We start from the raw sequence: 57,671 nt of genomic DNA, 5'->3' as shown, positions 1-57,671 counted from the left end.
CATCAAATATCTAATAAACCATATCGCTTTTGTAAATCAAGTAACTTCATTCTTGCAACGCCTGCGTTATCAGCTAAATCAGCAAACTCTACAAAGCGCCGTAATTCCTTTTTCAGCAGATTACGCTCAACTTCTATAGTTTCTCTATCTAAGTCTGGTGGCAAAACAATCATGTCAAATATTGTCGCGCGTTCTTTCGCAGGATGAGGACGTAAAACTCGTCCCCGTCGCTGGATAAACTGACGGGGATTACCAGAACTTGATAAAATCACCGCAGTTTGAATTGCCGGAATATCGACACCTTCATCTAAACAACGAATTGCGACTAAACCTTGCAACTCTCCACTTTCAAATTGATGCCGTAAAATTTCCCTTTCTTGTAAAGTTGTTTGGGCTGTATAGGTACTTACCTTGTAACCTAAATCCACACCCAGAATTTTAGCAACAGCTTTGAGTTGGCGTAGAGATGAACGTTGTCCCGCCTCTTGGGAACCATCACTACAATAAAAAAGTGTATGAGTAGTTTCGCGGCGAGTGATCATTAAATCCCGCAAAGCATTTAATTTATTTTCCGCCGCACCAATTAACCTTGCTCTTTGCATCAACAACGGCTTTAAATCTTCATTGTCTTCAAATCCCGCTTCGCCATTTTCTCGATCTCGATAAAGAAGTGATCGCCCAATTTTTTTAGTTAACTTTAAATAGGCAATACTTTCTGCTTCAGTTAATTCCACCAACACCGGATAATACAAATAATGTACCAAAGCACCTTGAGCGATCGCATCCCTCAAAGTAAACTCTGGTTGGAGAACTGGGCCAAAATAATCAAATAGAGATTGCGTACCAAAATCATCAAAATATCTCTCTGGTGTGGCAGATAAAGCCAGTCTCAACCCAACACTGCGCGGTAAACTTTCTTCTAATTTGGGTGCGCCTAAATTATGTGCCTCATCACCAATAATTAAAGTTTTCGCGGGAAAATATTTGAGTTGAGACTGAAAACCATCTCCAATTAAAGTGGAGTTCGTAGTAATCACAGTCACAAACCGTTGAGAACCAGAACGCAGATTATAAATTTCGGTAGAAAGTTGACTTTGCCAAGTACGTAAATTCTCAAAAGCTAAAATGGGTTGCAAATTAAATTTTTCACATTCTCGCGCCCATTGGGTGACGAGATGACGATAGGGACACACTACCAACAGAACTTGTAAATTAATCTGTTGGTAGAGTTCACAGGCGATCGCTAGTGCAGTAATAGTTTTACCACTACCAGTAGCCATTTTCAGCGTCCCTCTGCCATTGTTGGTAAACCAGCTAGCAATCGCTTGTTGCTGATATTGCCGCAATTGCAAAGACACAGGCATTCTTGGGCATCCTGGTAATGGTTGCAAAGTGTAATAACTGCCCAAATTTTCCCTTGCAATTGGTAATTTCAACCAGAAAGTGGGCAGTTGCTGCACTGAATTTTGCGTCAGGTACATAAAATGTTAAGCACAAAGATGGTAACGAACCCTAATTAATGGGCATTGGGCATTAAGAGTGCTGAGTGCTGAATGCTGAGTGCTGAGTTAGGAGTTAAGAATTATCTCCCCTTGTCCTCTACTCTCCCTCATCTCCCCCACTCCCTACTCCCTACTCCCCACTCCCCATTACTCAGTTGTAACCACGCCAAACACCAATGAGAGAACCTTGCACCTGCACTTGTTGAGCCATGACTTCAATGGGATTGTACTTAGGATTTGCTGGTTTGAGGGTAACCCGATCGCCTTGGCGATAAAAACGTTTTAATGTTGTACCGAATCCATCGACTCTGGCGGCGACGATAGTACCATTTTTTAAATGATTTGGTTCTGCTACTGGACGCAGAAATACCACATCGCCATCAGCAATTAAATCTTCAATCATGCTATCGCCAGCTACCCGCAAAGCGTAAGTTTGGGGAGGTAAATCGAAATTAGAAAAGTCTAAATGATCTACAGCATCAGTAAACGGTTCTATTAAACCACCAGCAGCGATCGTGCCCAAAATTGGTACACCTTGCTTAACAGGACGCAAAATCCGAATCGTTCGTGCTTGGCCTTCAGTCCATTCTATATATCCCTTAGTGCGTAAATGTTCTAAACGACTTTGAATTGGCGCTGGTGACTTCAAGTTCATCGCTTGCATCATTTGCCGAATTGAAGGCGAATGCTGGTGCGATCGGATGTATTCTGCCAACCATTCGTAAAGTTCTTGTTGAGCTTCAGTTAGACGTTCCATAAAAAAAGCGGGAAGTAATTATAAATGTCTCTAGAACATTAGTACTACAAAAAACTCCCCATAACAAGAGAAAAATGAAAATATGAAAGTCAAAAGCAAAAATATTCTCTTTTCTTTTACCAATTTATTCTTGATTTTTACAAATTTTAAGTAGTTAAGAGCCAGCTGCCCACTCGCCATTCTGACTCTTAACTTTTGTACAGACGCGATTAATCGCGTCTTTTAACTCTTTTCATTTTGCCCCTAAGATACTTGCAAGTAAAGCTTTTTGGGCGTGCAAGCGATTTTCTGCCTGTTCCCAAACTCGTGATTGAGAACCTTCAATAACAGCTTCGGTAATTTCTTCACCACGATGGGCTGGTAAGCAGTGTAAAACAATTGCCTCTGGTTTTGCAAGGCTCAATAGCTGCTCCGAAATTTGATAAGGCTGGAAAATTGGCATTCGATTGTCTGCTTCTGCTTCTTGCCCCATACTCGCCCAAACATCAGTGTAAAGTACAGCAGAACCCTTAGCTGCTAATTCTGGATCATGAGTGACGAGGACTTCCGTTTTGTTATTAGCGATCGCTCTTGCTTGTTCTACAATCTTAGAATCTGGCTCATATCCGCTAGGGGTGGCAATTCTAACATTCATTCCCACCAAAGCACAGCCCAACATCAGAGAATTAGCCATATTATTCCCATCGCCCACGTAGGTCAAAGTTAACCCAGCAAGGGTGTTAAAGCTTTCTTGAATCGTCAATAAATCAGCTAATACCTGACAAGGATGTTCTGCATCGGTAAGCGCATTAATTACCGGAATCTTGGCATAGTGAGCAAAAGTTTCTAAATCTTGCTGTGCAAAAGTGCGAATTGCCAAAATATCCAGATATCGGTCTAACACACGGGCTGTATCCTGTAAAGGTTCTCCACGACTAACTTGAGTGACATTAGGGTTGAGATCGATTACCTGTCCACCCAGTTGGTACATCGCCACAGTAAAACTTACCCGTGTACGAGTTGAAGCTTTGGAGAACAATAACCCCAAAACTTTATTACACTGCAACTTCAACTGTTGTGATTTAAGTTGAGTTGCCAATTGCAGGAGTTCTTGAAGTTCTGTTGGACTGATGTCCGCCAGACTTAATAAATCTCGTCCGAGCAATGCTGCCATGCTTGTGATCTGTAAAAAATAATTATCATGGTAAAATAAGACTAGTGGAAGGGTAATCAACCACTTAAAAAACCCGATTGCTACCTAACACGTAGACGAGGCAGTGCGGTCTTGGGGTCTCCCCAAGTGGAGCAACTGCCGTGCTGAACCTTCTCCCAAAGGGAGAGGCTACGCCAAGACAATTGAAGATATAGGGTTCTATTCCATAGTTTTAGAACATCCCAGGAATAGGTAAAATCTTCTCTACGAGACGCTAACGCGAACATGGGAGCTAGACAAACAGCATTTAAATCAAACAAATTTTGGAGCAATCCAACTACGGTAGGGCATACCGGAAGTTAAAACTTCTCTTCGAGACGCTGCGCGAAGGGGAGAGAACCACAAGGAGGCTAAGATACCGCAAGGGGTCTAGGTTAAGTGGACTCGTTGAACCAAGAATCCCTTCGGCTTTAGCCGAAGGGAGTGTCAAATATTTTTGTCCCTTTATTCAGCTGTGTCAAGAAAATACAGTTTTAAAACTTTACCAAATATTTTTGCATCTAGCCCAGGATTTGAGTTAGCTTTTGCCATGCATACTAATTTATCAACTTTATCAGTGAGCAGAATCACTGATTTTTTTATGCTAATCACAGTTGCAACGCCAATTAAACGATCTAGGGGCACAAAAGCAGCGATATTGGCAAAATCTCTGGTCTTCTAGCCTAATTTCTGAACAGGGAGATATTTTTTAGCAATTACAGCTAGACAAAGAAACTTATTATGGTACAATAATAAATCGTGGTTGCTAATTAAAAGCAATCGCCAAAGTTGCCAGCATAGCACAGTGGTAGTGCATCCGACTTGTAATCGGAAGGTCGCGAGTTCAAATCCCGCTGCTGGCTTTAACGAAAAATCCCCCAAAGGCGGAGGTTTTTGGCTCTACATTACACGAGTTGATGTTTTAGTCTTTAACTAAACCGTATATTTACATATTCATGAATTCGCAAGTTGTCGGTAGCGTTCCTGAACTTGCTGAATCGAAAACAAAGTTTCAAACTTCAACCCTGCTGACTGGTACAACTCACCCCCTCCTTGCTGTCGGTCTACCAGTGAAATTACTTGACTTACGGTATAACCTGCATCTTTAAGACGCTCAACTGCTTTTAAAGCAGATTGCCCAGTTGTCACCACATCTTCCAAAACTACTACTTTTGCACCTTCTGGTAAACTGGGGCCTTCTATATAAGCTTTCGTTCCATAACCCTTGGCTTCCTTGCGAATAATCAGCGCTGGTATGGGTCGGTTTTCATAAACAGAAACTATACTCACTGCTGTCACCATTGGGTCAGCCCCCATCGTTAAACCACCTACAGCTTGTGTATCTACGGGTAATAAAGGAAACAGCAATCGTCCAACAGCTAAAGCTCCTTGAGGGTGGAGTGTTACCTGCATCTTATTGACATAATAAGAACTACGTAGCCCAGAAGCGAGAACAAAATCACCCTCTTGATAAGCCAGTTGAGAAAATAAATCTAGTAGCTTGTGGCGCAAAATAGTCAAATCAGCAGTAGTTGCCCAAATATCTGAGTGGGTAAGAGTTTCAGTAGGATACGTCATTACAAAACATTAAAAGTTGTGCTACACCAAAGGTTGAACTCATCAGAGTTCTGAAATTAAGCATAAATTAAGATTGCCCAAAAATTGAGGAGTTAGGAACGTGGGTATAAAATTTAAAACCTTTGGTGGTTTATTGGTAATGCTTGCTGCTGGTATTGCTTTTCCCTCTGTTGCATCTGCCCAAACGGAAACCCCCAAAACTGAAACTACGAGTGATGTATTTGAGCGAGCTTATTTTCGTCACGATCGCAATTTCTACGAAAATGGTAGCCTCAAGCGCCAACTAGACTCACTTCTAGGAGCTGGTTACGGTTTCGGTGGTTCCTTCCCAGAAAATGAAATTGCCCGCGATGCTCAGTTGCTTAACACTTTATATCATGATGTCCTGACTCAGCAAGTTGGCAATGATCCATATATTCGCACTCCTGATTTACCAAATCCTTACGACACATCGCTAATGATGTCTCCTCGTTTGAATAGCAACAAACTCAAAGTAGGAACTGAATTCAGGTTTGAAACTTTACCACCTCGGTAACAGTCTTACTCTATGAAGTCATTAGTCCTTAGTTCCTTGTCATTTGTCAGCAACTATTGACTAATGTCTGAATTACCAGATTATGGCTGGAGGAGTTGAAGAAAAATGTCAATGCTCAAGATAATTTAGTATTACTTATGTCCCAATCATCTTTGAGGGACTTGTAACATAACACATATTGTTTTTTAATGATTCAGTGCGCCCTGCTGGAATCGAACCAGCCTGAAGGCGAATTATGAGTTCGCTGCCTCCCCAATCGGCCAAAGGCGCTTGTTTTGTTGGCTTTTTGCTTGCTAGGAGTTAATCATTTAAACTTTTAGTTTAACTTTCTTGGCTAATTCCTAGTGTGAGCAAGGTATGTTAGGTAATTACCTATTTATAGCATGAATCTATGGTCTATAAATACTCAATCTGGAAATAAGCTAAAACTTAAATAAAATGGAAAACTCGATAAATTAGAAACGTTTGTCGGCTCGAAAAAAACAAAATTTGGGTTTGGACGGCAGTGAACCACTTAGAAAAGAGCATTTTGGCTGAGTTTAAGGCGATCGCATTTGCATTGAGCATGAGTTAGGACGATAAACTCATTTTAGACTAAGGATAAGCTATAAAATAATAGTTAATACTATCGTAATATTGCTCTTTAAACTCCTCTTCATTTAAAGGCTTTGCACCGTTGAGCCAGGAATCTAGCAAAGAAATTTTCAGTCCACATTCCAAACAAAGTAAGTTATAAATATCTTCAGGTTTAGTTGCGTAGTAGCCTGCCGTTGGTAAAGCAAACTCAAAGATTATAATAGGCTTGTCTCTTTTAATAACATTTTTTGCGCCAACTAAAACTTGCAGTTCTGCTCCTTCAACATCTATTTTTATGAATGATATCTTTTGATTGCTATGTAATTTACTCTCTAATATATTATCTAAAAGATCAGTTTCTACAGTTATTTCAACTATTTTCTTGTTTGATGTAAATTCCTGACCCTTCTGTAAACTGCTGTAAGCAGAATTGTCTACCACATAATTAAACTTTGCAGTCCCTTTTGTGTCACTTAATGCCATGTTAAATATCTCAACGTTTGGCATATCAAATTGTTTAACTAAATACTTATATGAAATAGGTAATGGCTCAAATGCAAAAAACCTACCTTGACTACAATATCTCATCATTATACCTAGTATAATTCCGTGATGACAGCCTACATCCACACAAATCGAGGAAGAATCCAAGGCTTTTTTGATGACTTTTCCAGTTAAATAGTCATAGTTAATTGCTTTACGGGCTGTTTTGGATAAAAATAATTTTGCTACAAAGAGTTTAAGATAAGGAATATTTTCTACACCTATTAATAAGCTAAGAATACGTATAGCTAAAAGTTTCATAATTAAATCTTTTATATTTTCACAACTATGTTATTGTTGATATCTAAAAAATCTATGACTAGACTTTAATTCAAGAGTAACAAATGAAATATATATGGAGCTACATTAAAAGTCAACCCTCTCTGGTAAGAAAACTTAATATCATCATTAGACCACTTGCAAAAATAAATTATGGTATGGTAGAGGGTTTTAAATGATATTTGTGTAACAGTGGAATGGTTCAAACAGATGGAGATAGCTAAAACGTAATATAAATCCCCCTAAAGCGAAGACAGATGTGGGGCAAACCGTCTTGAACGGGTTGTGCTGTAGAGCGCAGATGGCGATTAAAACCTATAAAGGGTGATTTTCAAAAGGCTGAAACGACGTATTTACGTTATATAGACAAGATTGTACTTTTGCACAGTACGTAAGTAGTATAGCCTACCAAATTTTTATATTACATAATTTAATTATGAAATAGTGCAAACTAATATTGATTAAGTTCCTTTAAGGATTGAGGTCAAAAGCTTCACTATTCTTAAATAGACCAGCATTCTTATGTGATAGCTTGTCAGCGATGAAAATAAATTCTACTGTACTTCTTACTTTGATTTTGTTAATCCTGATGATGGGAGCAGGTTCTGTGAGCGCCTTTTTGGGGTTTGAATTGGGGAGTTCAGCACTTAAAGGCGTTACTACACCAGATGGGCGTCCCACAACCAAATTTGCCAGTAATAAGACAAATAACTCCCAACAGGGAGGGCTAGTGTTATTAAAAGAGGACGAAATTCTGAAAATTGTCAAAGCGCGAATTGAGGGTAAGACCAAGGCTGATAAATCGGAAAAGCTAGAGGACGATGATGAAGAAACCAATAGCAGCAAGCAGAAGCCAGAGGAGAAACCCCCAGCAGTAGTTGAAGAAAAACTCCAACCAGGTTTTCCAGTTACAGCCTTGAGTGAGGGCGTAACCATGTCTGTACAATCTGTCCGCTACTCTGGTGGTGATTTGCTACTGAAGGTGAAAATGCAGAACAAAGGTAAAGATTCTGTGCGCTTCCTATATAGTTTTTTAGATGTTACCGATGATAAAGGACGAACCCTGAGTCCTAGTACAGAGGGTTTACCAACAGAATTGCCTGCAAATGGGCCAGCATTTACAGGTACAGTGAGCATTCCCACAGCTTCACTTGATGATGTCAAGAAAATATCACTTGCTCTCACTGATTATCCCGCTCAAGAATTAAAGCTAGAGGCATTGAATATTCCCGTAGAAAGGTAGATTGGGCATTGGTGATTATCTGTTATTTTTTACTATTCCCTATTCCCTATCCCCTATTCCCCTAAATGGAGGGCGTGAGTTTTACACGAGCTTTGGTGGTGATTGGTTTTCCTAATTTAATTTGGACAGACGTGGCGCTACGGTTATTGTCAGTGCTACTGCTGATTGCCATAAATGCCTTTTTTGTGACGGCGGAATTTTCGATGGTGAGCGTGCGGCGATCGCGTATTCACCAGCTAGTTAAGGCTGGCGATATTCCAGCGATCGCAGTCGAGATGCTACAACGTAGTATTGACAGGCTACTATCTACCACCCAGTTAGGTATTACCCTCTCCAGTTTGGCATTGGGATGGATTGGCGAAAGTACGATTGTCGTGCTGGTGAATGCATGGTTAAAATCCTGGCCTTTACCAAGTAGCATGACTACCTTCTTGGCGCATTCTCTATCAATTCCCATTGCTTTTTTCTTGATTGCCTATCTGCAAATTGTGATCGGAGAATTATGTCCCAAATCCTTAGCTATGCTGTACTCAGAACAGCTAGCTAGATTTTTAGGGCCTTCGGTAAAAGCGATCGTGCGTTTTTTTGGGCCCTTCATCTGGATTCTCAACCAATCAACTCGTTTTTTATTGCGGATTTTTGGCATCCAATACACAGGTCAAGGCTGGAGGCCACCTGTGACTCCCGAAGAATTGCAACTGATTATCTCTACAGAATGGGGGTCTACTGGTTTACAGCGTGCGGAGCGAGAATTGCTCAATAATGTCTTTGAGTTTGGGGATGTCATGGCCCAAGATGTGATGATCCCCCGCACCAGTATTATCACGCTGCCAAAAGATGCTACCTTCCAGACATTACTCAAGGAAATGGCTGCTACTGGTTACTCTCGTTATCCCGTGATTGGTGAATCTTTAGACGATGTTCGTGGCATTGTTTATTTTAAAGATTTGGCACAACCTTTAGCTGTAGGAAAGCTCAGTTTAGAGACACAAATCCAACCTTGGATGCGTCCCGCCCGGTTTGTTCCCGAACACACGTCCCTGAGTGAGCTTTTGCCCATGATGCAGCAAGAGAAACCAGCTATGGTCATGGTAGTAAATGAATTTGGCTCTACTGTGGGACTAGTGACAATCAAAGATGTCATTGCCGAAATCATTGGTGACGCCAGCGAACCTGAAAGCAACGACGACTTGCTGATTCAGATGTTAGATGAGCATAAATTTTTAGTGCAGGCGCAGATCAACCTCGAAGACCTCAACGAAGTTTTGCATCTCGATTTGCCCCTGACAAGAGAATATCAGACGCTAGGGGGCTTTTTGCTGTATCAGTTACAGAAAATTCCCGCCAAAGGCGAAACCTTCCGTTATCAAAATCTCGAATTCACCGTAGTATCAATTGTTGGCCCACGCCTGCATCAAATTCAACTGCAACGGTTACAAGAGTTAGGAGTTGAGAGTTAGGAGACGCGATTAATCGCGTCTGTACAGGAGTTAGGAGTAGCCCTTTCAAGGTGACTAGTAAAATCTCTTTTTTTCTCTCTGCGCTGCGCCAGTTGCTTCTCCCTACAGCCCTTCTCAAGACAGGAGACGCTGTTCGCGTTCGGGCATCCTACGGCAGGCGCTAGCCTCTCACGAATGGGATTCGGGGAGACGCTCTTGCTAGCAAGATCCCCGCAGGGGTACAAGTCTCTTAACCGCAAGGGCGCACTGGCTTCTCTGTGCCTCTGCGGTTTAAAAGTAATTTTTCTAACCTTATTAGGCGCAAAGAACGCAGAGTAAAGAGCAATACGCTTGGGTTAAGGCTAAAACTCTTTATCAAGGTCAAATTTTTTAACGAACCGCAGAGGCGCAGAGGGAACAGAGAGAAGAAAAAAATGCTTAACCCAAGCGTATTGGCTTAAAGAGGAATTTCTGGTCTAAAATTGTTATCCACCTTGAAAGGGCTAGAGTTAGGAGTTAAAATTCCTAACTCAAGAAGCATACACCAGTGGATCAACCAGTCCCAATTCGGCAAAAGCTGCTAGGCGCAAGCGACAAGAATCACATACACCGCAGGCGACATCTCCACCGGCATAGCAAGACCAAGTTAGCTCCCAAGGAACTCCCAATTGGTTGCCCAGTTGGATGATTTCGGTTTTTTTCAGGTTGATCAGGGGTGCAACAATATTTATTGGTTGTCCCTCACGCCCTTGTTTGGTTCCCAGGCGAAAAACTTCCTGCATCGCCTGGATATAGTCGGGGCGACAGTCAGGATATCCTGAGTAATCTAAGGCATTGACACCGATATAGACACGTTCAGCTGCGATCGCTTCGGCAAAACCAAGAGCAAAGCTTAAAAAGATGGTATTACGAGCCGGAACGTATGTGACAGGAATATTTTGAGACATTTCATCTAGCGATCGCTTCTGGGGTAAATCAATGGCATCATCGGTAAGCGCCGAACCGCCCCATTGTCGTAAGTCAAAGTTAACCACCTGATGTTTTGCGATCGCAGCTTTTTGAGCAACAGTGAGGGCTGACTGTAACTCTCGTCGGTGTCGCTGCTGGTAATCAAAGGAAATAGCATGGCATTCACAGCCATCAGCCTTAGCTTTATATAGAATTGTGGAAGAGTCTAATCCCCCAGATAACAGAATTACAGCTTTCATCTCGGTTGCAAATTTTGGATTTTAAATCACCAAATTACACCTCAACATTTCTGGTCAGTCAGCAATGCCAAAGCGACTCCTGAACCCTGTGAGTAATGGCAAACAACGCCGCACCTTAAATATTCCAAAGAAACAATCTACACTAGTTTCTCTCAAAAAGCGGTGCAATGTCTTCTCTACTAGTACAGCGGGCGCAAAAATCAAGCTCCCATTTTAAAACTTGCAAAAGCCTTGATATACAAAACTTTTGAATGCGTGAATGCGTGACTTCCCCGAACGCTTTCTTTATGTTGAGCAAAGTCGAAACACAGCGTCTCTAAGAGTTGGGGCTGATTTTTGCCTTGCGGTACTAGACGCTACGCATAACTTGCTTCTTTGCAGGAGTAAGTTTCTACGATCAATAGTGCAAATAATCATACAAAAATCTTTTCAAGTAATCAGTGGCGATCATTTCCAATAGCATTTTTCTTTCAAAAAGCACACATGTTACTTTTTCAGGACTTTGTAATTTTAGTAGTATCAATTAAATATTGATCCCGGTAATTAATTGTCTAAATGCAACAATTAAGTTAAGTCGGAGCAGAAGAAGCCGACGCTAGAAATTTAAAGAATTTACACTTAAGTCTTACTCAATGTTTTAAAGTTAATAAAAAGATACATGTTTATTGTAGAAAGTGCAAAATCTAAAGCATATCCGAACTATCTATACAAAAGATATCTGGATTACGGGAACCGATCACAAACTTTGAAATTCTTCATAAACATAGGCTCTATGTTACCATCTGGATGGTTTTAGACGGATCGTAACTGGCTTTCGAGTATAAACGCCAACGGCCGTAACGTCTCTAAATTTGGTGGTTGAGGAGAGAATAATAGTGCAAAATAGCATGTCAGTGGCAGAACCGAATCCATATACACAGCGTAACCAGCCACGACCGATCCGCATAGGCGTGATTGGAGTGGGTAACATGGGACAACACCACGCTCGCGTGCTGAGTTCAATGAAAGATGTTGAACTAGTCGGAGTGGCAGATATTAACGTTGAGCGAGGTTTAGAAACTGCCAGCAAGTACAAGGTGCGTTTTTTTGAAGATTACTGTGACCTGCTACCCCTTGTGGAAGCCGTTTGTGTCGCTGTTCCCACCCGGCTGCACTACGCTGTGGGCATCAACTGTCTGTTAGCGGGAATTCATGTTTTGATTGAAAAACCGATCGCAGCCAGTATTTCTGAGGCAGAGTCCCTAGTAAATGCCGCAGCTGAGTCTGGATGTATCCTGCAAGTAGGTCATATTGAGCGTTTCAACCCAGCTTTTAAAGAACTGAGCCAAGTTCTGAAAACAGAGGAATTGCTGGCGCTAGAAGCCCACAGGATGAGTCCTTACTCAGATCGGGCAAACGATGTTTCGGTTGTGCTGGATTTAATGATCCATGACATCGACCTACTTCTGGAATTAGCTGCTTCCCCAGTCACAAAATTGACTGCTAGCGGTACTCGCGCCCTGGACTCTGGTTATTTAGATTACGTAACTGCCACCTTGGGGTTTGCCAATGGTATTGTTGCTACTCTGACCGCCAGTAAAGTTACCCACCGAAAAATTCGCCGGATTGTCGCCCATTGCAAAAATTCATTCACTGAGGCAGATTTTCTCAAGAATGAAATTTTGATTCACCGACAAACAAATGCTAATTCTCTCTCCGACCACCGACAAGTACTTTACAGGCAAGATGGTGTGATTGAAAAAGTCTACACCAGCAATATTCAACCCTTAAGTGCAGAATTAGAGCATTTTGTCAACTGTGTACACGGTGGCAATCAACCCTCAGTAGGTGGTGAACAAGCTCTCAAAGCCCTAAGACTGGCAAGTTTGATTGAGCAGATGGCACTGGAAGATCGAGTTTTGAATCCATTAGACTGGCAATCGGAATCAAGAGTACAATCATTGACCCCGACAGCCTAAAAGAAGAAGAGGGGGACAAGGTAAAATTTTCTCCCTTTTCTCCCCCTGCTCCCAATACGGTTCGGATAAGCAGGGGAAGCATGGGTGTAATGCATTCCCCACGACTAAAGTCGGGGGCTTTTAGTAGAGAAAGAGAAATAGCGGCTTGGTTCCTATACAGGTTCCGAAACATTATCTTCCGAACCTCTAGGCACGGTTACGATTAACAGAGGATGGACTCATCCCCACGCCCCAAAAACACATTGGTTTGCCAATAGCAATCAATATGTTTCTACCCTGTTGAGACTACGCGACAGTCTCTTGTTTACTGGAAAGCCGTTTCTACCGGGTTACGCAGTGCCTTATCCAATTTCAACATACTAATTATTATTTCATGATTTGCCTAATTTTTTTGACGGCGATAGCGCAGCGTTAGCGAGCCTGCGAGCGTCTTAAAATCGCCTACGCCTTACCCCCATGCATGAATGCACTTGCTCTCCACGGCGCGAGGACTCTGGTGAGTATTCACAAGTAAAAATGACTAATTTTGTTGTTCTGCAACTCGTTTGAGGCGGCGCAGTTGGGCTTGCATATCTTCTTTTGTCCAAGACGCAGCAAAGGTGTTGAAACCCCAACTAACTAAGGGGTTAGGGATATCGTACTCAAAGCGGTTGAGTAGGAGCGTTCCCTTTTTTGTTGGCTGACATTCCCAGCGATCGCGCCCTTGAAAAAATCCCTGAAATTCCCAAACTACCAAACCCGGTTGTCGTTCTACAACTACACTATTCAACGTGGGTTTCAGCAGAGGAATTTGAATGATAAAACGACTTTCACTGCCAACATCAGTACTCCAAGCTTCACCCACAGGTTCGCAACGGAGAACGGGGTTGAGCCAGCGATGCATGAGAGCTAAATCGCTAATACAGCGCTCCACCACCGTAGCTGTAGCATTAATTTGAATCGATTGTGACAAAACTTGAGACATTTTATATCTCTGATGCTGTTGCTGCAATTAGAGTAACGCAAAATTCAGCACTGTCAGTAGATTAAATCAAATATTTAGTAACCAGTCAGAAATTACTCTTGATATCAATGCCATAGATGTATATCTTTACTGGTAAATTGATAGGCAAAACACAAGTAGGGGCGCACAGCTAGCTGTGCGCCCCCACTGACTCAAGTTTTTGCAGCGAATACTTAAGCTTAATTCCCGAAAACCATGAACACAACTTGGCAAGGAATAACCCAGGTGATAGGAGTTGCTTTGTCCACGAGGGTGCAGCAATTTTTGGCACAATCGCCCAGCCTGCAACCAATTCAACCAGCAGTGAATCAAGGAATCTCTGATGTGCAAGGTATTGTTCAACAGTTGATTCTGTTTATACCCCGTCTGCTGGGGGCAGTGGCAATTTTGTTAGTAGGTTGGCTAATTGCAGCGATCGCAGCGGCAGTGACGCGAGGAATCCTCAATCGCACAAACATAGATAACCGCATTGCCGCAGGGATAACGGGTCGTCAAGATGTTCTCCAAGTGGAGAAATTAATCTCCAGCTTAGTCTTTTGGAGCATTATCCTGTTGACGGCGGTAGCTGTTTTACAGACATTGGATTTGGAGATAGCGTCTCGACCCCTGAATAATTTTCTCAATCAACTTATTGGCTTTTTGCCAAAGTTGGTTGGTGCGGGAATCCTTTTGGTAGCCGCCTGGTTTTTGGCGACCATTGTGAAGATTATCACTGTGCGCTCATTACAGGCATTTAACCTGGATGAGCGTTTGAATCCAGAACCAGAGGACAGGGCACCCAGCCTCAATCGGCTGTCTTTGAGTGAGACGATTGGCAATGCTCTGTATTGGTTTATATTTTTACTGTTTCTGGCCCCCGTTTTAGATACTCTGGAACTAAGGCAGGCTCTACAACCAGTCCAAGCTCTAATTACAGAAGTTTTGCTAATTCTACCGAACATTTTAGCGGCGGCGCTAATTGCTGTAGTTGGCTGGTTCATAGCTAATGTGGTGCGGCGGATTGTAACGAACTTGCTGGCGACAACTGGCATCGACCATTTAGGTAGTCGCTTAGGATTATCTTCGACTGCGGGCGTGCAACCTCTATCGAGTATTATCGGCACAATTGTCTATGTTTTGATTTTGATTCCTGTGGCGATCGCAGCCCTCAATGCCCTAGAAATTAGTGCGATCTCTGTGCCTGCGATCGCAATGCTGCAACAGATTCTCAACGCTTTACCTGCCATTTTTACAGCCGTAGCAATTTTGATTGTTGCCTATTTCGTAGGGCGGTTTATCGCGGATTTGGTTACAAGTATCCTCACCAATTTAGGTTTTAATAACATTTTCACTATTTTGGGTCTGACAACACCCAGCAGACGAATTGTAGTTTCAACAGAATCAACAACCCCCCCGATTCCAAGCCGCACTCCATCGGAAATTGCAGGCATTGTTGCTTTAGTGGGGATCATGCTATTTGCAACGGTAGCGGCGGTGAATATCTTGAATATTCCAGCCCTGACAGCATTAGTGTCTGGGATTGTGATCATATTCGGGCGGATTTTGGCGGGATTAGTGATATTTGCCATTGGCTTATTCCTGGCAAATCTGGCTTTTAACATCATTACCAGTTCTGGCGAACGTCAAGCACAGATTTTAGGACAAGTGGCGCGGATTGCAATTATTACCTTAGTGTCTGCAATGGCACTGCAACAGATTGGAGTTGCCAGTGATATTGTGAATTTAGCCTTTGGACTTTTACTAGGTGCGATCGCAGTTGCTATTGCCCTAGCTTTTGGTCTTGGGGGGCGCGATATTGCCCGCGAACAAGTTCAAGAATGGCTAAACTCTTTCAAAGGTAGAAACTAAAAGTTGATGAGGACGCAATTTCATCTGTAAATCTCTGAAAGTGCAGCCATAAGCATCAGTAGTGGAGAAAATCTATCGGCAATTGTGCCTAAAAGGTTGAAAGTTAGAGCTTAGAAGCTCGGCGTTTGAGTGTAGAACTTGACATTTCGAGTTCAAAGGTCGAAGTTCCGAGTTCCAAGCTCTAGCCTTCGAGTTAAAAGGTCGAAGTTTCGAGTTAAAAGGTCGAAGTTCCAAGTTATAAATACATGTCGCCATAAAAAATGTGCCCAAATTAAGCTACGACGCCGATAGCGAACGCGAGTGCGTCTCCAAGAGTTGTGTTAGCGAGTATTCGTACCCCTACGGGGATCTTGCTACGCGCAGCGTCTCGTAGAGAGCGTCATAGCCCGCCCTAGACATCGCCTCTAAAATAATCAATAAAATCAGGTGCAATCTTTATAGATGGCAGAATATGACAACCTTTGTAAAATACTCGCAGAAAAATACCCCCGTGATTTTACCCGTTGGCTATTAAATCAAGAACCACGAACAATTGAAATCTTAAAAACCGAATTATATCAGGTTCGCTTGATTGTTTATTAAACTCAAATCACCCCACCCCGACAATCGTCGCTTCGTCTCCCCTCCCCGCTTGCGGGGAGGGGATTAAGGGGTGGGGTGCAATGACTGTGGAAATCATAACTAATTATGCGAACATGATATTAAGGGACTTCCAAATAAAAAAATATCCCAAAACTGACGCAAAAATCTTCTCTATTTCTCCCCTCTCTGTGTTCTCTGCGTCTCTGTGGTTCGTTCATTTGGATAATTTATTTCTTGGAAGTCCCTAAGCATCGAACCGATACGTGCTGATTCAGTGACATTTCTACAAACAGAAAATCGGATTTTACACCTAGAATTTCAAACCACAATCAAATCCCAAAAACCAATTTCTCTGCGGATGCTAGATTACTATGTCCGATTGACACGGAAATATCAAGTTCCTGTTACGCCCGAAGAAATTGCTAAAATTCCAGATATCGAGACAAGACAAAATACTGCTGCTTACACGGAGATTTTAGCAGGGTTGAAGTTTGAGAAAGATTTTATTCATCAATTATTGCGGGAGGATTTTATGCAAGAATCAGTGATTTATCAGGATATTTTGCAGAAGGGAGAACAAAGAGGAGAACAAAAAGAAGCTTTTCGCTTCCTAACTCGTCAGTTAAATTGTCGTTTTGGAGAAATTGATTCATCAATAGTTGAGAGAATTCGAGTCAGGGTAAGAGCATCTCAATTAGGCTTGACACAAAGGATGAGAAGAATCTAACTTAGAGTAAATAAAACAACAACTGAGAACCCGAATCATATAATTGTTATCCATAGCGGTGCGTTTCATTTTTTGACGAAGACTACGTTTGTAGGTCTGTTCATAGTTGAGAGCGTTGAGAGCAATGCGTCTTAAAAGAGCGAAATTTCGTGGACTGTGGAAAGAACGAATGCGACAAGCATCTTCTGCAAAGGTACAATCAAGCGTCCAATGAGCCTCGTTTTCAATACCCCAATGTTTTCGGATAGCCCGACCGATAAACTCTGGGGTCTTTGAGTTCCGCAAAATGCCCAACTAGACTCTGTTGAATACTACCGATGTCCACTATTTCTTTTGGCTTTCTCTGACCGCTAGGATTTTTCAGAGCATCAGCAGATTTAGTTTCAAAGCCCTGTGACATCAACTTGACTCCTGACATTTTTTTAACAACAGCATTGAAGTCTTCTCATTTATCTTGCTCAGTTGTCAAGTGCATTTTTTATCCGGTTGTTCATACTTATCTTCTCTAATTTGTCAAGTTCACTTTATACCAAATTAGATGAGCTTACCCTGGAATTCAAGTCTTATCTACTGAACAATTGGAACAATTAGGAGAAGAGTTTTTAGATTTTTCAAATGTATCTGATTGAGTTGCTTGGCTTGAGGCAAATATAAGCATTTAAAATAATTTGTAATTACGAATTACAAATTAGTTAAAGCAAGCTTACGCGCAGCATTTCTGAAAAGGAGAAGCAGGTGGCATGGACTGGAAGGTTTTCTAGGGATAAACATAACTAACCGAACCTTATTAACTCCACCTCTATGCATCACTTTCTAAGTTTTACCTTGTGGAGTAATTCATCTTTAATGCGGTTGAGAATTGAAGTCTCATCCAAGTTTGCCAAAATCCGATTAATCACTGCTTTTGGCCCATCAGGCCCCCAAGTAGCACCATTAGCTAAATAAACTTTGGTAACTTGTCCAATCCCGTAAGAAGAAACACCAGCTACTCCCGCTTGCGTGACTGCCACCGATATATAAGGGCCAAGGGCAGCACCTGCGGTAGCTGTTGCAGAGATACCAAGTAAAGTTTTTAATCCACTCAAGCCCAAATTTGCTAACAATTCACTTGCACCAATTCCGCCCATACTCAGGGCGATTTTTTGTAGCAATTGTACAGCCCCGGCTTCAGTCATAGAGAAGCCATAGAGTTTAGATAAACCCAAAATCAGAGCAATATCAATAACTACACTACTCAGAATATCTACCACAGTTACGGGATTAAGTGCGATCGCTAGTGCCTTGGTCATCACAGCCTTCCAAATCAACTGATTAGCATTCACCTCCCGAATCATCAGTTTTCGTTCTATCAACTGCTCATTTACGATATCGGCATAAAGCATGGTATTGAGAGCAACCAAAGCTTTACCCTCACGATGCAGAATCTCCAATATTTTCAGCTTGAGTTCCTCAACTTGGGCATTACCTGTACGCAACTGTATGCCCCTAGTACCATCAGGGCGACGAATCGCCGTCTTCACTAATGGCGATGCCGCAGCCATGACAATTTCTAGAGGTGTGAGTAATTCCCGCACCCTTTCATCCCGGATTTTGTGATAAATTGCCATCCGGTCTGCTTCTGGATACTGGTCTACTTTATTAAACACCAGAATGATCGGTTTACCTGCTTCCCGCAACTGAGAAAGGGCAGCGTATTCTAGCTTTGTCATGTCGCCAGATATCACAAACAGAATCAAATCCGCAAGTTTTGCAATCTGTTCAGCTAATGCGGCACGGGTTGCACCATCTACTTCATCTAACCCAGGAGTGTCAATTAATTCCACCTGGGATTGACCTACACCAGGGAGAGTAACTCGCAAAGCACGTTCAGTTTCTCCAATCGCTTCTTCACTAATACTCCAATTAACTCTTTGTGCAGCACGAGTGACACCATGCAGCGGCCCAGTTTCAAATACTGTTTGCCCAACCAAAGAATTGAGTAGAGAAGACTTACCACGTCCCACCATGCCAAAAGCCGCAATCTGCACCACCATGCGGTCTAACTTCCCCAGCATAGTTTCCAAATCAGCAATTTCCGTCTCCAATCCGGTTTTTTCTTGGAGGGTGAGGTCAAGATTGGCTACCAAGTTTCGCAGCGCCGTTTGTGCTTGTTTATAGTTCAGTTCCGTCTGAATATCTTCAAAACTGAAAATGGCACTATCCAGTTGTTCCTCCCAGCTGAGAGAATTTGCGTCAGTGTTAGCGGAATCGCTTTGATCAGGTTCAGGCACGGGCAATGTCGAAGTCATATTAATTTTAGATTTTAGGATTTTAGATACACCCCCTTTACTATCCTAGTTATTTTTAGAAGCGGTTTGGCGAGATGACGCAGACAAAGGAGACAAGGGGAATAAGTATACCCCATGCCCAATGACCAATGACTAATGACCAATGACTAATGACCAATGACTAACAAAAAGTCATAAACTGAAAAATGCATCTAAATAACGCGTTAGGATCTTGACTAAATTACCTGTGCGGAAAATCGTTATTGCCGGCAACTGGAAAATGTTCAAAACCCAGGCAGAGACCCAGGAGTTTTTACAAGGATTTCTGCCCCACTTAGAGGAAACCCCCCAAGGGCGAGAAGTGATATTGTGCCCTCCGTTCACTGATTTAAGTGTTTTGTCCAAGAGTTTGCACGGTAGCCTCATCCAACTGGGAGCGCAAAATGTCCACTGGGAAGAATTTGGAGCCTATACGGGTGAGATTTCTGCCCCAATGCTGACAGAACTTGGTGTGCGCTTTGTGATTGTCGGTCATAGCGAACGACGGCAATTCTTTTGTGAAACGGACGCAACCGTTAATCTGCGCCTCCGAACTGCTCAAAGGTTTGGTTTGACCCCAATTCTCTGTGTTGGCGAAACTAAACAACAACGAGATGCCAGAGAAACTGAATCACTGATTGCTCTCCAACTCGACAAAGGCTTGGTAGATATTGATCAGGAGAATTTGGTGATTGCCTACGAACCGATTTGGGCGATTGGTACTGGTGACACTTGTGAAGCCGCGGAAGCTAATCGAATAATTGGCTTAATTCGTAGTCAATTGAGTAATCCAAATGTATCAATTCAATATGGTGGCTCAGTTAAGCCGAATAATATTGATGAGATCATGGCTCAACCAGAAATTGATGGTGTTTTAGTAGGAGGAGCAAGTCTGGAAGCTGAGAGTTTCGCTCGAATTGTGAATTTTCAGTCAGTGTAATGTGCTTTCTTCTCGTTCCCATGCTCTGCATGGGAATGCCTAATGTAAATTTATGCCAAGCAACTTGATAATTCGGGAACGCTGTTTCGAGTGGGGACAGCGGACTTATTTAATGGGCATTTTGAATGTGACGCCTGATAGCTTTAGTGATGGGGGTGAGTTTAACACTACCTCTGCTGCTTTAGTACAGGCGCAAGCACTGGTAGCTGCTGGTGCTGACATTATCGATGTGGGCGGTCAATCAACTCGACCAGGGGCAAAGCAAATAACTCTGGCACAGGAACTTGACCGGGTTTTATCGGTGTTACAGGTGCTAAGACTAGAAATTTCAGTCCCGATTTCTGTAGATACTACCCGTGCTGGTGTAGCCAAGGCATCTGTAGAAGCTGGAGCGGATATTATTAATGATATTTCTGGCGGCACTTTTGACTTAGAAATGTTACCAACAGTTGCAGAGTTAGGTGTGCCGATTATTTTAATGCACATCCGGGGAACACCACAGACAATGCAACAACAAACTGATTATCAAGATTTGCTCACAGAGATTTATAGTTTTTTGGCTCGGCAAATTGAGGTAGCAACTACTGCGGGCATCGACCTGAATAAAATTATTATTGATCCTGGTATTGGCTTTGCTAAGAACTATGAGCAAAATTTAGAAATTTTTCGCCACTTGCGATCGCTTTCACCACTAAATTGCCCTATCTTGGTAGGAGCATCCCGTAAAAGTTTCATTGGTCGCATTTTAAATCAACCAGATCCCAAAGCACGAGTTTGGGGAACGGCAGCAGCTTGTTGTGCTGCTATTTTTAATGGCGCTGATATCCTCCGAGTTCACGATGTTCAAGAAATGCGCGATGTTTCACTAGTAGCCGATGCGCTACTGAGACAAGACGCACAGCCTGACTGTTAGGTATTACCATTTTCGGTTTTTTTGCCATTACTTTCTGTATTTACTGACTCGGCTATCAACTCCTGAAACATTTCACTTGAGTTAGCTGGGTCTACAAAGACAATTTTGGCATTACTGCTCTCACCAAGTTTTTGGCTAGCATCTACGTAATCTTGAGCCACGAGATACCGCAGAATGTCCCTACTATCTGGATTGGAACGGAGAGCTTGAGAAATGATTTGCACTGAAGCCATAGTTCCTTCTGCTTTTTTAATCGCAGCTTCCTTTTCCCCTTCTGCTTCGGTAATCAGCGCCCGTTTTTTGATTTCAGCGGCTTGCTGCTCTTCCCTTGACTTTCGTACACTATCAGGTAGGGTAATTCTCTGAAGGTCTAACCGGAGAATCTCAACTCCCCAATCTGCCGTTATCTCATTCAACTGGTCTATGATAGCTGAGTGCATTTCCGCTCTGGAGACATTTGTCTGCTCTAGGGTGTTTTGGGCAATGATTTCCCGGAGCGTGGTTGTAGTCACCTGTGTCAGTGCCCCTTGCAGATCCTCAATAGCATAAAAGCTTTTCTCAATATCTCTAATGCGCCAGTACACAATAGCATCCACTTCCACATAAATATTATCTTGGGTGATCACATTCTGAGGTTTGATGTCTAAAAACTGCTCTCGTGTAGTATCTTCCATCACAATCTGATCTACCAAGGGAACAATAAAGTTCAGCCCAGGTTTAAGTTTCCGATGATACTGTCCCAGGCGTTCGACTAGGGCTTCATTACCTTGATTAATCAGTTTTGCAGAACCTAAGGCATAACCTATAAGCACTAAAACTATAAAAATGATTGGCTCCATATATACTCCTATTCAGCTTTTGGGAGAATTTAGTGTCAAGGATATGCTAATAGCTTGTCATATCTTTGAGTTTAATGTTTTGAGTCTGTAATTTTATGAACACCAGCAGCGATGTCTGATGTCGAGTCGCTGCGCGTCTTGTACATATTCTGTAAGTAGGCTGTTTTGCGGAATGCGATCGCTATTAAAGCACCTTGATAAAATGCTGGCAAGGACTACTTTATGTAATTAACATTACTTGTACTGACATTTTCAGAGACTTGAGAATTTAATTCAGCATATATACTTAAACATGTTTAAGTACATGTAAAATTTTAAAATATCCATATATCGGATTAAAATTGGCTTCAGCCATTAAAAATGCAAAAATATTATGGGCGGGCTGTTAATTATAGGACTTACGCAAGAGTTACGGAATAACGAACCACAGAGGCGCAGAGTACACGGAGAAATCAGAGTTTGAGAGATATTTTGCGTAAGTCCTAAATTAGACTTATAGGTTTTATCCTATTTTTTACAGGCTTACACTTTTTAACCAAAACATTATATTTGTTAGCGGTTACTATCTACCTTTTTTTAGCAGACTACCTGCTACTGTTTCCGTATCAGCGATTATGGCAGGTGCATTTACATTGGTGTTTTTTATGAGACAAGCTACTAATCTTGCATGGATTTTTTTATGGATTGGCATATTACTAGTTTTCTTAAGCAGTGGAGTTATTTTAAAGCCAACTAGCTTATGGAATTTCATAATTGCTTTTGCAGCATTAGCATCGGCATATAAATTACTAAATCAGGGCAGAATCAACTTTTAAAATCTCTAAATCTAATCATATTTTTTCATCTACTTTAGTAGCTAAAACTACATTATTACCCAGTTGATAGTACAGCGATAAAAATTTAGTATTATAATTTTACCCTCTTGTCTATTGCTTCTGAGAGTGCATTAGGGCACTTAGATTAACTTTTAGTTAAGTACCGATTTCACGATGCAGAAGCACATGTAACCCGCTTCAACCGGACGAATAGCCTCTTAATTATGACTTTAGCTCAGGGGGGTTTTACTAAGGCTGAGGGTAATATTAGAATGGAAACTATTGATGATGAGGAACAGGCAAGAATGACCCAGGTGGTTCTAGGAGAGAACGAAGGAATAGACTCAGCTTTGCGTCGGTTTAAACGTCAGGTTTCCAAAGCTGGGATATTAGCTGATGTGAAATATCATCGGCACTTTGAAACACCGATTGAAAAACGCAAACGTAAGGCAGTGGCAGCTAGACGCACAAGACGTTTTAAATAAACCTATTTGGTTTGGTACTGGCGTTGCTTGAGGTTATAACGTAAAATAGGCAACAGCGCGACGCCGATAGCGTACCCTTACGGGGAAGCTACGGGTAGCGTCTCGTAGAGAGCGTCACGAGCGTCATAGCCCGTCGTAGACATCGCCATTATTCTTACAAAAATTAAGTAAACTATGCCGTACCCTAGATTAAGGTGTAGATGAGTTACTTTTGCTATGTACAGAAGGCGTTAAGGGCTTTATCTCAGTTAGATGGAGCAAGCTAAAATCGCTGCCCATCAACCAAAATAAGCGCCTTTGCCGAACTTACAAGGTAGTATTCATCCAACCCTAAGATTCAGAATTATTTATGGTGCGGCTATTACAAACATTCATCGCCTTTTCTACTCCCTGCTTGAGGCTTAGTTCAATACACTCAACCACGAACTGAAGTACAAGAGACATCTGCTGATTTTCTGCTGCCGAAAATCGCCCCAGCACATGAGAAACAGCATCAGAATCATCGTTATTAGCTGCACCTTTAGGTTTACCAATACCGATTCGCAAACGGGGAAAGTTTTGGGTACTAAGATGTGCGATCGCACTTTTCATACCGTTATGTCCCCCAGCCGAACCAGATAACCGCAGACGAGTTTTTCCCAAAGGCAAATCCATATCGTCATAAATCACTAGCACTGATTCAGGCGGCAATTTATACCAACTCGTCACCGCTTGTATTGCTTGTCCTGAGCGATTCATATAAGTTAACGGCTTGAGCAAGCGAATCTTACCTCCACCTGGGGCCATACCCTCACCATACTCACCCTGAAACTTGCGGTTTTCTGCTAAGGGAATGCGCCAAGAACGGGAAAGAGTTTCTACAGCAGCAAAGCCGATATTATGGCGTGTTTGGTCGTACTTGCTTTCTGGATTCCCCAACCCGACAATTAGCTGGGGAATCACCAAAGCTGATTGCGTAACAGCTTCTGTCATTTTGCCTACAGTCAATCAATTTTAGATTTTAGATTTGCAATTTTGGATTGAAACAGACCATAAGGGTATAGGGCTAAGTGATTTTAGATTGACGGTTTTGGATTTGTTCCGTCCACCAGAGGCGTTGCTGTAAAACAATCTAAAATCCAAAATCCAAAATCCAAAATTCCTATGTTCTCCTAGCTAGGTTGGGAAGAACTAGCGGTATCCTGCTCAGATTTAGCAGGGTAGATTTGCTTAGGTTCCAATTCAGCAGTAGTTTTGACAACTTCTTCTAACTGTTCTGCTTCTTTTTGAAACTCGTTTTGAAAATCTTTGGAAGCTTCTTGGAAACTACGAATTGTTTTGCCCACACTCCGCCCAATCTCTGGCAACTTTTTAGGGCCAAAGATTAACAGCGCTACTACCATAATTACAGCCATTTCTGGCAAACCGATACCAAATATATTCATTTTTGTCTCCTGTAAACTCTAAAACCACTACATAGACTCACATATTTATGTAGTCTACTCAATAATCGCCTATCATAGAAAGCGATCGCCCCACAAGCGAGTTATGCTTTATGTCTCTGACAATTAAAGACTTAGAACAATTACAGTTACAACATCTTGATTGGCAGATGGAGCTAGTAGAGGGAAACATGTCACGAATAGTTCGTCATCAACCGATAACTGTTAACTGATAATTGTTCACTGATTTTAAAGATCCTCCCTCCCAACCCCACAGGCTACACGAAAACCAATATAGAAGTTGAAGAGGGCGGGCTGCGTCCTATCGTTGCTGTTGCGGGACGCGGAACGGCAGACACTAAGATGTTTGTCCCAGGAACCGCCCCGCACCACGGCATCTCCTTGTTTTTGATGAAAATTAGCATTATTGCCAAACCAAGGTCTGCCATCTGCTGGCGCTCCTTCATAGTTTTTGTGCCAATCATCAAGACACCATTCATACACATTCCCGTGCATATCGTATAACCCAAAGGCGTTAGCTACTTCAAAGCTGCCCACAGGTGTAGTCTTTTGTCTAGCAGTGGCATTGTAGTTAGCTAATTTCGACGTAATTGTTTCGCCAAAATGAAATGCTGTTGTTGTTCCGGCTCTACACGCATATTCCCATTCAGCTTCACTAGGGAGGCTGTAGGGTCTGCCTGTATATTGAGATAGGCGCAAGCAAAATTCAACTGCATCGTACCAAGAGACGTTTTCAACAGGGCGATTTGCTCCTTTAAAACGAGATGGATCTCGATTTAGCCCCCGCTTCACCTGGGGTAACTGTGCCACAAATTGCCACTGCTCTTGAGTGACTGGATACTTAGCCAAGAAAAACGGCTGCACAGTGACTCTATGCTGGGGATTTTCATCGTTATCGCGTTGCGGCTCATCTGGTGGCGACCCCATTTCAAAAGTTCCTCCAGGGATAGCTACCATGTCTATCAAGAGTGCTAATGGTTTTCCTGCTGCTTCACCGAGAAACTCTACAAAATAAAATGCTTGGTTTGGTTGTTTATTAATTACTTTTCCACGAGCATCAACTGTTACTGTGTCAAACTCAAAAGTTTGCAGTTCCTCTTCATCCTGGATGGGTTGACCATCAAGTATCTGCTTTGACAATTTCAACAACGGCTCAAAACCCTTTTCCGATAACAGGTCAGCATAACTCTCTACTAATACTGCCCATCTGATACGCTCTTTAGCATCTGTGGAGGCTGTGAGCTTTTGCAACTCTTGTCTGATAGCGTTAATTAGTTCTTTTTCATCTGAACTAAAGTATGCTAGGGCTGTCCATTGTGAGCGTTGTCCAAATACCAAAGCACGGTCATTATTCTCAACCTGTAAGCGATTGACAATATACCGAGACATAAAATTCGCCAGTTCCTTGAGTCGCTTTTCCGTAAACTGCTCGCACAAAAGACGAAGTAAGGCATCTCTGGTTTTGCCTTCCATTTCATACAAGTCATAGCCTGCGGGTTGGCATAATCCTGATAGCAACACATCAGCGACTGCATACCAGGGGACATCAGGCACAAAATTCTCACGCAAACAGTAGAGTAAATCTGAAGTGAGGGTAAGGGGGAAAGCAGCATGGCAAGCCAAATACAGCGCATTCGTTCCGTAGCGCCCTTCAAAAGCACGAATACGGCGATTTGTCAAATCTTCTCTTTTGTTATCTTCTCTTTTGTTGGGCTGGCTTGCAGATGAGGATACATTTGCCATGTGTTAATCATATTCTCCTGTGGAATTGCCCGTGCCGCTTTTTGTAGAATTGCAGGCTCATAGGTTAACATTTTGCCATTGAGTACCGCGTTGATTGTCTGGGCTGAAGTTTGCTCCCAGCGTTGAGGTGGTAGAGGATTAAGCCAGATTAATTGTCGAATACAAGGTGATAATGCTGTCAAAGGTGCGGTCAAAAATGTTGGCATCGTAGTTGGCGCAAGGTTTAACCCACAATAACCGACAGACTCGCTTGAAATCTTGCCATCCACCTAATCCGTAACCTTGAGCAATTGCTTGCCGTAATAAATCATGCTGTTCCAGTGTTAAAGCCATTCCAGCTTTTCGCAACTCTTGGAACAAATCTAGTAATAACGAATCGATTAAGACTGACTGAGAACTACTCATAACGCTCAAGTCAAACGCTTTCTCTTCTCTGATAGAAATCCTGATCCTGTTTTGTCTTCAGCAGGGTTCCTAGTAAAGGTATTTGGTTCGATAAATTTTCTAAATCCTCTAATGCTTTTTTAACATCTTCTTTATTTAAGAGGGCAGTCAGAAATTCTATAAATTCACTCGTTCCCGGTGGTCTAGTTCCTGGGACATTTTTTAGCAGTTCACGAATTTCATAAAAACGTTTTATAGCTTGTTCAACTAGTTTTTTTCTGTCTTTTTGCTGTTTACCAAATCGTTCCTCGATAATTTTCCGTAATCGATTCTCATCAGGAAAATCTACAAAGAAGTAAAGACAGCGACGAAGGAAAGGTTCTGGTAAAGGCTTTTCACGATTACTGGTAATAAAAATAATCGGCTTATGCTCAGGTGTAGGATATGACTCTCCAGTTTCCGGCACTTCAAAACGCAATTCTTCTAACTCAAGCAATAAATCATTAGCAAAATCGCCATCAGCTTTGTCAATTTCATCAATTAATAAAATAGGACGATGAGGATGTTCTTGTAATGCGTTGCCTAAAGCTCCAAATTCTCGATAATTTTTCTTATCCTGCAATCGAGTCTTTAGTTTTTGAGTCTCTTTGTCTCCTAGAAATTCTTGCAATCTTTGCGGGTCAGTTCCCATTAATTGAGCGTCTCGTAATCTAGCAACAGCATCATAGGTATACAGTCCATCACGGGCGCGAGTTATAGATTTAATATTCCAGATATAATAATCCCACAACTGTAATTGTTCAGCATTTTCATTGTTATGGTCTTGCAGATATTTTTGCGTAAACTCGTAGACAACTGCTCCAGCTAAACGAGTTTTACCACAACCAGGTTCGCCTTCTAAAAGTAATGGTCGCTCAAGTGCGATCGCTAAGTTAACTGCTTCTTTTAAATCTTCACTGGGTATATATGGATAATACACTCGCTGGTTCAAGTGTTTAACCCCTTCTTGAGGAGGTTGAGACTCTCCTGTATATTGCAGTAGTAACTTCTGGGTTGGGGCTTGTTCTTTACTCATCCTGCTAACTTCCAATAGGGTTCTATTGCTGTAATATCATATTCTACTTGAAAGAATGTATGACAAATTTCGTTAAGTACATCATAAGGTTTTCCTTTACAAGAATTTTGAATATCATCAACAATTGATTGTATTTCATCTTCTTTTCGATCAATGAAGTTATACACATAGTCTGGAGCCAACCAATTTTCGACATCATCCCGTAAAATCATGTTTAAAGGTGCCAGTGAAATAGAATATTGATTTTCATTAATTTCAGGTGGTTGGATGAAATTGAATATATGCAATTTATCCAACACAGTGCTATCATTTTTTTCTGCTAGAAGTAGAACAAGGCGCGACCGAAAAGAACGCTGTTGAGTTGATGTTGATATAGAACGAACTTTATTTACTAAATCTGACCAAAATTGATGAAACTCATGTATTTCAGCTTCATCTAAAGAGCTAAGACCATAAATCGCAATAATTACAGATTTTGTTTCACACAACTTAGCCAACTCTTGAATTACCGTTTCTCGATTGAGATTATTTTCTAGCATGAATTTTTGCCAAAAATTATTAAAATCAATTCGTATCGAATAACTAATCCGAATTGAAGATTTTTTTGCCTTTTCAAAACCCGGTACACATCCTGCCAAACGCCGCACCAACCAACGCTGAATCATTTCGTTTTCTGTCTGAATTAGAAAGGCACTTTCTTTGCACCTTGTCATCACATCTGTAAAATCTTGTTGCTGGGTGCTGTAATCCAGTAAATATAAAAGGTCTGATATGTTCTCTTCAGGGGACTTTGTTTTCGTAGAGTCTTTCTCCAGTTTATGTTTATCAAATTTACATTTATTTGGATTTGAAAAAAATGGATTTCGTATGAAAGTAGGTGAACTCAATAATTTTGAACAAGACGCTTCTGCCTTTTGACTTAGCTGATTTTCTTGAAGATAGTTATTAATACAATTTAACAAGTCATCAATTTTGATAAATTCATCTTTATCCTTCTGCTTCCAATTGTCAGATTTCATCGCTTTTTCAAGTGCATCTACAAAATCACCATCTCCAGCCTCTGTATTCGAGTCTGCCGAGGCAATAATCCAAAAACTTATGTTTTTGGTAGCAGTTTGGCATTGAGTTAAGCTTGAAACCAAAACATTGCTTGCTCCTTTACCGGCATAACATACGTCAAGTATTAGTAAAATATTTTGAGGATAATTTACCTTTCCTGGGAATAAGTATTTGACCAAATCATCAGTTTTGATTGTTGTATTAGGTAAATCGGCCTTATTTGATTCAAAGGTGTATAAGTAGTGAGAATTTTGCTCTTCGCCTTCATCTGCATGTCCTGCATAGTAGATAATTATGCAGTCAGAATTGTTACGTTCCTCACTAGAAAACCAAGAAGATAATGCATGTCTAATCTTGCCAGATGTTGCATCAATATAAATCTGATCTGCCAAAACCCTTTGGTATCCTTGTTCTTTGTTAACTAATAGCTCATCAATTTTTCTAATATCACCTTCAACCCGTTGTAATTTATGTGGATTTATTTTTGTACAACTAGATGATCCAATAGCGATTAAATACTTACGCGGCTCGTTTACTGAGGAGACATTCATAAGAATTAGTTATTCAAAAAGACCTGTGGCAACGGCAAGACCAGTCTCTTTTGCTGTTAAATATCTCCGCACATCATGAGATTCCCAGCCGTTATACACCAACTGATCAATTACAGAACCGAAGTAAGGAGCAAGTTCCTTTTCAAGCGCCACAATATCGCCTTTGTCTGCGATATTAAACCACTGTTTTACATTAGATTCTTAGATGATTGCGCTTCACTAAGCAACCATTGTTTGATTACTTCCACTACAACTTGACTCGTTTTCAAACCACGCAAAGCGCCAGCTGCATGAAACTGCTTCTTGCGATCGCCCGCAATACTAATCTGCATAGCAGCTAGTCTCAGTACTATCTACACAAAGCTACAAATGTACAAAAGAGTGTTGAAATGGATATTAGCACTATAAGTAAATTTGCGATAGTAGTTAAGCTTAAGCAAATCTAAACTTTTTAACCAAATACTTGCTGTGTCCTGACCAGAAGAGGGCAAGGGGACAAGGAGAGATTGTAACGCGTTGTTTTGCGATCGCTTCTAACCCTCTTATGTCACCTTGGGCAGAGAAAAATAAATCTAAGTACACTTACATCTAAATTCTGACTCCTGAATTCGGAATTCTGAATTAAAACTCACAAAAAAACCCGGAAGAACCGGGTGTAACTTAACTTGTTATCCAAACTTGATAGCTGTGTATCCTTTAGCGCCCTAAACTGCGCCAATCGACTACTACATCCTCAACCAACAGTGTTCTATTGTAAAGTTGCAGAATAATTAGCAGAAACACGAAAAATAGCAAAATAAAAACAGCCATCACAGGGGTAGTACCCCAACCTGGAGCCACTTTCCCATACTCAGAGTTCAGTGGTTTCAGGATATCTCCCAACCTAGTCCTTTGTGCCATAGTTCACCTAATATTACTTGCCAAAGCTTTTTTTAATCTTCTGTAATATTCTATAAGAATAGCACTCATCATCTATTCCTCAATTATGGAACCCGCAATAGTTCTTAGCATTTCTGTAGCTGCCGTGGTGATTGCCATCACCGGAATTTCGATTTATACCTCCTTTGGCCCTCCTAGCAAGCAATTGAACGATCCGTTTGATGATCACGAAGATTAAAAGAGTCATTAGTCATTAGTCATTAGTCATTAGTCATTAGTCATTTGTCAATGGTCTGTGGAAAACCACAACTGACCACTGACATAGCACTAGTTGATTATTCTAGCCTGGGATTAATCGCTGGTATCACCTTGAAACTGGCGATTTTCCAAGGCTCTATCGTCAAGATTTGTTGCCCAGATGAGAATTCAGTAGAGGAACGCTCTAATAAATCTACTCTATCCCCTAGATTTAACCCTAAATCACTTTGCCAAGATAACTCGGCTGTTTCTCCGTGACATTCATAACACCGCAGAATTAACTGCTGTGGGTCATCCTCAGATGGCTTGAAGGCCATCAAGATTAAATTTTCAGATGATAAATCTAGCAACCTCACCCCCAATTCCTCTTTACTAGTTGAGAGGGAAGAACTTTTATCTAAGTTTTGATTAACGGGATTCAATATCACTTGTAAGGGTATATTCAATTCATAGCCACGTCGTACTGTATGGGCTGATTCCCAGCTACCAGCATGAGGATACAAGGTATATGTGAACTCGTGAAAACCTCTATCAGCCTCTGAGTCTGGCCAATTAGGACTGCGTAGGAGTGTTAAGCGGAGTTGATTTGGTTTGCTGTCGTAACCGTATTTACAATCATTCAGCAAACTAACACCATAACGATTTTGGATTTTAGATTTTGGATTTTGGATTGTGTCTTCTGCTGTTAAATCAGCCCAACGCAAAGCGGGAACTTCCCATTTTGCCTGTTCTGCGGGGGTTTGCGGTTTAGTTGGACGACGAATTGCGCCACAGGGAATTTCGTATGTAGCAAAGTCTGCTTCAACATTCAAAGGAAAAGCAGCTTTTACTAATACATGATTTTCTTGCCAGTTGACAGTAGTAGCTATTTTCAGCAGAGGTGAAGTAGCTTGCAGAATATAGTCTTGGCAAAATTCCGATTCACCTAACTGACGCACCACGCGTACACGACTTTGCACTGCGCCTTGTTCTACCCACTGAATAGATAGAAGATTTGTTGAGGGTAAGGGATGTTGAGCGTAATTGGGGTCTATATTCCAAGCATCCCAATATTGACCACTGTCTTTAAAAGCTTGTAGTTGATTCCCCGCCCCATTCAAAACTTCTCGTTGATAAGTTTTATCAAAAACACTTGACAAATCTCCAGTATCAGGATCTATGACAACTCGTAGGAATTCATTTTCTAAAATCCAGTCTGGGAGGAGTGGGGGAGATGAGGGCGATGGGGGGGATGAGGGAGATGAGGGGGAAAGCCAAAATATGCGGTAGCCTATGGGTGGAATTTCGGTGGCGAGAAATAGTAGTGTTGATGGTTCAGATAATTGGGAGACAACCTGCTTTCCGGAAGCATCGTAAATCTGCCATTCCTCTGGCGTGGGTAAAGCTACAGAGACTACCTCAGAGCGTTGCCAATTGAGAGAATTAAAAACGAAAATAGGCAAACTATCGGGTTTTGGTGGTTCTGATAGAGTAATGTGAGATGCGATCGCTAAAAGTGATTCCTGTAATATCTTCGTTCCCATTTGTTCCACTTGCTGCCATTCGGGCAACGCATCCGTGTAAACTTGGGTAATTGAAGAACCAGGTAAAATATCGTGAAACTGTTGAAATAACACCTGCTTCCAAGCTGCTTCGATTTCTACTTTAGGATATGTCACACTACAGCTTACGGTTGCCAAAGTAGCAAATAGTTCAGCTTCATACAATAAGTTTTCACAACGACGATTCCAGCGTTTTTGCTCTGCGTGTGTAGTGTAGCAACCGCGATGGAATTCGAGGTATAGTTCGTCATTCCATGTGGGGAAGGCAGGGGGGGAATTATAATTACTGGCAGACGCGATGAATCGCGTCTCTACGATTTGTTGTAAATATTTTTCAGCCGTTGTAAATTCTAAATCTGGGAAGAAAGGCGACTTTTGCCAGCGTTGGGCGGTCTCTAACATATCACGGGTGGGGCCGCCGCCGTGGTCGCCGACACCGGGAAGCCAGAGGGATTCTGCTAAACCAGTTTGAGTTTGCCATTCAAGAGCGTAAGATGCCATTTTAACTGGGTCAATGCTTTCACCGATGAGTGCAGACATCAAACTAAAGACTTGGCTACCATCAGGCGATCGCCACCAAAAAGCCCCATAATCAAATTTAGTAGTATCATTCCACCGTAACTTCTGGGTGACAAAATATTCAATTCCGGCATTAGCGAAAAACTGCGGTAAAGTTGCACAAAAACCAAAAGAATCTGGAACCCACACCACAGTTGAAAGCTTACCAAATTTTTCCTGGATGTATCGTTGACCATACAATAGCTGACGGACTATTGATTCACCAGCAATCAGGTTGAGTTCTGGTTCCACCCACATTCCGCCGACAACTTCCCAACGTCCAGCCGCTACTTGTGCTTGAATCACGCCAAACAAATCCGGGCGATGTTCTTCAATCCAAGCATAAAGTGCGGGAGTCGAATGACAGAAAATTAACTCAGGAAAATCTTCTTGCAACTTCAAAACCGACTCAAAAGTGTTTTGCGCCGCATTCCAAGTTTCACTCACAGGCCATAGCCATGCTAAATCTAAATGAGCATGACCCAACAAGAAAATTTTAGATTTTTGATCCCCCCAACCCCCCTTGAAAAGGGGGGCTAAGATATCGGATTGAATTAAATTTTGCCGTAGAGACAAAAACGACTTCACTAATCCCTTCTCTTCCTCCGTGTCCTCTGCGCCTCTGCGGTTCGTAACCTCCCCCACCATCGCCGCCAAAACATCCAACCTCTCCGGCGCAAACTTTTCTAAATAAAGTTGCACCACAGCTAACTCATCAGCCACAAAACCCGGATCGGGATTATTATCAACAGTAGACTCATAAACTAGGAGCGATCGCACTAAAGCACCATCACAATGTCCCGGACTCACTAACCGCAAAGCCACAAAAAACTCTTCCCCTGGCGTCACCCCTTGACCCAGAAGCACTCTCGGCGAACAATCAAATAAATCACCCTCCAGCACTAACTCCCCATTTACATAAATCTCAGCAGAATCCGCCCACCAAACCAGCGCCAGCCGCAAAGATAACCCAGCTAAGGAATAGCCCTGTAAATCTTGGGGAACCACCACTCTTTGCACTAGCCATAACACTTTTTTCCCGCCTGTCCAAGCGATATGTTTTTTAGCATTCAACTGGACAGGTTGCCAATGAGACAAATCAGCAGCTACAACATCAGTAATAATCAGGTCAGATTCCTGGTATAGCCAAGTAGACTGAAGATTAACTTGACAAAAAGAGCGCAGTTGCTCAATTGCTTGTGAGATGAATTTGGTCTGGGATTGAGAGACAATCGGGGTCATATATTCGCTAAGATGAGGTGTTGGTCGTTTTTATTGTTTGGCGCGAGTCTCACAACTGAACAAGACTTGAACTAAAAAATTACTACTATGTCTTCTGGTTCCTCTGGTCGTTATCAAAGCAGACTATTTAACTTTGTCCACCAGCAATCTCGGCGGGTGACACAACAGTGGGAACACACCTTCCGGCATTTGCAAGTTGCTACTAAGTGGGGTGTGGAGGTACTACTTTACCCAGTGTATCTACTGTTTCAGTCATCTGAATCATCTGGGAAAACGCTACAGACCAAAGAACCACAAACTAGACTAAAGTTACAACCAAATGATACCGATTTCCAGCCCGAAATTCCAAATGTTGATAGTCTCATTCAACATGTACTACAGGCAGTTAATTATCTGTCATTTAATGAAGCCGCTGCTACTCCTACAAAAACAGTTGAACCTTTCAAACCCTTGGCTTTGTTGAAAGTTTTACGGCTGAAATTCGCTGATAATAAATCTACAAATAATGCTCATCTTACTCAATTATCAAATATTGCTGAGAATCAGACCGGAAGTCTCAACCCTTTACAGTTAGATAATGCTCTCAATCAGCATCTTCCAGTAGTGCGGGGAATTGCCACAAATTTGATAGATCGTAGTTTAGTACTTGTTAGTGCCGACAATGAAATTTTAAACGTTTTGACACCCCAGCAACAGGCAAAATTAGAAGACCGAATTATTAACGAAGTTGCTAATTATTGGAAGTCTTCTCTACGAGACGCTGCGCGTACCCCTACGGGGAAGCAAGCTACGCGTAGCGTTCCATTGGCGCAGCCTCTCGTAGAGAAGGAAAGGCAGTTGATTATAGCTAAAAAAGAAACGGAGCTATTACCACAAATTGACCGTTTATTAGCAAAACTCACTCATGGAACTACGGCTAAAACTGAAATTTTGGCTGAGGGGATACTAAAAGATTTACTTAATACAGATAAATTATTAGCATTTCTAGATATAGCCGTTGCTAAATTGGAATCAAATGCTTTAGTACCTGTGCAAGAACGTAGCCAAGAAATTGTCCAAGTTGCCCAAACTCAGTTAAATATATTTCTTTATGGCAAAGAGCAATTAGCTGCTAGGGGAAAAATTACAGCCAATGCTGACGGTTTGGAAACTTATACACTGAATCTTCAGGCTTTGATTGAGGCGGCGCTTAATTACTTTTTTGGTGTTGGTAATAGAAAAACACTTGAGTCAACAATGAGTAATGAGCTATTGCCAGACAAACTATTATCATCACGCCTTAGAAAGTTCTTGTCTAAAAGCCGTCAGTTGGAGAACCAGGATTTAACAAATGATCCTTGGCTAACATGGAATGATTTATTTGGCGACACCGAAACCATTGCCCAAAAGCCAGTTACACTTTCTGGGAAGACAAATCCTGCTTTAGCCTCAAGTTTATCAGTAGGACATTTTCCACAAAATCATTTGACTCTAAAACAACCTAAAGTTGGATCTGGTTTGGTGCGAAGAAGTCAAAAAACATCTGGAATTGCCTCTGCAAAACAATCCCGAACCAGCATTTCCCAAACTAAAAGCGATAGTCGTAAAGAGGAAATTTTGCACCAGCAATTTCACCAAAGCAGTCAAGTTGAGGCGCAGCCAGACTGGATAGAAACTAAAGCAACTTCAATAGGTTACGAGAAGCACCCCTTAGAGCAACTTCTAGAATGGGTTGATTATGTTATGCTCTGGCTAGAAGAGAGATTTGTAAAAATTTTTCAGTCGTTACGGCAACTATGGCTGGGAAAATAATAGTAAGTAGTAATTTTTAATTCGTAAATCGTAATTGAGATTCGTAATTAACCCTCGTTTGTCAGAGTGGGAAAAGCCAATGGCTAAAAGCCTTTTGGAGCTTTCCTTTTCACTTTTTAGCTAGAATTTTTAATTAATATTAGAAAATAAAACCTTAAACTTTTGTTAAATCAAAGTTCCAGAGTCTGGCTTTGATTATAGGACTTACGCATTGACAAGAAATACCAAATATCGATTAAGATTAAAAACCATATCTTTCGTAAGGGCTAAGCATTGCTTAGCCCCTACAGCATCGTCTATTTACGATCGCAGGATAATTAAAAAAAGCCTGAAAACTTCCTCAAGATAGGTAATGCACATCACGATGCATTTGTACAGTGCCTAAGTCCTAGATTATTGTTTTCCGAAAGTGACAAATGAGGGTTAAGATTCGTCAGATTTTATCTGGGTTTACAGGTTGACATTTTATGGCATAAAATCTCCTTTAATTTATGAATAAATCATAACTATTGAGATCATATTATTAACCAACCCACGGTTATAAACCAATACGGTTCGGTTAAGGCAAGAGACGCGATAAATCGCCGTCTCTACAAAAGACTGATTATTGTCAGGATTTACGCACAAGGAATGGAAAATCGTAGACGCAAAGCGGCTTGCCGCAGGCTACCACAGAGGACACGGAGGAATAAGAGTTTGAGAGTTTTTTTGCGTAAGTCCTAATTGTAAAGACGGCGATTTATCGCGTCTTTGCGATTAGCGGCGTGTCATCAAAAAACCTTATCCGAACCGTATTGGGAGTTCCCTAACTAAATTCACTGTAATTATTCCCTAGCTAGAAGCTATTTTTATTACAATGAGTGTTGACATGTTAGTAACTTACTGAAAAAATACATAAAAAATTAACCCTATGATTGACCATAGCGATCGCGTCGTGTCTCGTAGAGAAGGCAGATTTCGGGGTGTTGGAGGGCTTGACCTGTATTACCAAAGCTGGCATCTTGAGGGTAAATTACGGGCAATATTAGCCATTGTGCATGGACTTGGAGGGCACAGCGATCGCTACAATAATATAGTTCAGCATTTGATCTCCAAACAATATGCTGTCTACGCCTTAGATTTGCGTGGTCATGGACGCTCATCAGGTCAGCGAGGCTATATCAACGCTTGGAGTGAGTTTTGCGAAGACTTGGGAGCCTTTTTACAGTTAATTCAAACTCAGAATCCTGGATGCCCAATTTTTCTTTTGGGTCATAGTTTAGGCGGGGTGATTGTCTTAGATTATATTCTGCGCTATCCCCAACAAGCATCAGTTTTGCAAGGTGCGATCGCTCTAGCGCCAAGCTTAGGGAAAGTTGGGGTTTCACCTATTCGAGTGCTTTTAGGAAAAATGCTCTCACGGGTGTGGCCGCGTTTTACCCTGAATACAGGCATTGACCTGAGTGCTGGTTCACGAGATCACCAGGTTTTAGCCGCATCCGCTCAGGATACACTGCGACATACCCAAGCTACTGCCCGTCTGGCTACAGAATTCTTTGCAACAGTTGATTGGATTAATGCTCACGCAGCTGATTGGCAATTACCGTTGTTGATTCTCCACGGTGGTGCAGACCGAGTGGCTTTACCTGCGGGAAGTGACATCTTTTACCAACGGGTAAACTGCAAAGATAAGCTGAGAATCGAGTATCCGGGAGCCTATCACGAAATTCAGTGTGACCTAAATTACCACGAGGTATTGGCTGATTTGGAAGATTGGTTGGAGCAACACTTAGTATCTGAGACAACGCATTTAGTACGGTGAAGCGGTGATATCATGTCCGCCAAATTACCCATAATAAAAGAACCCCACCCCGCCAAAGCTGTGCTTTGTCTCCCCTCCCCGCAAGCTCTTAGGGGTTGGGGGTGGGGTTCTTCGGGTTTAATAAGTAATCAAGCGGACATAATATGAGTTATGAGCGATCGCTTCATCTACACAAATCTCAATAATCCCAATATTTTTCTGTATAAACATTAACAATCCTTAACAGATAATACTATTAAGGATTGTTAAGAGGAGTAAAAACTACTCACAAACCCGATTGTTTCTTAAAAATCATCGAGAAACTGACTAAGGCGACTGATTACGGGGTCAACCTCTTGAGGAGGGGTAGCAACAGTATAAGAAGTATTATTTACTACTTCTAATTGAGTTGGAGACTGAATGAACGATCGATCATTGACTATGAGCGCCAGTTGTGCAACTTGTTGAGAAAGTTGCAGTAGATGGTGTTCCATCGCCTCCAAACGATTAGATCCCTTGGCAAAAAAACGTTCCTCAAGTCCAGCCACTTGACGTTGCAGTTCACCGATTTGCTGTTCAATCGGTGTTGTTGCTGCTGTTTGTGGAGCAGGTTGTACAGATTCCGGTACACATAAAGATTGCCATAAGGCTTCTTTACAGAGGTCGCTGAAAGTCTTGTCTGGTTGTTTTTCCAAATAACTTTCTACTTGCGCTAACAAGCTTTCATCAGCAAGCTCTGGGTTGAACGTGACGGATTTAACTACCTTTTTTGACCATTGGAACATCAGCTTTATGCCCTAGCAGCGCGATTGGAGGATAATTGTGCCTCTCCATAAATATACTGCCCCAAAGCATTCGCCTGTCGTGAAGGTGCTGCTAAATGAGCATTAATCTTTGCTTCTTTGAGCAGACGTTGAACGTCGTCCCAGAAGAACTCACCACCCCCGCCAGTTAGAATCACATCGGTGACACGTTCTGGCAACCAGGCTAGCACACGGCTACAGATTTCGCGCGAAAACATCTCCGTGAGGTTGGGAAGAAAATCGTCTAGGTTGGTGGGCTTGCTAGCGCCTTTAGGACGGTAATAGCGTTCACCTCTGGGTTTGTTGACAGCAGAAATCAGGGCTAGAGATTGACTATCTGCTCCCTCGATTTCGGCGGACACCAATTCATAAAACTTGTTCATACCGAAGTCTTCGCTCTTAGAAGCACCTCTGGCAAAACGGAAGTTATCTACCATCAAAAGATCGACGGTTTGATGTCCAATATCAACGATCGCCACTGATATTTTTGTAAAATCGGGACTGCCAGGACTTTTCTTCGGTTGAGCTTCAGACCACAGCAGGCTGCCGTAGCCCTCTGGCATTACCCATACCTTACTGACGTTGAGCGATACAGATTCGCCTCGGAAGTTCAACACATGAGGGCCGCCTACTTGGCTAATCAACTGGGCTTTTTCCTTTTCAAATTGTTCTAAGGAAAGAAAAGGCAGACCTAGTACGACTGAGATATCGTCTCTGAGTTTGAAGTAGCCAGCACTTGCTAACACTTTTACCAGTGCAGCTTCTACCTTGGATTGGCCAACTCCTAGATTTGCCCCAAAATCGGCTGCCAGTTGACCAACAGCATATCCATTTCCTTGATACTCCAGCCACAAATCCATTAAAGGGTCAGTAGCCCTGGCTTCAAAAACACCGCCGCGTACTTGTTCAATTGACATCTGCTTGACGTTGGCAGGTACAAACACCACATTACCGGGTTCACGACTCACACAAGTTTTTGTGGAAGTTCTGCCTAAATCAACACTGAGAATGGTTTTCCCTGGAACACCGCCTGTCTTGGGAGGAGTATTATTATTAACAGCATTGATCGGAACTGCCGCTCTATTCATGGGTATAGCAGCAGCATTGATGGGGTTAGCAGCAGAAGGTTGGTCTGTCATGAAAGCTCCTAGTTCAAACTTAACTGTAAAAAGTTGTCTTGCTCATCTTACAAAAATGCGAGCAACCAGAAATTCTAGGTTGCGTCAAGTGTAGCTAGAAATACGCCAAAGATTAATTCGGATTCCGGCGATACCTCTGATAAGCTCATGCCAACGCACATCTAGTATTATTTGGCATAGTGTAGGCGAATTTTAGCCAGATGTAACCCCTGCTTTCACTGCTTTCAAACCAAAAGCGTCCGTGTTTCATCTTCTAGTGCGTCTTAACTGGCGCTTAAATATCCAGAAAACAAATGCTAGAACCAAACCCCCAAGTACGATTTTGGATACAGGAGCAAGGTACTTGTCCACAAGTTCATACTGACTACCTAATGCGTATCCTGAGTATGTTAACAAACCCACCCAAGCTGCGCTACCCAATGTTGTGTAAAACAAAAATGGTAGCAGGGGCATATTGCTGATCCCTGCGGGAACAGAAATTAAGGTGCGAATTCCTGGCACAAGACGACCAATTAATACTGCTTTTCTACCTTGTCGGTCAAACCACTCTTTGGCCTTGGTGATATCTTTACTGGATATAGCCAGCCATTTGCCATACTTGTCAGCCCAAGCTTTCAAACGGGTTTCGCCCAAAAACTTACCCGGATAGTACCAAATAAGTGCGCCTAATACAGAACCCAGAAGTCCTGCGAAAAAGACACCAATGATATTCAGCTTTGCCCCTCCTGGTTGATATGGACTTGCTGTAAATCCAGCCAGTGGCATGATCAATTCTGAAGGAATGGGGGGAAAAAGGTTCTCTAGGAACATTAGTAGGGCGATTCCCCAATAGCCAAAATAGTTGATAGTATTAGTTATCCATTCAAGCATTGAGCCAATTCCTAAAATTGCTGTACTATTCCTGTGACTAAGATTCCGCTTGAGCTTTTTTAAAAGGTAATTGTCCCAGCTTGCTAGAGTCAAGGTAATTTGACTGTACTAAAAGAAAGTTGGCATCGCAATGAAGAAACATTTTACTATGAGGAGAAGTTGGGGTAATAAAACCTATCAGCAGGGGTGAGAGGAAATGAACTCCAGCGATGAAGATGAATTGATATACCGTTAAGTAAATCAGTAATTAGGATGAGCAAGCCTTGAAGAAAACAAGAAATAAGGCGAGATAGGCTTGAGTTGAGAGGTTTTAACATCCCCCACTCCTGGGAGCATCCCAATGCAAGCAAATTTACCAAGTTAGCAGGTAGTCATTGCGAATGGAGCGTACTCCTACGGAGAAGCAAGCTACGCGGTAGCGTCTCGTAAGAGAAGCGGAATGTTCGCCCAAGGCGTTCCCGAAGGGTAGCAATCGCAGCATCTAGACTTTGCGATTGCAACTCTAAGAGACGCTTCGCGAACGCTTCATATTATGTCCGCATAATTAGTTATGATTCCCACAGTCATTGCACCCCACCCCGACAATCGTCGCTTTGTCTCCCCTCCCCGCTTGCGGGGAGGGGATTAAGGGGTGGGGTTCTTCGGGTTTAATAAGTAATCAAGCGGACATGATATCATTTCATTACGTACCCTGCGGGAACGCCAAGGGCGAACGCAATGACAAAATATGTTTTTACACATTTGGGATGCTCCCTCCACTCCCTACCCATCTTTACCCAATTCGGTAAGTAGCCGCCGAATCATAGATGCATCCTCAGCATCGGGGACTTTTGCTAAATAATTTTGTAAGTCGTCTACGGCTTGGGAGTAGTAACTTAGTTGATAATAGATTAGACCGCGATCGCGTAACTCTAAAGTTAAACCAGGAAACAGCAACAAAATTCGTTCAACTGCTGCTAGCGTTTTTTCTAACTCTTGCTGTTTAAGGTAAATAAATTTTAAATTTGTCAGCATCCGTCCTAAAAATTGCCGATTACTGACTACAGCTAAAAATTCTGGTTGTAGCGTCACAGGTTGCTGATAAAGTTGAGACAGGCGTTCCTCGCAATCTTGAGCAAATATTATTTCACCACCATTGAAGGCATCGACAAAAATCTCTATATCTGGAATATCCGGGCGAATCAGAAAATGTCCTGGCATCCCCACACCCACCATCGGAAAATCAATCCGTCGAGCAACCTCCAGGTAAACCAGCGCTAAGGTAATGGGAATCCCCAATCGGCGGTCAATTACATCATTGAAAAAGCTGTTGCGTGGGTCGTAATAGTCAATTTTATTACCAGAAAACTTTAAATCTTCGTAGAGATACTGATTAATACTTTGAACTATCCGCAAAGGATATCGTGAGTCAGGCAGGCGTTCTTGAAGCTCCCATGCCATTGTATCAAGGGCGTTGAGATATTCCTCTGGGTCTAGCTTGGGATATTCTTCTTGTGCAATATACAAAGCTGCCTTTGCTAAGTCAATTTGCTCGTCAGACTGTTGAATCTCCTGGTAAAAATATTGTCGTGCTGACGAGAAATTCATAAGCTGTTGCTCGGTGGAAGTATGACGATGAAGCCAGAGCGGCTTGGCTGAAACTGAAAACAGTTTTTTGTACCTATTTTTATATTAGGGATATTCAGAAGATTTGGAAATTTAGTTTGTGCATAAGTTTCATGACCTTAATCTATCCAGGGGATGAAAATAGGTTGATGTAGCTTTTTATGTTGACTAAAATATAGTTTTATGGTATTAGTTTGTGCTAAATCTGTTTTGAGCAATGTAAAGATGTATGGTGTCAAAGTACCAATTAGTAATTATTAGACCTCTTGCATAAATCAAAAATAAAGAACCCCACCCCGCATTTGCTCACGCAAACGCTCCCCTCCTGCTTGCGGGGAGGGGTTAGGGGTGGGGTGTGTTAGGGACTTTTGCAAGAGGTCTATTAAGTATCCGCTCAATAAATCGGGGCAAACTACCAGTTCAGGAACGATTTTACGCCATTTGAGGCTTGTCACTGAACGATTTACCCCAGATTATTGAGCGGTTACATTATTAATTACTCAAATTCCGAAATGGCGTTAAGAGGATGTGTATTAACTATTTGAATAAATGGTATACACTGCTCTTTCTGCGATCGGTAGGGAGAGCAGATTTTTTATCTAAACTTTCCTAATGGAATTTAGCAAGCGTTAGCGTTCGCGGAGCGTCTCGTAGAGAAGCTCGCCGCAGGCATCGCTATCCTAAGTTTTTAACCAGTGTGGTTTAAATCGGTAGGTATTATATTTGCATAGGACTTACGCAACTGTCACAAGTAATGGTGTCGCTACACTACACCGCGTGCCAAACTATTAGACCAATACCTAGTAATACCCATGTACTATAAAATGGCGATCACATTGTACCAGTTGCGTAAGTCCTGTCTAGAACGAAATAGCCCTGGATGAAAATAGTGTTAATGTAGCTTTTTAGTATTGACTAAAATGCATTTTTATAGTAATAACTATGCTAAATCTGTTTTGAGCAATGTAAAGATGTATCCAATTAGTGATTACTAAATTACCCAGATTCCGAAATGGCGTTGAGAGGATGTGTATTAACTATTTGAATAAATGGTATAGCGCTGCTCTTTCTGTGATCGTCAGGGAGAGCAGATTTTTTATGTAAGCTTCCCCGATATGTGTTATCTTAGCAAACTACAATCACCGCCAACTAACTTTTAGTGAATGCTGTGTCTGCGATGTCTACGATGGGCAGTGCCTACGCAGGGCACATAATACTTGTGTATCTACTGGATATAACTTTACTGCAAGTTTATATACCTATTCATCTAAATAATAGCCGGACAATTACTATACAAGCTTGATAAAATTAGGCTTTTGAGAGTTTTTCTATTTGAGAAATATCCAAATTACTATTGTAAAGTTTTAGTAAAGCTCAGTAATAATACTTGTTTTTCAAACTCTATTTACCAATAATGCTCGTAATTATACGATTAGTTGAAATCGAGCTAATAATACACCAGCAACCTAATATATATGTGCGATCGCAGCGAGAGGGTAATTATTGCCGTTTCGCCGCCAGAGGTTGATAAGCAATTTAACTCGGATATTTGGATAGGTAGTTTATTTCGACTTTATCCATATAGCCACCAAAAACCCCAGTCTACAGAAGTCGTCTACCTTTGGATAAAGTCGAGCTTCTGAGGTATTCCATTAACAACATTATCTAAAATCAATTGAGAACCTGAATCTATGGCAAATTCTACTTTTGTAAAATTCGGTACTCAGTCTTTACTGGGAACCATTGCGATCGCAACGGTAATAGGAATTGGGTCTCCTGCTCATGCTTACACGTTCTTTTTCGGTGAGGATCTAGGCTTGGGCGAAGGCACACGTCTGCCCAACACTCCCAATGCAGATGCTGCACGTAAAAATTTCCTCTCTAACCTAGTGCGAGTGGGTGTAGCAACTGAAACCTTCGAGAGTTTTGCCCCTGGCACAACTCTTCCCCTACCTATAACCTTCCCTGGTGCTGGTACTGCGACCTTGCAGGGCGACGGGACTATAAACAACGTACCCACTGGGACTAATGGAAGTGGTCGTTACCCGATATCGGGTGACCAATACTTTGACACCAGTAGTGCTAGTTTTTCGGTTGACCTCACTGCTCCAGTAGCAGCTTTTGGCTTTTACGGCATAGACGTTGGGGATTTTAATGGTAAGTTAACTCTGACACTCGCAAACGGAGGTACTGAGACTTTCAGCGTTCCCAACACCGTTTCTAGTCTAGGCGGCTCGGCACTTTACTATGGCATCATTGCCTCAGACCCCAGTGAAGTTTTTACACAAGTGACCTTTGGTAACACCGCAGCCGGGAGTGACGTGTTTGGTTTTGATAACCTGACTATCGGCAGTATTGAGCAAGTGAAAGCTGTTCCCGAAGCAACTTCTATGTTGGGTGTCTTGGCATTTGCTGCTTTCGGCACCGCTTCAAAAGTGAAGCGCAAACAACTCAAAGCCACAGCTAAAGGCTAAATTTATCGCCAACTAACTTTTAACACTACTGCTGTGTCTGTACCATCCTGACACGGCAGTTTTAACATTTTTGAGGGGTCTAAGTCCCTCGCTTCTAAATCGCGACAAGTTTTGCGGTGGGGTTAAAATCCCCAGACGCTCGCGGACTCGCTAACGCTTCGCTAATGCAAAACTTAATTACGAATTACGAATTACGAATTATTTTAATTTTGAGTCTCTCTCAGCCCCATGCTAAAACTTACCTTAATTTTGATCCCCAAGCCCCAGTCTTAAGGATCAATTTATGGCGTAGAGTAGGGTCGTTCAGTGCTAATCTGAAAGGTGACATTGCTTAATTTTATGTCTTCTCCGACCTTATCTGAAATCTAGCTTCACTCATTAGGCGCAGCATGGTAACAACCGCAGAAAAAACAAACATTGGTTACATTACCCAAATCATTGGCCCAGTTGTAGACGTTAAATTTCCCGGCGGGAAATTGCCACAAATCTTCAATGCTTTGAAAATTATTGGCACCAACGAAGCTGGACAGGAAATCAACCTCACTGTTGAAGTACAGCAACTGCTGGGCGACAATCAGGTGCGGACTGTTGCGATGAGTTCCACCGAAGGCTTAGTGCGCGGTTTGGAAGTCACCGATACAGGCGCTCCCATTACCGTGCCAGTTGGTAAAGCCACCTTGGGTCGAATTTTCAACGTCCTTGGCGAACCTGTGGACAACAGGGGCCCAGTAAATGCTGAGGCAAGTTTACCTATCCACCGCTCTGCTCCCAAATTCACCGACCTGGAAACCAAACCTTCTGTGTTCGAGACTGGGATTAAAGTTGTTGACCTGATGACTCCCTATCGACGCGGCGGTAAGATTGGTCTGTTCGGCGGTGCTGGTGTTGGTAAGACCGTGATCATGATGGAGTTGATCAACAACATTGCTACCCAGCACGGTGGAGTATCCGTATTTGCTGGCGTGGGTGAGCGCACCCGTGAAGGCAATGACCTCTACAACGAAATGATTGAGTCTGGGGTGATCAACAAAGACAACCTCAATGAGTCAAAAATTGCTCTAGTCTACGGTCAAATGAACGAACCACCCGGAGCGAGAATGCGGGTTGGTCTTTCGGGATTGACAGTAGCAGAGTACTTCCGGGATGTGAACAAGCAGGATGTGCTGCTGTTTGTTGACAACATCTTCCGGTTTATCCAAGCAGGTTCGGAAGTATCCGCGCTCCTGGGTCGGATGCCCTCAGCGGTAGGATATCAGCCTACCTTGGGAACCGACGTAGGTGAACTGCAAGAGCGGATTACCTCAACTACAGAGGGTTCCATTACATCCATTCAGGCAGTGTACGTACCTGCGGATGACTTCACCGACCCCGCACCTGCTACCACCTTCGCCCACTTGGACGGTACAACATTGCTGTCTCGTGGTTTGGCAGCTAAGGGAATTTATCCCGCAGTTGACCCCCTTGGTTCAACTTCCACCATGCTCCAGCCCAGTATTGTCGGTGACGAACACTACAATACTGCCCGTGCGGTGCAATCAACTCTGCAACGTTATAAAGAACTCCAAGACATTATCGCCATTCTCGGTCTAGATGAATTGTCTGAAGAAGACCGTCTGATCGTAGCGCGGGCGCGGAAAGTTGAGCGCTTCTTGTCTCAGCCGTTCTTTGTAGCAGAAGTATTTACCGGTTCTCCTGGTAAGTATGTGAAGTTGGAAGATACCATCAAAGGCTTCCAGAAAATTCTGTCTGGTGAGTTGGATGCTCTACCAGAACAGGCTTTCTACTTGGTTGGCGATATTAACGAAGCGATCGCTAAAGCTGACAAAATCAAAGGTTAGTCATTAGTCATTGGTCATTAGTCATTGGTCATTAGTCATTAGTTCAACTGCTAATGACTAATGGCAATTACAAATGACAAAGGACAAAGCGCAAAGTCTGAGCGCCGGCTTCCGGCGAACAGAACTTTGTAAGAGAGGACAAAGGACAAAGCGCAAAGTCTGAGCGCCGGCTTCCGGCGAACAGAACTTTGTAAGAGAGGACAAAGGACAAAAGACAAATGACATTAACCGTTCGTGTAATTTCCCCAGACAAAACAGTATGGGATGCCCCAGCTGAAGAAGTAGTTTTGCCTAGCACCACTGGTCAACTAGGTATCCTAACTGGACACGCACCACTTTTGACCGCTCTGGATACTGGTGTAATGCGAGTTCGCGGCGCGAAAAATCAGAATTGGGAAGCGATCGCCCTTTTGGGTGGCTTTGCCGAAGTCGAAGAAAATGAAGTGACAATTCTAGTTAACGGCGCTGAACGTGGCGACAAAATTAACCTTGATGAAGCCCGTACTGCTTACAATCAAGCAGAAGCGCGTCTAAGTCAAGTGTCAGCAGACGATCGCCAAGCCCAAATCCAAGCAACTCAAGCCTTCAAACGCGCCCGCGCTCGGTTTCAAGCGGCTGGCGGTTTGGTCTAATTTTACTTTTTATTTCAACTTTGTAGGTTGGGTAATGTCCAACCTACAAATTATTTATTAATAGGACTTACGCAAGAGTTACGGAATAACGAACCACAGAGGCGCAGAGTACACGGAGAAATCAGAGTTTGAGAGATATTTTGCGTAAGTCCTAATTAAAAAAGAACTCAGGAGTCAAGAGCGGAGCCGGAGCAGGGCGAAAGCTCCGGTCATAATTCAGTATTAATTCTGTATGGGTGCTAAAACTTTCTCCGTAAATGGATGCAGTATTCTGAATTCTGAATTCTGAATTCTGACTCCTTGTTTATTAAATTTAAAAAAATTACGCCAAGTTTAAGAAATCGAAGCAAGCCTTTGTGAAGTGTTAACTTAGCTAATTAGTTGCCCAGATGGGCACAAATTATGAAAAGCTTTTCATCTTTACTTGGGACACGTAAACAAAATAAGGCAGCTCGTCTTGCAGCATCTATCGTAGCAACGTTAGCGATCGCTGCGTCAACGTCTTTAACGAACGCTGGAAGTATTCACTCTGCCAATGCAACTCCTGTAAAAACAACTACTGCATCAGTTCAGCTAAATCAGACCAAACCAAATATTTCCCAGTTACAAATTAGCAGGACTCAATATCAAGCTGCTGGAATTGATCCTTTTGTACTAATCCCCATCGTCCTTGTCGGGGGTTTAGTTATATTTGTCCCCCTATTCTTTGGCGGGCTTGTAGTAATTGGCGAGCGTGAAGTAGGCATTGTAGTTAGAAAATTTACCCTTTCCGGGCGCGGACTCCCCGCCGGAAGTTTGATTGCTCTCAACGGCGAAGCTGGCTTGCAGGCAGATACTTTAGCTCCTGGTTGGCACTGGGGCTATGGGCCTTGGCAGTATTCTGTAAAAAAAGAGCCGGTAATTGTCGTTCCCCAAGGGGAAATAGCTTTGATTGTGGCAGCAGATGGCGCATCCAACCCACCAGAGCGGATTTTGGGTAAAATTGTCAGTTGTGACAACTTCCAAGATGCTCGGAAATTCCTCACCCAAGGCGGCGAAAAAGGGCGGCAAATGGGTTTTCTTACGGCTGGTACGTACCGGATCAATACCGCCCTGTTTAAAGTCATCATGGCAGCAAATGCCAGCGCTCATGGCATGACTCCAGAACAGTTGCGGGTGTACAGTCTGGCATCTGACAAAGTTGGCATTGTCACTACCTTAGATGGTTTACCAATCTCTGCCGGTGAACTTGCAGGCCCCATAATTGACGGACACGACAACTTCCAAAATGGTCAGAAATTTATTAATGGCGGTGGACGGCGAGGTTTACAAGAACAGACCTTGCTTTCTGGTTCTTGGAACTTAAACCCTTGGTTTGTCCAGGTTGAGCAAGTGCCCATGACCGAAATTCCTATTGGGTATGTGGGTGTGGTGATTTCTTTCGTGGGTAAAGCGCATCAAGATGTCAGTGGTGCAGCTTTCACCCACGGTAACTTGGTGAATCCTGGACATAAGGGCGTGTGGGTCGAACCACTGTATCCTGGCAAGCACCCGATTAATTCCCGGATCATGAAGATGGAACTGGTGCCAACGACCAACATTGTATTAAATTGGTCAGATCGCACCGAACGCCACAGCTATGATGCTCAACTGGCTTCTTTAACAGTGCGATCGCGTGATGGGTTTGCCTTTGATTTGGAAGTAGCGCAAATTATCCATGTGGGTGCTTTAGATGCCCCGAAGGTAATTTCTCGCGTTGGTGCAATGCAAAATTTGGTAGACCATGTATTAGAACCAACTATCGGTAATTATTTCCGCAACTCAGCCCAAGACTATACTGTACTAGACTTTCTCACCGCTCGGAGTGAACGACAATCTGAGGCTGCTGAGTATATTAAAACAGCATTGCGGGCTTATGATGTGCAAGCGATCGACACCCTGATTGGTGATATTTTGCCACCAGCATCACTAATGCAGACACAGACAGACCGGAAAATTGCCGAAGAAGAACGCAAGACTTATGAAGTCCAGCAGATGGCTCAAACCCAACGGCAGCAGCTTGTCCGGGAAACGGCACTCGCTGATATTCAGCAAGAAATGGTGAAATCGGAGCAGAGTGTACATATTGCTGACCTAAAAGCCAAAGCCCAAATTAAGCAGGCGAACGGTGAAGCTGAGGGGACAAAACTCCGGGCAATTGCTGAGGCTGAAGGTATCCGTGCCATAGGTAACGCCAAAGCTGAAACCTACCGCGCTGGTGTGGAAGCCTTGGGTTCACAAGGTTATACAGCAATGCAACTAATGCAGATTATAGGCGATCGCAATGTCCGCTTGATACCAGATGTTTTAGTTGGCAGTAACGGCAGCAATAACGGCTTAGTGGATGGGCTACTATCCATGATTTTATGGAATCAAACTGGTAAGGGTGAATTGACACCAACACCTTTGCATCCACAACCAGTAGTTACCAAAGCACAACCAGCCTCAGAAAACGGTCATCCACCTATAGTTGTAAATTTTCCGGCGGATAAGCAACATTAGCAACATCTGGTAGGGGCGCACATATCCATGCGTGTCAACTTAACGTTAAAAGGGCGGTTATAAACCGCACGCCAGTTGCAACAAGAGTGGCTCGCCGCCCAACGCACTGGCTTGTCTACACGAGACAAAACCTGCCTCCGTGGGTTAAGCAATCAAAGATTTTGTATTAGTCCACGGAGGTGGACGAGAGCGAGAGTGCCGCGAATTCCCTGAGCCAAGGCAAAAGTAGACACCAATGGCACATATCTGCCCCCTACCCATACATCTGTCGCATTCTTATTTCAAATTGGTTAGGACTTACATACAAGCATGGTCATAGATTAAGCTCATCAACCATTTGTCAATAAGTAATAGTGCTTGAAATTTCGCCAAAATCAAAGTCGTAAACATAATTTTTCAGCTTACCTTGGAATTCCCCGTCGCTCAAAATAGATTCGCTCTACATCAGAACGAGCAGCTATCGTTTGGATTAACAAAGGGGTAACTTCCGCTACTACAATTGGTGTATAAAGAGATTGATAAATGACCCGCTGGTTACTTTCCTTTAGTTGGTTTACAAGAGGTTGCTGAATTGCCTCATAGTGAGATTTAAGAGTATTGAAGTGATTTTGATACTCAGTGCGATTCGAGCCTCGATAAGGCTGAACTGTTTTTCCTTTTAGATGAAAAACGACCCTGATAGGGCTATTGCTTCCTTGACTAATGCGATTAGCTAATTCGGTTTCCAATTTGCCAACGAAGCCCTTATTGTTGATTGCTTGAATAGCCTGCTCTAACACTTCCTGACTAATTTGATTGCCAGCAGCATCAAGGGATACACTATAGATATTGCCTTGGGTATCTATTAGCTTAAACCGCGTGATTCCAGTATCAGCTAGAGTTACTTTGTTAGCTACACTGAGGTGGTCAGCCGAGATTCCTGTAGTCTAAGAAATCTCTAACTTAGCTTTTTCAGCCAAATTGTTCAGTGTCTGGTTTCCTGAAAGCGGAAGGCCAAAGGCTACTGTAGGCACAAATGAGATAATAGCAGATAAGCAAATGGTTAGACCTAAGAACTTCTGCATCTTGATAATAAGTTATTTTTACTAGTATTTTTTAGCAATTTTTATACTTGATTGTAACCAATAAAAGCGCTGTAATACTTGTTTAACTAGAGAACTTATTGTTTTGAACGTAGGAGCAAAAGCTACGTGGTCGTAAACGTAAGTATGGTGACAAAGTTCAACATGATAAGTTTTCAACCGAACATGATATGAAACTGAAGTTCCGAGTTCTGAGTAACTAAAAACAGCTATATTTTATTGTGGATGCCCAGTAGGCAAAGAAATTTTGCTTTTACAAAAACGTTATCGTTTACTCAAGCAGATTGGTAAAGGAGGATTCTGTAAAACCTTCCTCGCTATAGACGAAGGTCAGTTTCCGCCAGTTCCTTGCGTCGTTCAAGAATTATCGCCAGAATACGAAACTTCTATTACTTTTCAACAAAAGGCGCAAAAGCTAGAGGAATTAGGAAAGCATCCGCAAATTCCCGCTTTGTTGGCTTATTTTCAGCAGAATGGGCATTTTTATTTAGTGCAAGAGTTTATTGCAGGCACTAATTTAGCTCAGGTAGTTGAAGAAGAAGGCGCTTTTAATGAAACTCAGATTTGGCAACTTTTAGAAGATTTATTGCCAGTTTTTCAGTTTATTAGCGATCGCCACATCATCCACCGCGATATTAAACCCCACAATATCATCCGTAGATCCCCAATTACCAAGAAGGGGGATTTCGTCATAGTCGATTTTTCCACTGCGAAAATCGTCACAGAAATCGATCGGCTAACATCTGAAACCAGTATCGGCAGTCCAGAATACGCTGCACCAGAGCAGACGAAGGGAAAAGCCGTTTTTGCTAGTGATTTATATAGCTTGGGTGTAACTTGTATTTACTTACTTACCCAGATTTCTCCCTTTGATTTATTTGATATTGCAAATGATTGCTGGGTTTGGCAACAATATCTTACTACTAAGGTAAGCGATGTCTGGCGACAAGACTCAAAGAGTCTACGCTTGGCGCAAATTCTCGACAAGCTGCTGCAAAATGCTGTTAACCGCCGCTTTCAATCGGCTGATGAAGTTATGCAAGCAATGGGTATGGAATGTAAAACTCAAAATTTTAAATTACCAAATCCTCCTTGGCGATGCTTGCATACCCTAACTGGGCATTCTGGGAGATTGAGTAGTGTTAATGCCCTTGCCATCAGCCCTGACAGTAGTACTTTAGCCAGTGCTAGTGATGATAAAATCGTTAAATTGTGGGATTTAAATACCCAAAAATTCCTAGCTAGCTTATCAGGACATTCCCAAGCTGTAAAATCAGTAACCTTCAGTCCTGATGGTCAAATTCTGGCAACTGCTAGCGATGATAAAACTATCAAATTGTGGGAGGTTGAGACATTAAAGGAAATCTGCACCCTCTTGGGACACTCACACGCGGTAAAATCAGTTGCTTTCAGTCCAAATGGGCAGATTCTCGCTAGTGGTAGCTGGGATAAGACAATCAAACTCTGGGATGTCAATACTGGCACAGAAATTTACACCATCATTGGACACCAATTACAGGTAAATTCAGTAGCATTTAGTCTCCAAGGACAGCTTTTAGCTAGCGCTAGTTATGACAGAACAATTCGCCTGTGGCAGATACCTGTATTAGGAAGAGGCAGGGGAGCTCTTAGCTGGGAGCAGGGAGATATGAATAGTGCTGAGTTAAAAGACCACTTACAAAGGGCGGAGGACATTCCCCCTTTCTCCCTGCCCCCTGCCCCCTTGCCTCTTGTTCAAAACCGCCCATGCTATAGCTTGTTAGCCACCCTTTCGGGTCATGCATGGGCGGTTTTGACAGTCGCTTTTAGTCCCGATGGTCAAATTTTGGCGACGGGTAGTGATGATAACACTATTAAATTGTGGGAGGTAAACACTGGTCAGCTAATTTGCACACTTGTAGGCCATTCTTGGTCTGTGGTGGCTGTGGCTTTTAGTGCCGATGGCGAAACACTCCTAAGTGCAAGTTGCGACAAAACAGTTAAACTTTGGAGAATAAGCACAGCAGAAGAGATTGGTACTCTCTCTGGTCATGTAGACTCAGTATCTGCTGTTGCTGTGAGCAAAGTTACACAATTAATTGCAAGCGGCAGCCGGGACAAGACTATCAAACTGTGGCAGCTTGTAGAACAGGACAATAGCTAATTTTGTAATATCAAGCGCTACCTGTGAAGGCAACTTCTGGAAATTTCAACTGAGCTTCTGCCATTGGACGGTTTCTACCTTCCTCTTGCCAGTAGTTAATCACTTCTGTCGCTTTATTAAGCAACTCAACACGATCCACGTCAGTAATCCAATGTTTGGACTCTAATTCCTTTTTTAACTCTTCCCAGGCATCATTTCTGGGCCAGAAAAAGTACTTAGTCAAGGGACTTGTGCCTTTGCCGACAATTTGATCGACTGCTAGAGCAACGTTTTCGTCTAACCACAGAATTTTCAAAATAAACTTGGTCAATCACACCTCCGGGAATTTCCGGGCATTACTGAACTAGGATAGCGATCGCTTATTTTAACGCAATAGTCTATCAAATGACCAAACAGTGATTGAGAATGGGCTACCATAAGGTTTAGTCGGCGCTAACTAAAAATGCTTATGACTGCCCAACTGCCCCAATCTCAAACAACATCTGGTTCAGATTTATATAAGCAAGACTTTTACCTGTGGATTCAAACCACGGCAGAACTGCTCAAACAAGGTCGGCTGACAGAACTGGATTTAGAGAATTTGATTGATGAAATTGAAACGATGGGCAGGAGTGAAAAGAAAGCACTAAGAAGCAATTTGCAAGTGGTGCTAATGCATCTATTGAAGTATAAATATCAAGCCGAGAAGCGCTCTGGTAGGTGGCGAGCAACGATTAGGGAGCATCGCAAACACCTCAGAGAAGCTCTAGAAGAAAGTCCTAGCCTTAAACCCTATTTTGATCAGGTTTTCGGACTGTGTTATGACGATGCTAGGCTCTTGGCTGCCGATGAAACTGAATTGGCTGTGGCTATCTTCCCGGAACAATCTCCCTTCACGCCAGAGGAAGTCCTCAACCCCGATTTTTTACCTGAGCTATAATCTCACCCCTCTCTAGAAGATTTTGCTGTTAATTTGGAATTTTGAATTCGGAGCGAAGCGACGTGACTGCTCAACTGCCCCAATCTCCAATGACATCTGGTTCAGATTTATATGAGCAAGACTTTTACCTGTGGATTCAAACCACGGCAGAACTCCTCAAACAAAAGAATTTCACACAACTGGACTTAGACAACCTGATTGAAGAAATTGAAACGATGGGGAGAAGTGAAAAGCGGGCATTGGAGAGCAATCTGGAAGTGTTGCTGATGCATCTGCTCAAATACCAAATTCAAACTGAAAGGCGCTCAAAAAGTTGGCAGTACACAATTTTGGAACACCGCAGACGAGTCCAAAAGGCACTCAAGGAAAGTCCGAGTTTGAAGCCTCACTTTGATCAAGTTTTCGATGAAAGCTATCAAACCGCTAGACGACTGGCTGTAATTGAAACTGGATTAGCGATCGCCACTTTCCCTGAACAATCTCCCTTTACACTAGAGCAAGTCCTTGACTCTGATTTTTTACCGGAGTCATAATCTCACACTCTGGTTTGGATGAATAATCAGATCAAGCAAGCCATCAATGAGGCGATCTTCCTCTATTGACATAATATCTCCACCATGCAGCAGATTTCGCATAGTCACAATATGGATCAGCGTTCCGATAAACGTTCGGGCTGCAACTTCTGGGTCGGCAAGCTGAAGTTTAGTGAAAGCTCGATTTATTAATTCAAATGGCAAATTGCGGGATGGGCAATATGTTCGCGCTCGGATTATTTGGAACCAGCAGCCGGGAATTTTGATTCCGACTCAAGTAGTGACTCGCATTGGCGGACAGAGTTTTGTCTATGTGGTGGAAGAAAACAAGTCAAACGAAAAGGTGGTGGAAGGAGACAAGTCAAAGGAAAAAGTGGTGGAAGGAGACAAGTCAAAAGAAAAGCCGCAATTCGTCGTGCATCAAAAACCTGTGAAGTTGGGTGAGGTGCAAAGCGATCGCTATCCCATTTTAGAGGGAATTAAACCAGGCGATCGCCTAGCGGTGTCTAACATTCTCAAACTGCGAGATCAGACCCCCATTCAACCACAATCTTAGGAGTAATTATATATGTCGATTGCAGACAATTTTATCCGGCGACCAGTCTTATCAACGGTTTGCACCCTCATAATCTTGCTGATTGGTGGTATCTGTATTCCGCTCTATAGAACTTAGACAATCTTGGATATGCCAAGAAAGGGGTCTATTTCCTGTTTCATCCGGTCTCCCAGGCAGATCCCGTCCACAGGCTTCCACGACAGAGCTTGCCGCAGTTAACGAATAGTTTTTAATGTTTATCACAATATTCTCCGATATCTTCTGCTATTTATGAAAGGATGAATACATAGAGCAAGATGATCGGATATAAAACTCTTTGACTCCCTACCCATGACTGAACCAACTTCTGCAAAAGCGATCGTTGTTTTCGATATTGATGGCGTTGTGCGCGATGTTAGCGGTTCCTATCGCCGTGCGATCGCAGATACCGTAGAACATTTTACCACCCAAGCATATCGGCCAACCCCACTAGATATTGACCAACTGAAGTCTGAAGGCGTGTGGAATAACGATTGGGAAGCATCGCAGGAATTGATTTACCGCTACTTTGAAACCCAAGGACAGACGCGCGAACAACTGCAACTAGATTACAGTGCGATCGTTGCTTTTTTTCAATCACGTTACCGCGGCCCAGACCCAAATAATTTTACTGGGTATATCTGTAATGAACCCTTATTATTACAACTTAGCTATTTAGAACAACTTACCCAAGCGGGGATTGCGTGGGGATTTTTTAGCGGTGCAACTCGTGCTTCCGCTAACTATGTCTTAAAAAAACGCCTGGGCTTGGAATCTCCAGTGTTGATTGCGATGGAAGATGCACCAGGTAAACCAGACCCTACTGGACTTTTTGCCACAGTTCGTGAGTTAGATAATGGAATTGAGCAAAAATTAGCTGTAGTGTATGTAGGAGATACGGTAGCAGATATGTATACCGTCGAGAAAGCACAGGCTTTGGATTCTTCTCGCACTTGGATTGGTGTAGGGGTTTTACCGCCCCATGTGCAGGAAACAGCAGCGCGTAGTGATGCTTATGGTGAGACACTGCTAGCAGCAGGAGCAGTGGTAGTTTTAAGTAATGTGCAGGAATTGACCCCAAGACAGATTCAGGAATTGGGAAGTTGATCTGCCGGATCTGTGTTATAAGTACAGTTTTGCGTAAAAGCGTAGCGTTTTTAATGCAAAGGAACGCATTGGCATTGCATCGGGACACATTGGCATTGCATTCGGATGCATTAACATTGCATCGGGACGCATTAACATTGTATCGGGACGCATTGGCATTGTATCGGGACGCATTAACATTGTATCGGGACGCATTGGCATTGCATCGGGACGCATTAACATTGTATTGGGATGCATTGGCATTGCAAGGTATTGCTAAATTTAATTCGCTACGAATTAATGAAATGCTGTACTAAGATCAATCAAGCTAGGGGTGCATGAATGACTGGCTAATAACAATCTTGCTTTAATGATTGGGAGATTAATAAAAATGTCTGCACTTAAACTGCCTAACGGCCCCCAAACTCATCCTTGGGTACAGACCTATCAGTGGCTGACTAATCCCTTAGAATACATGGAAGCCTGTGCTAAACGCTATGGTGATATCTTCACTCTTCGGATTGGCCCTGTTTTTAGTCCTCAAGTGTTCATTAGTAATCCCCAGGCGATTGGGCAGATTTTTACCACAGATCCAAAACAGTTGGACTCTGGTGAATCGGCGGGTATTAAATCGCCCTTATTGGGAAAGCAATCACTATTAGCTCTAGAAGGTAAGCCTCACCAACGCCAACGAAAGTTGTTGACACCCCCTTTTCATGGAGAAAGAATGCTGGCTTATGGTCAGTTAACCCGCGACATTACAGAGCAAGTAATTAGTCAATGGCAGGTTGGGGAATCTTTTTCAGTTCTGCCATCTATGCAAGAAATCTCCTTAGAAGTGATTTTGAAAGCTGTATTTGGTCTAGCAGACGGGCCACGTTATGAAAAACTTAAAAAAGTGCTGCTGGAAATCCTGAATCCACAGCAACCTTTCGTTACGGCAATGATGCTTGTTTTCCCATCACTGCAACGAGATTTAGGTTCTTGGAGTCCTTGGGGAAAATTTCTGCGTTTACGAGAGCAAATGGATGAACTCATATATGCTGAGATTCAGGAACGCAAAGAGCAACCTGACCTATCTCGGACTGATATCCTATCTTTGATGATGGCAGCTCGTGATGAAGAGGGGCAGTCGATGACTGATGTAGAGTTACGCGATGAGTTAATTACCCTCTTGGCCGCGGGTCACGAAACTACGGCAACTTCCTTAGCATGGGCTTTCTACTGGATTCACCATTTGCCAGAGGTGCGTGCAAAACTACTGCAAGAAATAGATAGCCTGCGCGAAAACCCTGATCCAAATGCTATTTTGCGTTTACCTTATTTGAGTGCTGTTTGTTCAGAAACCCTCCGCCTGTATCCAGTGGTAATGTTGGCATTAAATCGCTTGGTTAAATCCCCGCTAGAAGTCATGGGTTATCAGTTGAATCCTGGTACTCTGGTGATTCCTTGTATTTATCTGACCCACCATCGAGAAGATTTATATCCCCAGTCGAAGCAATTTAAGCCAGAGCGTTTTCTAGAACGGCAGTTTTCTCCTTCTGAGTATTTGCCTTTTGGTGGCGGGAACCGTCGCTGTATTGGGATGGCATTTGCTCTGTTTGAGATGAAGGTGGTTTTGGCAACAGTGCTGTCTCGCTCGCAGATGGAACTGGCTGATAGCAAACCAGTGCAGCCAGTGCGTAAGGGTTTCTTATTTAGCCCAGCAGGTGGTGTACAGATGGTGGTGACTGGGAGGCGTGAGCAAAATCAGGCAGTTCGAGAGACTAGCTCTAGTTTAACGTGAGTTCGATGGAACTAAAAAATCGCAGGAGGTAGAGCAGGTAAATCTTTCGGGGAAATGTCAATACCAGGTTTTTTGGGTAAATAGGTGTAGGCGGTTAAACCAGCTATCAAGTTAACC

Annotated in this window: 52 protein-coding genes, 2 tRNA genes and 4 pseudogenes; 25 read left to right on the top strand and 33 right to left on the bottom strand. The window is 42.6% G+C overall.

Annotated elements, in window-relative coordinates; all coding sequences use genetic code 11:
• Positions 1-2 precede the first annotated feature (2 nt).
• From LC653_RS09605 to argF, 3 genes are all read right to left on the bottom strand, one after another.
• Entirely contained in the window at positions 3-1,481 is a 1,479-nt protein-coding gene (locus LC653_RS09605; protein ID WP_229494261.1) for a DNA phosphorothioation system restriction enzyme, read from the bottom strand.
• 172 nt (positions 1,482-1,653) lie between these two features.
• Positions 1,654-2,259, bottom strand: a complete 606-nt coding sequence (gene lexA / locus LC653_RS09600) for a transcriptional repressor LexA (RefSeq protein ID WP_229494260.1) — start codon at positions 2,257-2,259, stop codon at positions 1,654-1,656.
• Positions 2,260-2,491: 232 nt separating this feature from the next.
• Positions 2,492-3,412: an ornithine carbamoyltransferase gene (argF, locus tag LC653_RS09595; RefSeq protein ID WP_229494259.1), complete on the bottom strand. Its 921-nt coding sequence runs from the start codon at positions 3,410-3,412 to the stop codon at positions 2,492-2,494.
• 809 nt (positions 3,413-4,221) lie between these two features.
• Between argF and LC653_RS09590 the strand changes: the two genes are divergently transcribed.
• Positions 4,222-4,293: transfer RNA gene (locus tag LC653_RS09590), tRNA-Thr, on the top strand.
• A gap of 91 nt (positions 4,294-4,384) precedes the next feature.
• Here the strand turns inward: LC653_RS09590 and pyrE are convergent.
• The gene (pyrE, locus tag LC653_RS09585) at positions 4,385-5,008 is read right to left on the bottom strand and encodes an orotate phosphoribosyltransferase (RefSeq protein ID WP_229494258.1); all 624 of its coding nucleotides are present in this window, start codon (positions 5,006-5,008) and stop codon (positions 4,385-4,387) included.
• A 100-nt stretch (positions 5,009-5,108) separates the two neighbouring features.
• Here pyrE and LC653_RS09580 point away from each other — a divergent pair, with 100 nt between their 5' ends.
• The gene (locus LC653_RS09580; protein ID WP_229494257.1) at positions 5,109-5,543 is read left to right on the top strand and encodes a hypothetical protein; all 435 of its coding nucleotides are present in this window, start codon (positions 5,109-5,111) and stop codon (positions 5,541-5,543) included.
• Between the two features lie 197 nt (positions 5,544-5,740).
• Here LC653_RS09580 and LC653_RS09575 read toward each other — a convergent pair.
• A tRNA-Ile gene (locus tag LC653_RS09575) sits at positions 5,741-5,813 on the bottom strand.
• A gap of 170 nt (positions 5,814-5,983) precedes the next feature.
• On the opposite strand from LC653_RS09575, the pseudogene LC653_RS09570 reads away from it, so the two are divergent.
• Positions 5,984-6,078: pseudogene (locus LC653_RS09570) on the top strand (IS1 family transposase); the annotation flags it as partial.
• Positions 6,079-6,137: 59 nt separating this feature from the next.
• Here LC653_RS09570 and LC653_RS09565 read toward each other — a convergent pair.
• A complete protein-coding gene (locus LC653_RS09565) occupies positions 6,138-6,923 on the bottom strand; it encodes an FkbM family methyltransferase (protein ID WP_229494256.1) in 786 nt (261 codons plus the stop codon).
• Positions 6,924-7,482: 559 nt separating this feature from the next.
• Between LC653_RS09565 and LC653_RS09560 the strand changes: the two genes are divergently transcribed.
• Both LC653_RS09560 and LC653_RS09555 read left to right on the top strand, forming a co-directional pair.
• Complete coding sequence (locus tag LC653_RS09560) at positions 7,483-8,184, top strand: hypothetical protein (protein WP_229494255.1); 702 nt, start codon at positions 7,483-7,485, stop codon at positions 8,182-8,184.
• A gap of 65 nt (positions 8,185-8,249) precedes the next feature.
• Positions 8,250-9,644, top strand: a complete 1,395-nt coding sequence (locus tag LC653_RS09555; protein WP_229494254.1) for a hemolysin family protein — start codon at positions 8,250-8,252, stop codon at positions 9,642-9,644.
• 509 nt (positions 9,645-10,153) lie between these two features.
• Here the strand turns inward: LC653_RS09555 and queC are convergent.
• Positions 10,154-10,831, bottom strand: a complete 678-nt coding sequence (gene queC / locus LC653_RS09550; RefSeq protein ID WP_229494253.1) for a 7-cyano-7-deazaguanine synthase QueC — start codon at positions 10,829-10,831, stop codon at positions 10,154-10,156.
• Between the two features lie 875 nt (positions 10,832-11,706).
• On the opposite strand from queC, the gene LC653_RS09545 reads away from it, so the two are divergent.
• Entirely contained in the window at positions 11,707-12,789 is a 1,083-nt protein-coding gene (locus LC653_RS09545) for a Gfo/Idh/MocA family protein (RefSeq protein WP_229494252.1), read from the top strand.
• 520 nt (positions 12,790-13,309) lie between these two features.
• Here the strand turns inward: LC653_RS09545 and LC653_RS09540 are convergent.
• A complete protein-coding gene (locus LC653_RS09540; protein ID WP_100901192.1) occupies positions 13,310-13,753 on the bottom strand; it encodes an SRPBCC family protein in 444 nt (147 codons plus the stop codon).
• A gap of 234 nt (positions 13,754-13,987) precedes the next feature.
• On the opposite strand from LC653_RS09540, the gene LC653_RS09535 reads away from it, so the two are divergent.
• Together LC653_RS09535 and LC653_RS09530 are read left to right on the top strand one after the other, a co-directional pair.
• The gene (locus LC653_RS09535; RefSeq protein WP_229494251.1) at positions 13,988-15,640 is read left to right on the top strand and encodes a mechanosensitive ion channel; all 1,653 of its coding nucleotides are present in this window, start codon (positions 13,988-13,990) and stop codon (positions 15,638-15,640) included.
• Positions 15,641-16,466: 826 nt separating this feature from the next.
• Positions 16,467-16,898: pseudogene (locus LC653_RS09530) on the top strand (DUF4351 domain-containing protein); the annotation flags it as partial.
• Positions 16,899-16,916: 18 nt separating this feature from the next.
• Here LC653_RS09530 and LC653_RS09525 read toward each other — a convergent pair.
• Both LC653_RS09525 and LC653_RS09520 read right to left on the bottom strand, forming a co-directional pair.
• Positions 16,917-17,213, bottom strand: a pseudogene (locus tag LC653_RS09525) (transposase); the annotation flags it as partial.
• A complete protein-coding gene (locus tag LC653_RS09520) occupies positions 17,173-17,349 on the bottom strand; it encodes a hypothetical protein (RefSeq protein ID WP_229494339.1) in 177 nt (58 codons plus the stop codon). The gene LC653_RS09520 and the pseudogene LC653_RS09525, both read right to left, overlap by 41 nt.
• Before the next feature lie 154 nt (positions 17,350-17,503).
• Between LC653_RS09520 and LC653_RS09515 the strand changes: the two genes are divergently transcribed.
• Positions 17,504-17,578, top strand: coding sequence for a DUF4351 domain-containing protein (locus LC653_RS09515; RefSeq protein WP_372478145.1), 75 nt, complete (start codon positions 17,504-17,506; stop codon positions 17,576-17,578).
• 177 nt (positions 17,579-17,755) lie between these two features.
• On the opposite strand, the gene LC653_RS09510 is transcribed toward LC653_RS09515, so the two are convergent.
• The gene (locus tag LC653_RS09510) at positions 17,756-19,237 is read right to left on the bottom strand and encodes a GTP-binding protein (protein ID WP_229494250.1); all 1,482 of its coding nucleotides are present in this window, start codon (positions 19,235-19,237) and stop codon (positions 17,756-17,758) included.
• Positions 19,238-19,463: 226 nt separating this feature from the next.
• On the opposite strand from LC653_RS09510, the gene tpiA reads away from it, so the two are divergent.
• Both tpiA and folP read left to right on the top strand, forming a co-directional pair.
• The gene (tpiA, locus tag LC653_RS09505) at positions 19,464-20,195 is read left to right on the top strand and encodes a triose-phosphate isomerase (RefSeq protein WP_229494335.1); all 732 of its coding nucleotides are present in this window, start codon (positions 19,464-19,466) and stop codon (positions 20,193-20,195) included.
• 52 nt (positions 20,196-20,247) lie between these two features.
• Positions 20,248-21,108, top strand: a complete 861-nt coding sequence (folP, locus tag LC653_RS09500) for a dihydropteroate synthase (RefSeq protein ID WP_229494249.1) — start codon at positions 20,248-20,250, stop codon at positions 21,106-21,108.
• On the opposite strand, the gene LC653_RS09495 is transcribed toward folP, so the two are convergent.
• A complete protein-coding gene (locus LC653_RS09495) occupies positions 21,105-21,947 on the bottom strand; it encodes an SPFH domain-containing protein (protein ID WP_229494248.1) in 843 nt (280 codons plus the stop codon). The genes folP and LC653_RS09495 overlap by 4 nt on opposite strands.
• 71 nt (positions 21,948-22,018) lie before the next feature.
• On the bottom strand, positions 22,019-22,159 hold the full coding sequence (locus tag LC653_RS09490; RefSeq protein WP_229494247.1) for a hypothetical protein: 141 nt from the start codon (positions 22,157-22,159) through the stop codon (positions 22,019-22,021).
• A gap of 908 nt (positions 22,160-23,067) precedes the next feature.
• Between LC653_RS09490 and rpsU the strand changes: the two genes are divergently transcribed.
• Positions 23,068-23,247, top strand: a complete 180-nt coding sequence (rpsU, locus tag LC653_RS09480; RefSeq protein ID WP_069073049.1) for a 30S ribosomal protein S21 — start codon at positions 23,068-23,070, stop codon at positions 23,245-23,247.
• Positions 23,248-23,577: 330 nt separating this feature from the next.
• Here the strand turns inward: rpsU and pth are convergent, their stop codons facing one another.
• The 10 genes from pth to psbH form a co-directional block, all read right to left on the bottom strand.
• Positions 23,578-24,219 (bottom strand): aminoacyl-tRNA hydrolase, encoded by a 642-nt coding sequence (gene pth, locus LC653_RS09475; RefSeq protein ID WP_229494246.1) that lies wholly within the window; start codon positions 24,217-24,219, stop codon positions 23,578-23,580.
• 179 nt (positions 24,220-24,398) lie between these two features.
• Entirely contained in the window at positions 24,399-24,671 is a 273-nt protein-coding gene (locus LC653_RS09470) for a TatA/E family twin arginine-targeting protein translocase (protein WP_100901199.1), read from the bottom strand.
• 246 nt (positions 24,672-24,917) lie between these two features.
• Complete coding sequence (locus tag LC653_RS09465) at positions 24,918-26,432, bottom strand: formylglycine-generating enzyme family protein (protein WP_229494245.1); 1,515 nt, start codon at positions 26,430-26,432, stop codon at positions 24,918-24,920.
• Positions 26,366-26,638: a hypothetical protein gene (locus LC653_RS09460; protein WP_229494244.1), complete on the bottom strand. Its 273-nt coding sequence runs from the start codon at positions 26,636-26,638 to the stop codon at positions 26,366-26,368. The genes LC653_RS09465 and LC653_RS09460 overlap by 67 nt, the downstream gene beginning before the upstream one ends.
• Positions 26,571-26,837: a hypothetical protein gene (locus tag LC653_RS09455; RefSeq protein ID WP_229494243.1), complete on the bottom strand. Its 267-nt coding sequence runs from the start codon at positions 26,835-26,837 to the stop codon at positions 26,571-26,573. The genes LC653_RS09460 and LC653_RS09455 overlap by 68 nt, the downstream gene beginning before the upstream one ends.
• Before the next feature lie 10 nt (positions 26,838-26,847).
• On the bottom strand, positions 26,848-27,891 hold the full coding sequence (locus tag LC653_RS09450; protein WP_229494242.1) for an AAA family ATPase: 1,044 nt from the start codon (positions 27,889-27,891) through the stop codon (positions 26,848-26,850).
• Positions 27,888-29,501, bottom strand: a complete 1,614-nt coding sequence (locus tag LC653_RS09445) for a caspase family protein (protein ID WP_229494241.1) — start codon at positions 29,499-29,501, stop codon at positions 27,888-27,890. Before LC653_RS09445 ends, LC653_RS09450 begins: the two co-directional genes overlap by 4 nt.
• Positions 29,502-29,510: 9 nt before the next feature.
• Positions 29,511-29,654 (bottom strand): hypothetical protein, encoded by a 144-nt coding sequence (locus LC653_RS09440; RefSeq protein ID WP_229494240.1) that lies wholly within the window; start codon positions 29,652-29,654, stop codon positions 29,511-29,513.
• A gap of 35 nt (positions 29,655-29,689) precedes the next feature.
• Entirely contained in the window at positions 29,690-29,833 is a 144-nt protein-coding gene (locus LC653_RS09435; RefSeq protein ID WP_229494239.1) for a hypothetical protein, read from the bottom strand.
• Between the two features lie 364 nt (positions 29,834-30,197).
• Positions 30,198-30,401 carry a photosystem II reaction center phosphoprotein PsbH gene (psbH, locus tag LC653_RS09430; protein WP_109011888.1) on the bottom strand — a complete coding sequence of 68 codons (204 nt, stop codon included), beginning with the start codon at positions 30,399-30,401 and terminating at the stop codon, positions 30,198-30,200.
• Between the two features lie 85 nt (positions 30,402-30,486).
• On the opposite strand from psbH, the gene psbN reads away from it, so the two are divergent.
• Positions 30,487-30,618 carry a photosystem II reaction center protein PsbN gene (gene psbN / locus LC653_RS09425; RefSeq protein WP_109011889.1) on the top strand — a complete coding sequence of 44 codons (132 nt, stop codon included), beginning with the start codon at positions 30,487-30,489 and terminating at the stop codon, positions 30,616-30,618.
• Between the two features lie 97 nt (positions 30,619-30,715).
• Here the strand turns inward: psbN and LC653_RS09420 are convergent, their stop codons facing one another.
• A complete protein-coding gene (locus LC653_RS09420) occupies positions 30,716-33,979 on the bottom strand; it encodes an alpha-mannosidase (protein ID WP_229494238.1) in 3,264 nt (1,087 codons plus the stop codon).
• 87 nt (positions 33,980-34,066) lie between these two features.
• On the opposite strand from LC653_RS09420, the gene LC653_RS09415 reads away from it, so the two are divergent.
• Both LC653_RS09415 and LC653_RS09410 read left to right on the top strand, forming a co-directional pair.
• A complete protein-coding gene (locus LC653_RS09415; protein ID WP_229494237.1) occupies positions 34,067-35,770 on the top strand; it encodes a hypothetical protein in 1,704 nt (567 codons plus the stop codon).
• Between the two features lie 910 nt (positions 35,771-36,680).
• Positions 36,681-37,571 (top strand): alpha/beta hydrolase, encoded by an 891-nt coding sequence (locus LC653_RS09410; protein WP_229494236.1) that lies wholly within the window; start codon positions 36,681-36,683, stop codon positions 37,569-37,571.
• A gap of 284 nt (positions 37,572-37,855) precedes the next feature.
• On the opposite strand, the gene fcmC is transcribed toward LC653_RS09410, so the two are convergent.
• The 4 genes from fcmC to LC653_RS09390 form a co-directional block, all read right to left on the bottom strand.
• Positions 37,856-38,335, bottom strand: coding sequence for a filament morphology membrane protein FcmC (gene fcmC, locus LC653_RS09405; protein WP_229494235.1), 480 nt, complete (start codon positions 38,333-38,335; stop codon positions 37,856-37,858).
• A 5-nt stretch (positions 38,336-38,340) separates the two neighbouring features.
• Entirely contained in the window at positions 38,341-39,492 is a 1,152-nt protein-coding gene (fcmB, locus tag LC653_RS09400; RefSeq protein WP_229483416.1) for a filament morphology actin-like protein FcmB, read from the bottom strand.
• 246 nt (positions 39,493-39,738) lie between these two features.
• The gene (locus LC653_RS09395; RefSeq protein ID WP_094347282.1) at positions 39,739-40,362 is read right to left on the bottom strand and encodes a DedA family protein; all 624 of its coding nucleotides are present in this window, start codon (positions 40,360-40,362) and stop codon (positions 39,739-39,741) included.
• Positions 40,363-41,124: 762 nt separating this feature from the next.
• The gene (locus tag LC653_RS09390) at positions 41,125-41,949 is read right to left on the bottom strand and encodes a SirB1 family protein (RefSeq protein WP_229494234.1); all 825 of its coding nucleotides are present in this window, start codon (positions 41,947-41,949) and stop codon (positions 41,125-41,127) included.
• A gap of 1,709 nt (positions 41,950-43,658) precedes the next feature.
• Between LC653_RS09390 and LC653_RS09385 the strand changes: the two genes are divergently transcribed.
• The 4 genes from LC653_RS09385 (at position 43,659) to LC653_RS09370 (ending at position 49,431) form a co-directional block, all read left to right on the top strand.
• Entirely contained in the window at positions 43,659-44,441 is a 783-nt protein-coding gene (locus tag LC653_RS09385) for a hypothetical protein (RefSeq protein WP_229494233.1), read from the top strand.
• Between the two features lie 389 nt (positions 44,442-44,830).
• Positions 44,831-46,279, top strand: a complete 1,449-nt coding sequence (gene atpD / locus LC653_RS09380; protein ID WP_229494232.1) for a F0F1 ATP synthase subunit beta — start codon at positions 44,831-44,833, stop codon at positions 46,277-46,279.
• A 218-nt stretch (positions 46,280-46,497) separates the two neighbouring features.
• Positions 46,498-46,911 (top strand): ATP synthase F1 subunit epsilon, encoded by a 414-nt coding sequence (gene atpC, locus LC653_RS09375; RefSeq protein ID WP_109011899.1) that lies wholly within the window; start codon positions 46,498-46,500, stop codon positions 46,909-46,911.
• A gap of 402 nt (positions 46,912-47,313) precedes the next feature.
• Complete coding sequence (locus LC653_RS09370) at positions 47,314-49,431, top strand: SPFH domain-containing protein (protein WP_229494231.1); 2,118 nt, start codon at positions 47,314-47,316, stop codon at positions 49,429-49,431.
• 401 nt (positions 49,432-49,832) lie between these two features.
• Here LC653_RS09370 and LC653_RS09365 read toward each other — a convergent pair whose 3' ends face one another.
• A complete protein-coding gene (locus tag LC653_RS09365; RefSeq protein ID WP_229494230.1) occupies positions 49,833-50,210 on the bottom strand; it encodes a hypothetical protein in 378 nt (125 codons plus the stop codon).
• A gap of 550 nt (positions 50,211-50,760) precedes the next feature.
• Here LC653_RS09365 and LC653_RS09360 point away from each other — a divergent pair.
• A complete protein-coding gene (locus tag LC653_RS09360; RefSeq protein ID WP_229494229.1) occupies positions 50,761-52,656 on the top strand; it encodes a serine/threonine-protein kinase in 1,896 nt (631 codons plus the stop codon).
• A 10-nt stretch (positions 52,657-52,666) separates the two neighbouring features.
• Here the strand turns inward: LC653_RS09360 and LC653_RS09355 are convergent, their stop codons facing one another.
• Positions 52,667-52,966, bottom strand: coding sequence for a 30S ribosomal protein PSRP-3 (locus LC653_RS09355; RefSeq protein WP_069071048.1), 300 nt, complete (start codon positions 52,964-52,966; stop codon positions 52,667-52,669).
• Between the two features lie 138 nt (positions 52,967-53,104).
• Here LC653_RS09355 and LC653_RS09350 point away from each other — a divergent pair, with 138 nt between their 5' ends.
• From LC653_RS09350 to LC653_RS09340, 3 genes are all read left to right on the top strand, one after another.
• A complete protein-coding gene (locus LC653_RS09350; RefSeq protein WP_229494228.1) occupies positions 53,105-53,575 on the top strand; it encodes a DUF29 domain-containing protein in 471 nt (156 codons plus the stop codon).
• Between the two features lie 62 nt (positions 53,576-53,637).
• Positions 53,638-54,108 carry a DUF29 domain-containing protein gene (locus LC653_RS09345; RefSeq protein WP_229494227.1) on the top strand — a complete coding sequence of 157 codons (471 nt, stop codon included), beginning with the start codon at positions 53,638-53,640 and terminating at the stop codon, positions 54,106-54,108.
• 172 nt (positions 54,109-54,280) lie between these two features.
• The gene (locus LC653_RS09340; RefSeq protein ID WP_229494226.1) at positions 54,281-54,664 is read left to right on the top strand and encodes an efflux RND transporter periplasmic adaptor subunit; all 384 of its coding nucleotides are present in this window, start codon (positions 54,281-54,283) and stop codon (positions 54,662-54,664) included.
• 51 nt (positions 54,665-54,715) lie between these two features.
• Here LC653_RS09340 and LC653_RS09335 read toward each other — a convergent pair whose 3' ends face one another.
• On the bottom strand, positions 54,716-54,907 hold the full coding sequence (locus LC653_RS09335) for a hypothetical protein (protein WP_229494225.1): 192 nt from the start codon (positions 54,905-54,907) through the stop codon (positions 54,716-54,718).
• 87 nt (positions 54,908-54,994) lie between these two features.
• On the opposite strand from LC653_RS09335, the gene LC653_RS09330 reads away from it, so the two are divergent.
• The gene (locus LC653_RS09330) at positions 54,995-55,789 is read left to right on the top strand and encodes a TIGR01548 family HAD-type hydrolase (protein ID WP_229494224.1); all 795 of its coding nucleotides are present in this window, start codon (positions 54,995-54,997) and stop codon (positions 55,787-55,789) included.
• A 15-nt stretch (positions 55,790-55,804) separates the two neighbouring features.
• On the opposite strand, the gene LC653_RS09325 is transcribed toward LC653_RS09330, so the two are convergent.
• A complete protein-coding gene (locus tag LC653_RS09325) occupies positions 55,805-56,026 on the bottom strand; it encodes a hypothetical protein (protein WP_229494223.1) in 222 nt (73 codons plus the stop codon).
• A 133-nt stretch (positions 56,027-56,159) separates the two neighbouring features.
• On the opposite strand from LC653_RS09325, the gene LC653_RS09320 reads away from it, so the two are divergent.
• The gene (locus LC653_RS09320) at positions 56,160-57,554 is read left to right on the top strand and encodes a cytochrome P450 (RefSeq protein WP_229494222.1); all 1,395 of its coding nucleotides are present in this window, start codon (positions 56,160-56,162) and stop codon (positions 57,552-57,554) included.
• A gap of 11 nt (positions 57,555-57,565) precedes the next feature.
• Here the strand turns inward: LC653_RS09320 and LC653_RS47880 are convergent.
• Positions 57,566-57,671: pseudogene (locus tag LC653_RS47880) on the bottom strand (IS982 family transposase); the annotation flags it as partial.

Origin of the sequence: Nostoc mirabile CHAB5784 (assembly GCF_020829645.1) — a bacterium.
In the GTDB taxonomy this organism is placed as follows: Bacteria; Cyanobacteriota; Cyanobacteriia; order Cyanobacteriales; family Nostocaceae; genus Nostoc; species Nostoc mirabile.
This window is presented reverse-complemented; position numbering and strand designations above follow the sequence as displayed.

Bases quoted from the DNA above. Each gene is read 5' to 3' on its own strand.
- lexA (WP_229494260.1), bottom strand. From the start codon at position 2,259: ATGGAACGTCTAACTGAAGCTCAACAAGAACTTTACGAATGGTTGGCA.
- LC653_RS09330 (WP_229494224.1), top strand. From the start codon at position 54,995: ATGACTGAACCAACTTCTGCAAAAGCGATCGTTGTTTTCGATATTGAT.
- queC (WP_229494253.1), bottom strand. From the start codon at position 10,831: ATGAAAGCTGTAATTCTGTTATCTGGGGGATTAGACTCTTCCACAATT.
- LC653_RS09385 (WP_229494233.1), top strand. From the start codon at position 43,659: ATGGCAAATTCTACTTTTGTAAAATTCGGTACTCAGTCTTTACTGGGA.
- LC653_RS09420 (WP_229494238.1), bottom strand. From the start codon at position 33,979: ATGACCCCGATTGTCTCTCAATCCCAGACCAAATTCATCTCACAAGCA.
- LC653_RS09415 (WP_229494237.1), top strand. From the start codon at position 34,067: ATGTCTTCTGGTTCCTCTGGTCGTTATCAAAGCAGACTATTTAACTTT.
- LC653_RS09605 (WP_229494261.1), bottom strand. From the start codon at position 1,481: ATGTACCTGACGCAAAATTCAGTGCAGCAACTGCCCACTTTCTGGTTG.
- LC653_RS09395 (WP_094347282.1), bottom strand. From the start codon at position 40,362: ATGCTTGAATGGATAACTAATACTATCAACTATTTTGGCTATTGGGGA.
- argF (WP_229494259.1), bottom strand. From the start codon at position 3,412: ATGGCAGCATTGCTCGGACGAGATTTATTAAGTCTGGCGGACATCAGT.
- folP (WP_229494249.1), top strand. From the start codon at position 20,248: ATGCCAAGCAACTTGATAATTCGGGAACGCTGTTTCGAGTGGGGACAG.
- LC653_RS09370 (WP_229494231.1), top strand. From the start codon at position 47,314: ATGAAAAGCTTTTCATCTTTACTTGGGACACGTAAACAAAATAAGGCA.
- rpsU (WP_069073049.1), top strand. From the start codon at position 23,068: ATGACCCAGGTGGTTCTAGGAGAGAACGAAGGAATAGACTCAGCTTTG.
- LC653_RS09350 (WP_229494228.1), top strand. From the start codon at position 53,105: ATGACTGCCCAACTGCCCCAATCTCAAACAACATCTGGTTCAGATTTA.
- LC653_RS09325 (WP_229494223.1), bottom strand. From the start codon at position 56,026: ATGCATCCCAATACAATGTTAATGCGTCCCGATGCAATGCCAATGCGT.
- LC653_RS09435 (WP_229494239.1), bottom strand. From the start codon at position 29,833: ATGCAGATTAGTATTGCGGGCGATCGCAAGAAGCAGTTTCATGCAGCT.
- fcmB (WP_229483416.1), bottom strand. From the start codon at position 39,492: ATGACAGACCAACCTTCTGCTGCTAACCCCATCAATGCTGCTGCTATA.
- LC653_RS09410 (WP_229494236.1), top strand. From the start codon at position 36,681: ATGATTGACCATAGCGATCGCGTCGTGTCTCGTAGAGAAGGCAGATTT.
- LC653_RS09535 (WP_229494251.1), top strand. From the start codon at position 13,988: ATGAACACAACTTGGCAAGGAATAACCCAGGTGATAGGAGTTGCTTTG.
- LC653_RS09540 (WP_100901192.1), bottom strand. From the start codon at position 13,753: ATGTCTCAAGTTTTGTCACAATCGATTCAAATTAATGCTACAGCTACG.
- LC653_RS09560 (WP_229494255.1), top strand. From the start codon at position 7,483: ATGAAAATAAATTCTACTGTACTTCTTACTTTGATTTTGTTAATCCTG.
- LC653_RS09470 (WP_100901199.1), bottom strand. From the start codon at position 24,671: ATGAATATATTTGGTATCGGTTTGCCAGAAATGGCTGTAATTATGGTA.
- LC653_RS09510 (WP_229494250.1), bottom strand. From the start codon at position 19,237: ATGACTTCGACATTGCCCGTGCCTGAACCTGATCAAAGCGATTCCGCT.
- psbH (WP_109011888.1), bottom strand. From the start codon at position 30,401: ATGGCACAAAGGACTAGGTTGGGAGATATCCTGAAACCACTGAACTCT.
- LC653_RS09390 (WP_229494234.1), bottom strand. From the start codon at position 41,949: ATGAATTTCTCGTCAGCACGACAATATTTTTACCAGGAGATTCAACAG.
- LC653_RS09445 (WP_229494241.1), bottom strand. From the start codon at position 29,501: ATGAATGTCTCCTCAGTAAACGAGCCGCGTAAGTATTTAATCGCTATT.
- psbN (WP_109011889.1), top strand. From the start codon at position 30,487: ATGGAACCCGCAATAGTTCTTAGCATTTCTGTAGCTGCCGTGGTGATT.
- LC653_RS09450 (WP_229494242.1), bottom strand. From the start codon at position 27,891: ATGAGTAAAGAACAAGCCCCAACCCAGAAGTTACTACTGCAATATACA.
- LC653_RS09520 (WP_229494339.1), bottom strand. From the start codon at position 17,349: ATGTCACAGGGCTTTGAAACTAAATCTGCTGATGCTCTGAAAAATCCT.
- LC653_RS09565 (WP_229494256.1), bottom strand. From the start codon at position 6,923: ATGAAACTTTTAGCTATACGTATTCTTAGCTTATTAATAGGTGTAGAA.
- LC653_RS09460 (WP_229494244.1), bottom strand. From the start codon at position 26,638: ATGCCAACATTTTTGACCGCACCTTTGACAGCATTATCACCTTGTATT.
- LC653_RS09455 (WP_229494243.1), bottom strand. From the start codon at position 26,837: ATGAGTAGTTCTCAGTCAGTCTTAATCGATTCGTTATTACTAGATTTG.
- atpC (WP_109011899.1), top strand. From the start codon at position 46,498: ATGACATTAACCGTTCGTGTAATTTCCCCAGACAAAACAGTATGGGAT.
- LC653_RS09555 (WP_229494254.1), top strand. From the start codon at position 8,250: ATGGAGGGCGTGAGTTTTACACGAGCTTTGGTGGTGATTGGTTTTCCT.
- LC653_RS09465 (WP_229494245.1), bottom strand. From the start codon at position 26,432: ATGGCAAATGTATCCTCATCTGCAAGCCAGCCCAACAAAAGAGAAGAT.
- fcmC (WP_229494235.1), bottom strand. From the start codon at position 38,335: ATGTTCCAATGGTCAAAAAAGGTAGTTAAATCCGTCACGTTCAACCCA.
- pth (WP_229494246.1), bottom strand. From the start codon at position 24,219: ATGACAGAAGCTGTTACGCAATCAGCTTTGGTGATTCCCCAGCTAATT.
- LC653_RS09495 (WP_229494248.1), bottom strand. From the start codon at position 21,947: ATGGAGCCAATCATTTTTATAGTTTTAGTGCTTATAGGTTATGCCTTA.
- LC653_RS09320 (WP_229494222.1), top strand. From the start codon at position 56,160: ATGTCTGCACTTAAACTGCCTAACGGCCCCCAAACTCATCCTTGGGTA.
- pyrE (WP_229494258.1), bottom strand. From the start codon at position 5,008: ATGACGTATCCTACTGAAACTCTTACCCACTCAGATATTTGGGCAACT.
- atpD (WP_229494232.1), top strand. From the start codon at position 44,831: ATGGTAACAACCGCAGAAAAAACAAACATTGGTTACATTACCCAAATC.